The 51,344-nt window shown below is 41.0% G+C and carries 42 protein-coding genes and 1 tRNA gene (1 of these 43 only partly in view); 2 read left to right on the top strand and 41 right to left on the bottom strand.

Annotation, left to right across the window (positions count from 1 at the left end; all coding sequences use genetic code 11):
* Window positions 1-687, bottom strand: a 687-nt coding sequence (locus IIB39_02400; GenBank protein MCH8927549.1) for an FG-GAP repeat protein, incomplete at its 3' end; no start/stop codon positions are given.
* Between the two features lie 559 nt (window positions 688-1,246).
* On the opposite strand from IIB39_02400, the gene IIB39_02395 reads away from it, so the two are divergent.
* Entirely contained in the window at window positions 1,247-1,744 is a 498-nt protein-coding gene (locus IIB39_02395; protein MCH8927548.1) for an SgcJ/EcaC family oxidoreductase, read from the top strand.
* Between the two features lie 250 nt (window positions 1,745-1,994).
* On the opposite strand, the gene IIB39_02390 is transcribed toward IIB39_02395, so the two are convergent.
* The 24 genes from IIB39_02390 to IIB39_02275 form a co-directional block, all read right to left on the bottom strand.
* Complete coding sequence (locus IIB39_02390; GenBank protein MCH8927547.1) at window positions 1,995-2,507, bottom strand: YIP1 family protein; 513 nt, start codon at window positions 2,505-2,507, stop codon at window positions 1,995-1,997.
* A gap of 200 nt (window positions 2,508-2,707) precedes the next feature.
* Window positions 2,708-3,529, bottom strand: a complete 822-nt coding sequence (locus IIB39_02385) for a hypothetical protein (protein ID MCH8927546.1) — start codon at window positions 3,527-3,529, stop codon at window positions 2,708-2,710.
* Window positions 3,530-3,782: 253 nt separating this feature from the next.
* Window positions 3,783-3,874: transfer RNA gene (locus tag IIB39_02380), tRNA-Sec, on the bottom strand.
* 5 nt (window positions 3,875-3,879) lie between these two features.
* Entirely contained in the window at window positions 3,880-4,692 is an 813-nt protein-coding gene (locus tag IIB39_02375) for an SPOR domain-containing protein (protein ID MCH8927545.1), read from the bottom strand.
* The gene (locus tag IIB39_02370) at window positions 4,670-5,818 is read right to left on the bottom strand and encodes a tetratricopeptide repeat protein (protein ID MCH8927544.1); all 1,149 of its coding nucleotides are present in this window, start codon (window positions 5,816-5,818) and stop codon (window positions 4,670-4,672) included. Before IIB39_02370 ends, IIB39_02375 begins: the two co-directional genes overlap by 23 nt.
* Window positions 5,818-6,186 (bottom strand): LapA family protein, encoded by a 369-nt coding sequence (locus tag IIB39_02365; protein ID MCH8927543.1) that lies wholly within the window; start codon window positions 6,184-6,186, stop codon window positions 5,818-5,820. Before IIB39_02365 ends, IIB39_02370 begins: the two co-directional genes overlap by 1 nt.
* A 19-nt stretch (window positions 6,187-6,205) precedes the next feature.
* Window positions 6,206-7,477, bottom strand: coding sequence for a tRNA (N6-isopentenyl adenosine(37)-C2)-methylthiotransferase MiaB (gene miaB, locus IIB39_02360; protein MCH8927542.1), 1,272 nt, complete (start codon window positions 7,475-7,477; stop codon window positions 6,206-6,208).
* Window positions 7,478-7,654: 177 nt separating this feature from the next.
* The gene (locus IIB39_02355; protein ID MCH8927541.1) at window positions 7,655-8,596 is read right to left on the bottom strand and encodes a M23 family metallopeptidase; all 942 of its coding nucleotides are present in this window, start codon (window positions 8,594-8,596) and stop codon (window positions 7,655-7,657) included.
* 174 nt (window positions 8,597-8,770) lie between these two features.
* Complete coding sequence (locus IIB39_02350; GenBank protein MCH8927540.1) at window positions 8,771-9,604, bottom strand: sigma-70 family RNA polymerase sigma factor; 834 nt, start codon at window positions 9,602-9,604, stop codon at window positions 8,771-8,773.
* Between the two features lie 180 nt (window positions 9,605-9,784).
* Window positions 9,785-10,117: a hypothetical protein gene (locus tag IIB39_02345; GenBank protein ID MCH8927539.1), complete on the bottom strand. Its 333-nt coding sequence runs from the start codon at window positions 10,115-10,117 to the stop codon at window positions 9,785-9,787.
* Between the two features lie 62 nt (window positions 10,118-10,179).
* On the bottom strand, window positions 10,180-10,347 hold the full coding sequence (locus IIB39_02340; protein ID MCH8927538.1) for a hypothetical protein: 168 nt from the start codon (window positions 10,345-10,347) through the stop codon (window positions 10,180-10,182).
* A gap of 21 nt (window positions 10,348-10,368) precedes the next feature.
* The gene (locus IIB39_02335; GenBank protein ID MCH8927537.1) at window positions 10,369-10,587 is read right to left on the bottom strand and encodes a hypothetical protein; all 219 of its coding nucleotides are present in this window, start codon (window positions 10,585-10,587) and stop codon (window positions 10,369-10,371) included.
* A 28-nt stretch (window positions 10,588-10,615) separates the two neighbouring features.
* Entirely contained in the window at window positions 10,616-11,764 is a 1,149-nt protein-coding gene (locus IIB39_02330) for a threonine synthase (protein MCH8927536.1), read from the bottom strand.
* Window positions 11,761-13,209, bottom strand: coding sequence for an Asp-tRNA(Asn)/Glu-tRNA(Gln) amidotransferase subunit GatB (gatB, locus tag IIB39_02325; protein MCH8927535.1), 1,449 nt, complete (start codon window positions 13,207-13,209; stop codon window positions 11,761-11,763). The genes IIB39_02330 and gatB overlap by 4 nt, the downstream gene beginning before the upstream one ends.
* Before the next feature lies 1 nt (window position 13,210).
* Window positions 13,211-14,788, bottom strand: a complete 1,578-nt coding sequence (locus IIB39_02320) for a phosphoglycerate dehydrogenase (protein MCH8927534.1) — start codon at window positions 14,786-14,788, stop codon at window positions 13,211-13,213.
* Between the two features lie 4 nt (window positions 14,789-14,792).
* Window positions 14,793-15,857 carry an alanine--glyoxylate aminotransferase family protein gene (locus tag IIB39_02315; protein ID MCH8927533.1) on the bottom strand — a complete coding sequence of 355 codons (1,065 nt, stop codon included), beginning with the start codon at window positions 15,855-15,857 and terminating at the stop codon, window positions 14,793-14,795.
* Entirely contained in the window at window positions 15,857-16,591 is a 735-nt protein-coding gene (locus IIB39_02310; protein ID MCH8927532.1) for an HAD-IB family phosphatase, read from the bottom strand. Before IIB39_02310 ends, IIB39_02315 begins: the two co-directional genes overlap by 1 nt.
* Before the next feature lie 148 nt (window positions 16,592-16,739).
* Window positions 16,740-17,693: a hypothetical protein gene (locus IIB39_02305; GenBank protein ID MCH8927531.1), complete on the bottom strand. Its 954-nt coding sequence runs from the start codon at window positions 17,691-17,693 to the stop codon at window positions 16,740-16,742.
* A gap of 24 nt (window positions 17,694-17,717) precedes the next feature.
* A complete protein-coding gene (nadC, locus tag IIB39_02300; protein ID MCH8927530.1) occupies window positions 17,718-18,578 on the bottom strand; it encodes a carboxylating nicotinate-nucleotide diphosphorylase in 861 nt (286 codons plus the stop codon).
* 8 nt (window positions 18,579-18,586) lie between these two features.
* Complete coding sequence (locus IIB39_02295) at window positions 18,587-19,075, bottom strand: hypothetical protein (GenBank protein ID MCH8927529.1); 489 nt, start codon at window positions 19,073-19,075, stop codon at window positions 18,587-18,589.
* Between the two features lie 11 nt (window positions 19,076-19,086).
* Window positions 19,087-19,590 carry a hypothetical protein gene (locus IIB39_02290; protein MCH8927528.1) on the bottom strand — a complete coding sequence of 168 codons (504 nt, stop codon included), beginning with the start codon at window positions 19,588-19,590 and terminating at the stop codon, window positions 19,087-19,089.
* A 10-nt stretch (window positions 19,591-19,600) separates the two neighbouring features.
* Window positions 19,601-20,203, bottom strand: coding sequence for a zf-HC2 domain-containing protein (locus IIB39_02285; protein MCH8927527.1), 603 nt, complete (start codon window positions 20,201-20,203; stop codon window positions 19,601-19,603).
* Window positions 20,204-20,205: 2 nt separating this feature from the next.
* Window positions 20,206-20,742: an RNA polymerase sigma factor gene (locus IIB39_02280; GenBank protein ID MCH8927526.1), complete on the bottom strand. Its 537-nt coding sequence runs from the start codon at window positions 20,740-20,742 to the stop codon at window positions 20,206-20,208.
* A 47-nt stretch (window positions 20,743-20,789) separates the two neighbouring features.
* The gene (locus IIB39_02275) at window positions 20,790-24,269 is read right to left on the bottom strand and encodes a UvrD-helicase domain-containing protein (GenBank protein ID MCH8927525.1); all 3,480 of its coding nucleotides are present in this window, start codon (window positions 24,267-24,269) and stop codon (window positions 20,790-20,792) included.
* 129 nt (window positions 24,270-24,398) lie between these two features.
* Here IIB39_02275 and IIB39_02270 point away from each other — a divergent pair, with 129 nt between their 5' ends.
* Window positions 24,399-25,217 carry a DUF92 domain-containing protein gene (locus IIB39_02270; protein ID MCH8927524.1) on the top strand — a complete coding sequence of 273 codons (819 nt, stop codon included), beginning with the start codon at window positions 24,399-24,401 and terminating at the stop codon, window positions 25,215-25,217.
* A 19-nt stretch (window positions 25,218-25,236) separates the two neighbouring features.
* On the opposite strand, the gene IIB39_02265 is transcribed toward IIB39_02270, so the two are convergent.
* The 16 genes from IIB39_02265 to IIB39_02190 form a co-directional block, all read right to left on the bottom strand.
* The gene (locus tag IIB39_02265; protein ID MCH8927523.1) at window positions 25,237-28,389 is read right to left on the bottom strand and encodes a PD-(D/E)XK nuclease family protein; all 3,153 of its coding nucleotides are present in this window, start codon (window positions 28,387-28,389) and stop codon (window positions 25,237-25,239) included.
* Window positions 28,390-28,480: 91 nt separating this feature from the next.
* Window positions 28,481-29,854 carry a DUF4340 domain-containing protein gene (locus IIB39_02260; protein MCH8927522.1) on the bottom strand — a complete coding sequence of 458 codons (1,374 nt, stop codon included), beginning with the start codon at window positions 29,852-29,854 and terminating at the stop codon, window positions 28,481-28,483.
* A gap of 3 nt (window positions 29,855-29,857) precedes the next feature.
* Entirely contained in the window at window positions 29,858-31,411 is a 1,554-nt protein-coding gene (locus IIB39_02255) for a GldG family protein (protein ID MCH8927521.1), read from the bottom strand.
* A gap of 3 nt (window positions 31,412-31,414) precedes the next feature.
* Window positions 31,415-32,197 carry an ABC transporter permease subunit gene (locus tag IIB39_02250; GenBank protein ID MCH8927520.1) on the bottom strand — a complete coding sequence of 261 codons (783 nt, stop codon included), beginning with the start codon at window positions 32,195-32,197 and terminating at the stop codon, window positions 31,415-31,417.
* Complete coding sequence (locus IIB39_02245; GenBank protein ID MCH8927519.1) at window positions 32,194-33,135, bottom strand: ATP-binding cassette domain-containing protein; 942 nt, start codon at window positions 33,133-33,135, stop codon at window positions 32,194-32,196. Before IIB39_02245 ends, IIB39_02250 begins: the two co-directional genes overlap by 4 nt.
* Entirely contained in the window at window positions 33,132-34,121 is a 990-nt protein-coding gene (locus tag IIB39_02240) for a DUF4381 family protein (protein ID MCH8927518.1), read from the bottom strand. Before IIB39_02240 ends, IIB39_02245 begins: the two co-directional genes overlap by 4 nt.
* Window positions 34,118-34,996: a DUF58 domain-containing protein gene (locus tag IIB39_02235; protein MCH8927517.1), complete on the bottom strand. Its 879-nt coding sequence runs from the start codon at window positions 34,994-34,996 to the stop codon at window positions 34,118-34,120. The genes IIB39_02240 and IIB39_02235 overlap by 4 nt, the downstream gene beginning before the upstream one ends.
* 42 nt (window positions 34,997-35,038) lie before the next feature.
* Complete coding sequence (locus IIB39_02230; protein MCH8927516.1) at window positions 35,039-36,031, bottom strand: AAA family ATPase; 993 nt, start codon at window positions 36,029-36,031, stop codon at window positions 35,039-35,041.
* Window positions 36,032-36,059: 28 nt separating this feature from the next.
* A complete protein-coding gene (locus IIB39_02225) occupies window positions 36,060-36,563 on the bottom strand; it encodes a tetratricopeptide repeat protein (protein ID MCH8927515.1) in 504 nt (167 codons plus the stop codon).
* 213 nt (window positions 36,564-36,776) lie between these two features.
* Complete coding sequence (gene clpB / locus IIB39_02220) at window positions 36,777-39,383, bottom strand: ATP-dependent chaperone ClpB (GenBank protein ID MCH8927514.1); 2,607 nt, start codon at window positions 39,381-39,383, stop codon at window positions 36,777-36,779.
* A gap of 27 nt (window positions 39,384-39,410) precedes the next feature.
* Entirely contained in the window at window positions 39,411-41,318 is a 1,908-nt protein-coding gene (locus IIB39_02215; protein ID MCH8927513.1) for a BamA/TamA family outer membrane protein, read from the bottom strand.
* A 1-nt stretch (window position 41,319) separates the two neighbouring features.
* Window positions 41,320-45,171 (bottom strand): translocation/assembly module TamB domain-containing protein, encoded by a 3,852-nt coding sequence (locus tag IIB39_02210; protein MCH8927512.1) that lies wholly within the window; start codon window positions 45,169-45,171, stop codon window positions 41,320-41,322.
* 166 nt (window positions 45,172-45,337) lie between these two features.
* Window positions 45,338-47,263: a molecular chaperone DnaK gene (gene dnaK, locus IIB39_02205; protein ID MCH8927511.1), complete on the bottom strand. Its 1,926-nt coding sequence runs from the start codon at window positions 47,261-47,263 to the stop codon at window positions 45,338-45,340.
* 185 nt (window positions 47,264-47,448) lie between these two features.
* Window positions 47,449-48,897, bottom strand: a complete 1,449-nt coding sequence (locus tag IIB39_02200) for a trypsin-like peptidase domain-containing protein (GenBank protein MCH8927510.1) — start codon at window positions 48,895-48,897, stop codon at window positions 47,449-47,451.
* Window positions 48,898-48,929: 32 nt separating this feature from the next.
* Window positions 48,930-49,613 carry a zinc metallopeptidase gene (locus IIB39_02195; GenBank protein ID MCH8927509.1) on the bottom strand — a complete coding sequence of 228 codons (684 nt, stop codon included), beginning with the start codon at window positions 49,611-49,613 and terminating at the stop codon, window positions 48,930-48,932.
* 106 nt (window positions 49,614-49,719) lie between these two features.
* Window positions 49,720-51,344, bottom strand: partial view of an ATP-dependent Clp protease ATP-binding subunit gene (locus IIB39_02190; protein ID MCH8927508.1) — the 3' portion only. 871 nt of this gene lie beyond the right edge of the window; only the last 1,625 of its 2,496 coding nucleotides appear in the window; its start codon lies off the right edge, out of view; the stop codon is at window positions 49,720-49,722.

Here is a 51,344-nt window from a genome sequence, read left to right as displayed (position 1 = left end):
ATCAGCCAACCAAGCTCCCACGACGACGTAGCCGCCGGAGATGGAGACTGAAGCCCCAAAATGATCTTCTGCCGCTCCATCGGAAGGAAGCAGTTTCGCTTCCTGCGCCCAGCTCGTGCCGGTGCGTTTGAAGACATAAGCCGAACCTGATTCAGGTCCATTATCATCATTGCTCGAAGCTCCCACGACGGCGTAGTCGCCGGATATGGAGACTAAAAATCCAAAATGATCATCTGCCGCTCCATCGGAAGGAAGCAGTTTCGCTTCCTGCGCCCAGCTCGTGCCGGCGCGTTTGAACACGTAAGCCGAACCTGACTTACTTCCCTTATCATCATCACTCCAAGCTCCCACGACGGCTACGCTGTCGCCGGAGATGGAGACTGAACCTCCAAACTGATCATCTGGTGCACCATCGGAAGCCGTTATTTTAGCTTCTTCTACCCAACTTGTGCCTGATCGCTTAAACACGTAAGCCGAACCTGAAGAAAGACCATTATCATCATCAAAAGGAGCTCCCAAGACGGCATAATCGCCGGAGATGGAGACTGAACCTCCAAAATTGTCACGTTCTGCCCCATCGGCAGCCGTTATTTTGAATTCACTGATTTGCGCGTAAGCCGGCTGGGAAATAGACAGCGAAGCCGCCGCACAAATCGTTAAGGTTAGTAGTAGTGTCTTTTTAAGCATTTTATACTCCCATTGTTAGATTTTGTGCCCGCCTGACCTATGTCGGGCAGGCGAGTCAGGATTTATCCTGACCGCGTTAAGTGCTGGTTAGGGTCTTGCCCTGACAGCACGACACGTTCTTCCGGCGTCAGGACCTCGAAGAGATTCCTTTGGAACAAGTCCTGACTGCCACATATGGGTTAGTAGTAGTGTCTTATAAAACATAGTGTCCTCCTATAAATGAGGTTTCAGCGGGGAACTTCTTGCAGAGCCAGAGGACTTCTCTGAATTGCAGCCGAATTAATAAGTGACAGACTGTTTTCTTCATACAGTCCTCCGAGGTTAGCCTATTTCATCACACCGGCTATTCATGTTTATGAATGTAGACTACAACTTAGGTATTATTTAAAATATAACAATAATTCATCAGATAGCAAGTAATTCTATTAGAGAAAGGACGACATTCATCGACTGCCAGCCCTAATATCCAGGCCACTGGGAGTTAGCATTTCGCTTGCATTCCCATGGACAATGAGTTATTCTTGGATACGTATTTAATCAAACTAACGGGAGTGAAACTATGATACATAACCACCCATTTCTTTCTTTACTCGTTCTGACGCTTGCCATGCCAATTCTGGTAAGTTGTACCACGGCACCACCCCCAGATACTACCGCTGAGGACCGTCAAGCTATCAAAGCTATCAATAAGCAGGGCACCAATGCTTTCAACCAGGGTGATGCAGCATCTATGGCCGCACTTTACACAGAAGAGGCAAAACGTCTTCCACCAAACAGCCAAATGATTGTCGGGAGGGAGAGTATACAAGCTTATTTTCAAGTTATCTTCGACGCTGGTGTAGGTGATTTACAACTCACAATGATAGATCTTCATGTGAATGGAGATATGGCACACGAGGTCGGCAAGTATTCGCTCACCATACAACCCGAAGAGGGTGAGGCTATCAATGATAGTGGCAAATTCGTGTGGATATGGAAACGTGGAAACGGTACCTGGAAGCTTGACGTGGACATCTGGAACAGTAGCTTGCCGCTTCCGATGCCCGAAGAAGAATAACTGCAGAGAAGATTACAGGCTGTTTTCAGCCTAATCAGCTCAAAGGCAAAAACTCTAAACGCCTAATTTCTAATGGCTTAGGTGCTCGCTTGGAATTGCCCCCGGACAATGTTCTGGCTCGCTAAGATTGGAGAGTGCCCTAGAATAAAGAAACAGGTGAGAACGCTAACTGAGTATCACTCTCTTTTCTACGTGCTATCCGATGTTTAGGGGGCCACAGGAAAATCCATTAGACTGGCTCTCCTGTACCTCAAAGAATTGAAAACATTAACAAAAGGATTAACGATTGAATGAACCAGCCGATCAGGCAGACCCCAACAGCGCGGAGTGTGCTCTGGTAGTCAAGAGCTTGCCTTACCGCGATAACCATTGCCACCAACATCCAAATTGCGGCGAATAGAAAAACAACCCCTGTCAACCCCGGGATAATAGCAAATACTCGGATCAACCCAGGGGAACTAGAAAAGCCGATTGTTCGCAACAACTCACCGTGGTCTGCTTTGGTCTGTGGCTCGGGAAGGACTCTTGTGCCAATAAAGTAAGTTAGATAGGCCCAGACATACCATCCGATGAGGGCTACAACAGTCCCCGTCAAGATCCCGCCAAACCCTCCTCTTTCAATGCTTCCCAATCCCGCTGCGATACTGGAAAGAACAACAACCCCCATGGCTTGGCGCATTGCACCCTTATCCGCCTCGACTTCTTCATACAGGTTGACATCCAGCATTGCAGCACGAATAATACGGTTCTTGAAATTTGTCATTGCACCTTCTTGAACTAATTAACTAATCTAACCAGCTGTAACTCTATGATCCGTTTTCTAAGTTAGTAACTTGATATTTGGAAGATACTCTAAGTCACTGCCATCAGTCAATAGGAATATCATGGTCGATACTTAGTTGGGAAACATCGCCCTAGGAGACTGTATCTGCAACTGCCAGCCCTTTTAATACTTCTCGCGCTTCAGTTTTTCCACCCCACAAGTTGATCAATTAAGGGTCGTTTTCTGATCGTCTGCTTATCGGACATTTTAATAAGGTTGAACCTCTTCAAAAACCGGCTGAAGGTCCTAAGTGAATATGCATTCTGATACGCCCTCTTTCCAGTTTGATATTCTGTTTCCTTGAAATCATTTAATGCTTTGGGAAAAGCATTAAGAAATTTATCTGAATAAAAATCGGTGGACCTAGATTTGCTTCCATACATTTGAACGAGGAAAATCGAAAATCCAAACCCAGCTTGTATTATCCATGATTCCGGGTAACCGTCCTGGTAAGCCCAATTGTACTTTTGCGTATACAGGACGAACAGGTCACAGAACAAGCTAACCGAAATGGGATCCGTAAGCGTTTTCTCTCCTTTTTGTGTAAGTGACAACCGGCTATATCGCTTTTTTGTCAGTCCAAGGTTTCTCGTGAGGAGCTTGATGATGAATATGTACGGCGAATCTGCTTCCCTGTTAATCGGATGCCCTTTCAATGCTATCAAGTCCTCATCCTTTATACCGGAGTCATACAGATCCACACAGAACTTTTTCGGTAGGTTCCCTTTTTGTGTGAGTTTCAGTGGTTGACGTTCTTCGAGCATTCGTGTGAACATCATGATATCAGAGAATATCTTTATTTGATCAAGTTGACTGGCGTTTAAATCTTTATTTAATCTCTGTGGAGATTGTGCTTCATCAAAAGGGGTATATATCAAGCCGTGCATTTCATGAGGTGAAAATCTTTCAAATCCACCAGGTGGAGGAAAGTTTTGTTTTAAAAATGAGTTTATTTCAGACATGGGTAAAAAAGATACTTATGTACGACTATTTAGTCTACACTAATATATGACTACTTAAAAAAGAGCCGACCATAGGCCGTCGGGTGTCAGATCAATTTTAAACTGAAAAATCGTTGCCATATAATTGCCAAAACACAGACTAATGAGAACAAATAGAGACCAAATGGTAAACAATAGGTGAAAACGGGAATCGCTATAATTGACTACCTAAAATCTCGTGAAATGCCCTATAGGTAATGCTTATAGGGCCTAGCGGGAATGTCTGAGAATCGAACTCAGCGGACGAATTTCTTCGTCCCAGCGGGTTTGAAGTCCGCGGCGCCCACCAGGGTCACAACCACTCCCAAATATTATTTGATTTTACTCTTGTCGACTATGCCGTAGTTCACACCGAATTTCGCTTTTAATGTACGCGCGGCATCTAACGCTTCATCGTAACTGAAATATTTACCGACCCATACAAGATGCAGAGTATTCCCGGCGACTTTCTTATTTCCGAGTTTCACATCGTATCCTCTTCCGCGGAATACTTCTCTCTGTTTTTTGGCATTATCTTTTGAACCAAAAGCCCCGATTTGGATAGTGAACAGAGTTTTCTTTCTGTCTTTTTTCGATTTTTTCTCAGTTGTGCTACTAACTACCGGCGGAAATTCCACATCAACAGCTAAATCTCCCCATCTCTTTTCAAATATCTTTAGATACATCCGCGCCGTATCGCTTTTCCCTGTCACGAGCATTGACTGCATAAGAAGATTTATTGCTCTCCTGACATGTTCCGAATCGGGGTATTGACGCGGAATCAGCAACAGTGTCCGCTCCGCGCTGACATAAAGCCCGCGCGCGTATTGATATTCGCCTATCTGCATTAGCGCATCATCGGCATAATCGCTTTTAGGATGTTTCTCGAGCAGCATTTCAAAATATTCCAAAGACTTATCACCGTTTTTCTCTAATAAGCCCTGATAATAAAGAGTAGAAGCATCATCAGGATTTGCCTTCAGTATGGAAGGAAGTAATTTTCGAGCCTCATCAAAGTCACCGTCTCGCACAAGCTCGGCGATATTCGATTGGCTGAAAACATTGGGAACCGCTATGAATGTGAAAACCAACAAAAGGAGGATGTTCGTCCTCCACTTTATATTAATCAAGAAAAGTTTTCTCATTCAGGCAATCCGGACAAATCCAGAGTGGTTTATCGCTGTGGAATCCGCATATGCGGCAGTCGAATTTTCTCGGTCGTCTCGTTAAACTTATTAAAGATTTCAAATTCTCTTTTACTTCCTTGCTGACTTCGTTTCCTAACAGCATCTGAATAAGGTATGCTCTTGTCCTGAGGGACGTTTTATCTGATTCAACCGCTTTCCGCAGGATGTTTATTCCTTCTTTAGTGTCGCCTCTTCGCTCGTATAGGTCCGATAGAGCCGCCATCGCGCTCACGTTCCCGCTGTCCAGGTCTAATATTTCTTCGTAAATCTTTTGACTTTCTTCGAAATTTCCGAGATCATACAGCACTTCTTCAAGTTTATCAAAAACTAAATAGGCGTGTTTCGGGTCTGTTTGAACGAACTTACGCCACGCTTCCACCGCTTCTTTTTCGCGTTTCTCTTTCAGATAAGATACTCCTATAAAATAGTGAGCAGCCGCGCATTCGCTACTTGTTTTCAGAGCCTTCTTAAATCTGATTCTCGCTTCGCGTTCCTCTCCTTTTTCCCTCTGTTCTAACCCCTGCTGCACCTGATAGAGCGCCAATGTTTCCGTGTCTTTCTGCTTCTTTTGTTTTTGAAGCCTTTTCGCCGCATCTACAGCGCCATCCCAATCCCCCTTTCTTTTATAAATCTCGAGAAGTTCTTTTCTCGCCCACTGACTATTCTTATCCAGTTCCAATATATTTTCAACCTGAATAATTGCGTTATCCCAATCTTTCATCATTCGATAATCAAGCAACAGACTTTTCCACATACTCAATTTCTGATAATTCGAAAGCTCTTTTCTTATAGTCAACGATTGATGAACACGCAGCGCTTGGGGATACTTACCGTATTCCCGGTATATATCTCCCAATTTAAGGTATGCGTCGAGATTATCCGTATCCACTTTGACGACTTCGCGAAGATTATTCATAGCTTTTATCTTATCGCCGTCAATCAGAGCGCTCAGAGCCTCTGTATAGGGCGAAAAATAGCTTTTCTTCAGACTTTTTCGTCTCCCTACCCATATCCAAAGGAATAGCAGTATGACACCTACTATTACGGGAATCAGAATCTGAAAAATGTAGCTTGATTCAGGCACTATTCGGCTTTGTCATCGTCGGGAGAATCCTCGGAATCCTCATCTTCCTCTTCGTATGTAATTCCATCCTCTAAATCTCCTTCTATCCCGACGTTTCTAAGGTCATTCAGTTCTGAACGAAGTTTTTTAAGCTCTTTGCTGATTTTTCTGACTTCGCTCTTCGCATGGAGATATTGGAATACCGGAATCAGAAAACCCATCATAATACCGAATGCGAATGTCCCGAATAAGACGTTAACAAGGTAAATATTATAATAAGAATATTGGAATATCTCCAATTCTTCTATGACCTGGTCAGCATTCTGCGTCATAAACCACATAATCAACAGAACTATAATAACTATAAAAAAAAGTGCTATTAAACGCATTCCACCTCCATCTAATCTCTCAGGCTACAGGTTCTCCAAATAGAGTAATCCCCGCGGCGTCTGTTATTAAAGCATCAAGGAAATCACCGGGCTTTTTACCGTTTTTCGGTAATACAACCAACCGGTTTGAGTCTGTTCTACCGATATAATGAACCTTTGATTTCTTACTTTCTTTTTCAATTAACACTTCAAGAGTCTTCCCGACTAATTCTTTATTTCGCCGAAGTGTATTAGTTTTTTGTACCTCGATAAGCCGGGTAAGCCGCCGACCTTTCAGTTCTTCAGGAACATCGTCCCCTATTTTTTTATAGGCGGCAGTAAACGGTCTTTCAGAATATTTGAATGTGAAAGCGCTGTCGAAACCGATTCGTTCCACCACATCAAGCGTATCAAGAAAGTCCCGGTCAGTCTCTCCGCAAAACCCGACAATTATATCCGTCGTTATAGAAATTCCGGGTATCCGCGCTCTGAACTTTTCAGCAAGTTCAATAAATTCCTCTCTTGTATAATTTCGATTCATCCTCTCAAGCACGGAATTTGATCCTGATTGAAGCGGGAGATGGATGTGGTTACAAATATTTTCATGTTCAGCCATTACTTCAATCAATTCATCGGTAGCGTCTTGCGGATGTGGAGAAGTAAATCGTATCCTTTTAACGCCTTCAACTGCTGAAACCCGCCTTAAAAGTTCAGGGAAATTTACGATTCCATCGTTATAAGAATTGACGTTTTGACCTAAAAGTGTCACTTCTTCAAAACCTTCTGCTGAAGCTGCTCTGACTTCGTTCACCACAGATTCTGCTGATTTGCTCCGCTCCCTCCCCCGCGTAAACGGTACGATACAAAATGTGCACATCTTGTCACACCCGCGCATAATCGCTATCATAGTGTTTATTCCCTCGCTGCGAAGGGGATAGATATAATCGTACGTTTCATACTTAGAGAGCTCTGTATGCACTTCTTTTATTTCCCAAGGCTTTTCTGATTCCAACAAAGCAGGCAGTTTACCATATGAATCAGGACCGAGTACAAAATTCACAAACGGTTTCTCTTCGAGAATGCTGTCTTTAAGGTTCTGCGCCATGCAACCTATTATGGCGATGACCAACGAATGATTTCTATTCTTCAATCCTTTGAAGTAATCAAGTCTGTTCATTACCCGGGTTTCGGCGCCTTCCCTAACCGAGCAGGTATTTATAAAGATAATATCCGCTGAATCCGGTGACTGAGCAGGCGTGTAATCGCTGTCATCGAGTATGCGGGCTACCAATTCCGAATCGTACACATTCATCTGGCATCCATAAGTCTCTATATAATATTGTTGCTTCAAAGCGTCATTTCAATGTGTTTTAATTATATAAGTTATATACGTATATTCCGATTCGCAAGCAAAATGCCATCTTCCGTCAAACCGCAAAAAAAAACCGCTCAAAAGCGGTTTATCAGAGAAGAAATGTTATTGAAAATATTAAAGACGGCTCAAATCTCTTTCTGAAAGATAAAAATATTTTTGTGCGGGATCTTTTCTCACGCCATTTTTTATCACCTCATAGTGAAGATGCGGCGCCTGGGATCTTCCTGTGGATCCGACTTCGCCTATTTTCTGACCTCTATAAACTTTTTGATGCTTGCGTACGAGAATTTTTGAAAGATGAGCATATCTTGTTTGATAGCCATAACCATGGTCTACCTTTATGGTCATTCCATACGAGGGGCTGTCAGTTCTCGAATCTGATACGACTCCGTCTGCTGTGGCGAAAACCGGCTCGCCCATATTTGTCACGATATCAATTCCGGCATGATCGCGCGCCTTGCCTGTGAACGGGTCAGTTCTTTCACCGAATCCGCTGGTAATGTAACCCCTGAGAAGCGGACGTATAGTAGGAACATGTTGCAACATATCTTTTCGGGCTTTAAATGAATTGTAAACCTCGTCGAGACTTTCCAATTCGAGATTCAGCGCACGCTCAATAGCGTCCAGATCAAAGTTTAATTCCGCAATAGTAGCGTCCGATGCGGGTAGGAGATAACTCAAGCTTGAAATTTCATGATTTAAGACACCACCAACACCCACTTCCCGAATATCTTCATCTATCAGCGGTAAATCGGCATAGGTTCTAATCGCCTGATCTTTCCTTTCAACCGTCACCAACTGGTCTATAAGCAATGATATTCTCATGTTGATATCATTTATTTTTGTCACTAATTGTTTATTCTGATTGCGAAGAGTGGAAAGTCTTTTCCCATAAAAAACTTCCGTGAGATAATCCGCTGTAAAATAGACCATCATAATAATTGAAAAAATGACCAATGCCCCCGCAAGAAGCAGCCTGATTTTAGACGTATTTATCTCGCGAATTTCTGCATTTTCGTCACTAATTACTACTACCTGATAATGATTATCTCTCATCAAGCTCCTATTTCACACCTGTGTTACTAATTTAACGGGTTGTCCTATTTAATGAAGTGATGTCCATCACTTCAAACTAACATCAAGTCCGCACAAAATAGAGTCAAGAGAAATATATAGTCAAGAATATTCTATAAAAAATAAAATAAAATTTTTAGCCTATAGTCTGATATTTTAGCCAAGATAGGTTCGTAAATTTTTACTTCTGGAGGCGTGTCTCAATTTTCGAATTGATTTTTCCTTTATTTGACGTACTCTTTCACGGGTAAGATTAAATTTTTCACCTATCTCTTCAAGCGTCATAGACCGTTCACTAACCAGACCAAAATACAATCTAATCACTTCCGCTTCTCTTGCGGACAAAGAACCCAATACGCTTTCGACTTCCATTTTCAGCGATTCTACCATTAAAGGTGAATCAGGCGCTACATAATCTCCCGTGTCAGGAAGTACATCCAACAGCGAGTTATCGTCTCCTCCTGCAAATGGAGCGTCAACGGATAAGTGTCGTGAAGACATTTGAATTGTGTCCGAAACATCTTCGCTTGACATCTCTAAAACGTCAGCTACTTCATCAAGGCTTGGTTCGCGCTCATATTTTTGTTCCAGTTCCGAAAGAGTTTTATTCACTTTATTCATAACGCCTACCCTGTTCAATGGTAGTCTCACCACTCTCGATTGTTCAGCCAAAGCCTGTAAAATCGATTGTCTGATCCACCATACAGCGTAAGAAATGAATTTAAACCCCCTCGTCTCATCAAACCGTTTCGCGGCTTTTATTAGCCCGAGATTCCCTTCGTTTATCAGGTCCCCAAGAGAAAGTCCCTGATTTTGATAACGTTTTGCAATGCTGACGACAAATCGCAAATTTGCGCGTGTCATTTGATCAAGGGCATCTTCACTGCCCTTACGTACTTGCTTAGCAAGATTTATTTCTTCGGTGGGGGTTAAGAGTGCCTCAGTGCTGATTTCGTCAAAATACCTGTCTAAAGTATAGCTCTCTTCCAAATTTGCCTCTCAACACATTATTCAATTTAAACCGGCTTTATTTTAATACGCAACCGAGCAATGTAAGTTCCAAGTTTATTCGGCTTTAGACCTTTGAATTAACAAAAACCCTTCTTTCTAAAGAAGGGTTTAAATGTTTAGGAATGATTTATAAGTAGAATATGATTTGCTGAAACAGTTTTAATCTTTTTTTATCGACTCAAGGTCTATATCATCTTCCGATCCAAGATCTTTCACCGATTGTATCTTTTCTTCCCTCGTTTCCTCAAAAGACGCTAATCTTTGTATGATTCTCTTTACTTCGTCATTGCTCTTTATTCTACCTTGATCAAATTTATATATCAGCTCATAAACTTTTCCGCCGAGCTCTACAAAATTTTTCTCGATTTCCCTGTTTAGACTTAATATATCAATTTTCAGTCTGCCGACTTTAGTCAATTCTTCGGCTTTTTCCGCCGCTAAACTGCCCCATTCTTTTAAGTTTTTCTTAACCTCATCGAAAAGATTCCCCATGAGATATATCCTCCGTAATATTGTCTAATAGAATTTAAAAATTAAGAGGCGAAAAGCAATACTCAGTTTGCCTTCCGAAGAATAAATGTACCAATTCCGAAAATTGCGGCTCCTATCAACAGGGCTATCAGCTCATTTATTTCCGACTTTTCCACTATCCCGTGATATAATCCGAATAATACTTGTAAAAGTCCGATAAGCTGGAGCGTTTTACCAATTTTAAATTTCATTGAAAATTTAACTCCTGCTAATCAATTTTCTTTGTCGCCTTCTTCAGGTTTATTCCTCATCCAATCAAGCACTGACCCAAACCGTTCGGGCGCAAGCAGGGCAAGCCCAAGAAGAATTACAAGCAGTCCGGGAAGAATGGGAATAAGTAATCCAAATGCTCCTAATATCACCAATATAATTCCGAGCGAAATCCGGTTCTTGTGAAATTTCAGAATGTCTTCCCATAATGGTCTTTTCATCAGCCACCGCCTTTATAATTCATCAGGTTCAACTCTCATATTTCTCGCCATTTCCTGTAATAAACACCAAAACTTTTTCATCACCGCTAAAATAACCGTTATTCTTGAGTTTCTTCACTGCAATGAGAGCAGCGCCTCCCTCAGGAGCGGGATTCAGTTCCGTATGTTCCTTAATATAACCCACACCCTCATTAATTTGCTCTTCACTCACACTCACCGCAATTCCATCACTTTCTCTAATCGCCTTGAGAATAAGAAAATCACCCACCGCAGAGGGTACGCGTAATCCATACGCTTTTGTTTCTGCATTCACCCACCGATCAGCATATTCCTTTCCTTCTTCAAACGCTTTCACGATTGGCGCGCAGCCTTCGCTTTGTACAGAAACCATCTTCGGTCTAAAGCTATCTATCCATCCCAGCTGTTCCAATTCTTCGAACGCTTTCCACATCCCTATTAATCCTGTTCCCCCGCCTGTGGGATATACAATGACGTCAGGAAGGCTCCAATCCATCTGCTCCGCCAATTCATAACCCATCGTCTTTTTACCTTCAATCCGATAAGGCTCTTTCAAAGTGGATAAATCAAACCAGCTTTCGTCCAATTCCTCTTTCATCGCCTTGCCTGCATCAGCTATCGTTCCCTTTATCATCGTTAGTTGTGCACCGAAATTTTGAGTGGCTTCCGCAAAACTCGAGGGAGTATCCTCAGGAATAAAAACTCTGCATTCCATCCCCGCTTCTTTTGCGTAAGCCGCGGCGGATACTCCGGCGTTTCCCGCAGAAGGGAGTGAAACTTTTGATATACCCAATTCTTTTGCCCGTGTGATAGCCACCGTCATTCCACGATCTTTGAAACTGCCTGTAGGGTTCACTCCCTCATCCTTCAGGTAAAGTTCGCCCATCCCTAAAGCGGTTCCAAGTTCGTCTGCGCGAAATAGAGGTGTAAAACCCTCGCCTAAGGAGACAATATTTGCGCTCTCTTCCAACGGCAGAAAATTCCTGTAACGCCACAAACTATCATCTTCAGAAATAATATCTTCAATATTCCCATTAGGCGCATCCGTCTGCAACGGTACCAGCAGCGGTCCGCCGCAGCTGCATAAATTCAGCGGTTTGTCTATCGGATATTCTCTGCTGCATTTTGAGCAGACAAGATTTTTAAATCGAGGGTTCAACTTTCGATTTCAAGTAGCCTGTCAAGCGCCTCGTTTACCATCTGCGGATTGGCTTTCCCTTTTGACGATTTCATTACCTGCCCCACAAACCAACCTTTCAATTTGGTTTCGCCGTTTTTGTAACGTTCAGATTCGTCCGGGTTGGAATCGATGATACCCTGCACGATTTTATCAATTTCAGAATCATCGCTGACCTGCTCGACTCCGAGTCTTTCTATAAGCGAATCTACTTCCGAACTGTCTGATACCATTTCATCAAAAACTATGCGAGCCGCGCTTATTGAAACAGCCCCTGTCGAGACTTTATCCATCAATTGAACCAATCTCTTGGGAGTAATTGAAAATTCTTCTATTTCGATTTCCTGTTCGTTTAACACTCGATTAACGTGTCCCATCACCCATGAAGCCGCATTTTTCGGATCATTACTTAACTCCGCTAACTCTTCGTAGTAATCCGCCGTTCTTCGGGACGCTGTGAGCGCGCCCGCATGAGTAGCGCTCAAACCGAAATCATTCATAAACCTTTTGTTCCGTTCTTCCGGCAATTCGGGTAATTCATTCCTGATATTTCCTATATAATTTTCTTCAATTGTGAACGGAACAAGATCAGGTTCGGGAAAGTAACGATAATCATCCGATTGCTCCTTAGATCGCATTGGAACAATTTCGCCGGTTTTTTCATTCCATAAATTTGTGGATTGGATTACTTCACCACCTGATTCAACAAGAGCGATTTGTCTTTTTATCTCGGCGTTTAGAGCTTTTTCCACACCCCTAAAAGAGTTCATATTCTTAAGCTCTGTCTTCGTCCCGAACTCCTTTGAGCCTTTTTTCATAATGGATACGTTTGCGTCGCACCTTAAGCTGCCTTCTTCCATATTACAATCGCTTACGTCAAGATAACGTAATATCTGTTTCAACTTTACCAGATATTTATACGCATCTTCCGGGCTTCTGATGTCGGGTTCGGATACTATCTCTATAAGCGGAACACCGCACCTGTTCAAATCCACCTTTGTATCGGATTTGCTCTTATCGTGCAGTGATTTTCCCGCATCTTCTTCTAAATGTATTCGCGTAATACCGATTGTTTTCGCGCCGTCATCAGTTTCAACGCTTATCTTTCCACCTTCGCAAATCGGCTCTTCAAATTGGGATATCTGGTAACCTTTCGGCAGGTCAGGATAGAAATAATTTTTTCTGGCAAAACGAGAATTTGAGGCAATATTACAATTCATTGCCAAGCCGACTTTAATCGCATAGTTTAAGCACTCTTGATTAAATACCGGTAAGACTCCCGGCATTCCAAGACACACGGGACATACCTGACTGTTGGGAGGAGCTCCAAATTTTGTTTTACAACCGCAAAATATTTTTGTCTCTGTGGAAAGCTGGGCGTGTACTTCAAGCCCAATAACCGTTTCCCAATTGCCGTTATCGGTCATTTTAAAATTTTACCTGCTCAACTTCAATAATGTCTTCTTCATCTGCTAATAATTGTAATATTTCCTCCGTGAGAGGTGAATCCAAATTCACAAGAGACAGCGCAACTCCGCTTTTTTCACTTCGCCCGAGATTGAACTCGGCGATATTTTGATTTTCTCTGCCGAGTATGGTACCAATCTTACCTATTACTCCCGGTTTATCTTCGCTCTTGATAAAGAGCATGATTCCTTCCGGCTTAACTTCCATATGATATTCGTTCACTTGAACTATTCTTTTATGTTCCCCCGCGAATACAGTACCACTTACAACAAAATTTCCACCCGGACCGCTTACCTTACTCTTGATCAAATTTCTGTAATTCATACCGTCATGCACGTAGCTTTCAGTTACTTTGATTCCTCTTTGTTTCGCGATATAATGGGCGTTAACGTTGTTGATAGGGTCTGTTGATGATGAAGATATGAAACCCATCAACACACTCATCGCTATCGGCGTAACTTCCTTAATATCTCCATTACACGTGATTTTCATTTTGCTGATTTCGCCGCCTGTCAGCTGCGATTGCAGGACGCCTATCTTCCACGCAAGATCGATGAATGGCTCAAGCATAGGACTTATTTCGCCGGCGAACGGAACGTTTAACGCGTTCTCAGCCTTATTATGCAGCAAGAATTCTCCCACCTGGCGACACGCTCCCATTGAGACCCCAACTTTCGCTTCTTCAGTCGAAGCGCCGAGATGCGGCGTTAAGATGACATTATCAGCCTTCAGCAATGGGCTCCCTTCGGGCGGTTCGTTCTCAAATACATCTAAACCTGCTCCCTTGATTTTTCCGGATTTCAGAGCATGGGAAAGCGCATCCTCATCTATTAAGCCACCTCGCGCGCAGTTAATTATCATAATACCCTCTTTCATCAACGCTATGGTCTCGGCATTGATTATATTTCTGGTATCATCATTTAACGGCAAATGCAGCGAGAGATAATCTACCTCTTTTAAAAGATCATTCAGTTTAGAGGCTACTGCTCCGCTGGCTGAAATTATTTCATCCGAGACATAAGGGTCATAAATCTGAATTTCCATTTCAAACGCCTTAGCGCGCAGAGCTACTTCTTTACCTACTTTGCCAAATCCTACAAGACCTAATTTTTTATTTTTCAATTCCCGACCAACAAGAGAGGAACGTTCCCATCTGCCTTCCTTGAGACTTCGGTCAGCGTATGCCACATTCCTTGAAAGCGCTAACATCAAAGCCATTGTAAGTTCTGCGGCTGCGTTTGAATTAACGCCCGGAACGTTCATCACAACGATACCTTTTTTAGTGGCGGCATCGATATCAATGTTATCCACTCCAACACCGGCTCTGCAAATTACCTTAAGTTTTTCCGCTGCTTCGATAACATCCGCTGTTATCCGGGTACCGCTCCTTATGATGTGCGCATCGGCATCTTTTATCGCTTCTATTAATTCTGCCGGAGAAAGGTCTGTTTTCATTTCAACTTCAATATCCTTCAAGTCGTTCAGCAATTTGATTCCTTCTTCGGAAACCGGATCTGTTATCAGCACTTTGAAAGCCATTATTCTATCCTAATACCTCATCCAATGTATTTAACAGCCTTTCCACATCTTCGGGCATTACGTCTCCCATATGAGCAATACGGAATGTTTCTCCTTTCAGCTTACCGTAGCCGTTTGCCATTGTGTATCCTTTTTCCCGCATGGATTCTATCAGCCACGCGATATCTTTCTTCTCATTGTTCCTGATACAGGTAACTGTCGGAGAAAGATAATTCTCTTCACCAAAAAGATCAAAATTTGCCTTTGCCCATTCCGTCACCAAATCAGCCATCTTCCGATGCCTATTGTATCGATTCTCCAATCCTTCTTCAAAAATATCGTCTATCTGTTTAGATAGGGCATACATATGAGGAATCGAAGGAGTAGATAATGTTTGAGAACGTTGATGATATTTTTCAAATACTTCAAAATCAAAATAGTGACCTTTATTTTCAGCGTTTTTCGAACGTTCCAAAGCCCTGTCAGAAACTGCCGCCACAGCAAATCCCGGAGGAAGCGCCCATGCTTTTTGCACGCTTGCCAGACAGACATCCAATCCCCAATCATCCACTCGTATTTCCGTGCCGGCCATTGAGGAAACAGCATCGACCAGCAAAGCCACATCATCAAATTTTTTCACGACTTCAGCGATTTCTTCAAGAGGATTCAGAACACCGGTGGACGTTTCATTATGCGTAAGACATACGGTATCGTATTTGCCGGTTGAGAGAGCTTCTGCCACCAATTCCGGTTTGATGGCTTCTCCCCATTCAACTTCTACGGCATCAGCTTCCTTCCCGCAGCTGATACATATATCGTACCAAAGTTTACCGAACGCCCCGCAAATTAAATTTAGGGAACGTTTACGGATTACATTCCGAACCGCAGCTTCCATAAGTCCCGTTGCCGTGGAGGAAGATAGATAAATCCTTCCGTCTGTATTGAGAATTTTGGCAATTCCCGATGTTATCGTTTTATATAAATCAGATGCCTCCTTTGAGCGGTGCCCGATAGTTGGACCTGTCATTGCTTCTTTGATTTCATCGCGGACATACACAGGGCCGGGGAGAAAAAATTTCGCTTCGGTCATCAGGACTTCCTCACAACGCTATCAGAATACAAATTGATTCCCCGCTCCACCAATTCTTTGTGGACACCTTTTTTGTACGACTCTAATTCGTCGTCGTCCAACAGTATTTTCAGCAGTGGAGCGAAACTGTTACATTCCACATATATATCGGACGACTCCATTACCTTTTCCCTTCTTACCGCTCCCCCGTAACCGATAAACAATTCTAACGCCTCTGCCGCCTCCATATCATTGCTGCCGTCGCCAATAAGAGCCGATTTTCCGAATTCTTCTGATATTTTCTCCGAAATGTGAAGCTTGCCGTGTTTCGCTACTAAAGGAGAAGATTTATCAAATCCTGTGTATTCACCTTGCTGATTGAAATACACTTCAACAGAGTAAACATTCTTATAGTCAATGTTGAGATACCTTGCGAGATAATTTACGGCAGGCTGAAGTCCGCCTGTGACAATAAAGATATTTCTGCCTGCATCCTGAAGCAGCTCGATTACTTCCTTCACATCTCTCGATAGATTTGCTATATACAAATCTCCCAAATCCTGCACCTGTTCAAGCGTGGGTTGCACAAGGTCGAGCCGTTCCTCAAAGATATCAACCGTAAGGGAAGAATGATCCATTGACCTTCTCGTGATGGCAGAAACTTCATCCCAAACATTGTTCATATCCGCAAGAAGATCGATTCCTTCCACATGCGTGATAGTGCTGTCGCAATCAAATATTACGTTCTTTATCATGGGAGAATAATTACCATTTTAACAAACGTAAATCTATCTTCATCCCTTTGAAAATGCAATGATAATAAATATTTTGTAATTGGTAATGGTGGAATTAAAACGCCGGAACCCCATTCGGAGCTCCGGCGTTTTGGAACTACTTAAGCTATCAGTTTTTGGGTCTTATGTTATATGGCATACCCCATACTTTCATATTCACGGGTCCATCAAGATCGAATACTGTTCCCCAATCAAGGGCATCCACAAAACCGTGTCTCATTCTACCCCGGGAGGATCTCGATAAAAATGAATTGCTGTACGTATTATCGTCAGCGACTTCATCAACTCCTATTCCATCATCGCGGAGGCGCCTTCTTCCCTTATCGAATCTACTGCGTGCGCTGTGATGCAGCAAAACCAATTCATTATTATACACGCTGCTGTTAGTGAGTGAAAGAAATACATTTACTGTGTCACCCGGCTCAAATTCAGGCAGGTCAGTCCATGAGTAGAACGTATTGAGCGGATCCGTGATGATCAGAGAGTCTCCGCTTAGTGAAATCATCGCGAATTTTTGGAATTCAAATGTGCTGTTGACAGTTCCCCCGACAACAGGAGTAATTCCGGTAATTCTCCAATTTAATCTCCGGATTTCACCATCACCGACTCTCCGTAATTTAATTTTCCTCGTCATATCCATTTCAAAAGGCTTGGCAATCGTATCAATTGATGAGGAATCAGTCAACCGGTAAACTATAATGAAATCGCCCGTTATTGTTCCTACAGACGTCACAATAGCGATTGAATCACCAATGACCTCCACGCTTCTTTCAAAGCTTTTACTGTCGATTCGTCTTCCAATTCGTATAGGTTGAATGGTATCTCCGGCTGTTTTCTGTAAACTTCCATCGGTTGAAGAGCTGATATTCACCGCTTCTCCGTCATTCAGACCATCGTACTGCTCTAAACTGTCTGTAGCTGCGATTATGGCAAGTATTGCCTCTTCGGCTGTGTCGAAATCAAAGTTCGAGTTCAATAACTCATCATCCGAACAGGCCGAAAGGGAAAACAGTATCCCTGTAATCAAAGCCAATTTTAGCGCTTGTTTCATTAATCTTTCCATCTCGTTTTCCTTGTTTTGTTTATCCTATTTCGTATTCATCAACATCGTAAAGTCGGAGGATTTCGCTGAATGTGTCAGCATTCCCACGGAAATGTACCCTGCTCCCGCATCTGCGTACGCACGGACATTTTCGAGGGTTATACCTCCTGATACTTCAATAGTCCACGATTTTGGTAGATCATCCCTGATTTCTTTCACTTCATCGGGACTCATATTATCAAGAAGTATCCTATCAACACCCCTGACCATTGCTTCTTTCACATCTTCCTTACTTCTCGCCTCTACAATTATTTTAATAAAATCTCTCTCTTTGCCTACTGACCTAATTACATTATTAACCGCTTTTCTGAGTCCTCCTGCCCACACCGCATGATTTTCTTTCACAAGAATTTGATCGTAAAGTCCCATTCTGTGGTTACTGCCGCCGCCCGCTCTGACAGCGTATTTTTCGATATTCCTTAATGTGGGTGTAGTCTTGCGAGTATCCAAAATAACAGAATCAGTTCCTTCAACTTTCGAAACGAAGTTAGCTGTTAGTGATGCTATTCCGCTGAGCCGTCCGAGGAAATTCAGAGCCACCCGTTCTGCTTTGAGCATAGAGCTTCCGTTACCTTTGATTTTCATTATTGTAGCATTTTGATTAAAATGCTCGCCGTCCTCGAGAAGCGTTTCTATTTGGAGAGTATCATCCACTTCAGTAAAAGACATTTTCGCAATCTCAACTCCGGCAAGCGTTCCTTCCTCCCTCGCTATTATGGAAGTTTGGGCGAATTGTTCCTCTCTGAGCACCAGCTCGGTGGTGAGATCGCCATCTCCAATGTCTTCCTTTAACGCCCTTTCCACGAGTTTTCCTATGTCTTCTTTTAGTTTGAAGTCAAGTTTCATTTAGTCTGTTATTTCCGTTTATGCTTCATCTTCATATGACCTCTGTCATGCATATTGCCCATAAAACTTTTTCCGTGCATACTCTTTTTAAATGATTGCCATTGTTCATCGGTGAGCGATTTTTTAATTTTGAAATGGCTGCTAATGTGAAGTTTTCTCATTCTGCTCTTTTGATCGGCTATCTTATCGATTTGATTGTTAATCTCTTTTTCCGACGCGTCATCCATCATCATTTTTCGCAGCTCGAGTTCGTTGATTTCAATCTTTGATTTAATTTCAATCTGATTTTTCTCTAACTCAAAATGAACATTTTTTATCTTTTTCAATTGTTCCTCACTAAGACCTAATTCTTCCAAGTGCGGATATGGAGGCATTGACATCATCGTTTTCATTTTATCAATGTGGTCTCCATGTTGGTTTTGTGATAAACCCGGCGTAGTTAGCAGCACCGTGACTGTTATCAGAGCGAGTGCAATGGTGGATATTTTAGTTTTCATCTTTATTCTCCTTATCTTCGTCTCATTTTGCCTTTGTTCATTCGATTTCGCTGGACATCCCGCATCATATCCACCATTCGCTCTCTAAATCTGTGTCTGAATATTATTAATCTCGCTTGTTGGTCGGTGGATAAAATCCCATCCATATCCCGAATGAATCTTGCGTGTTTCTGAATGATATCAGTTTGGATTTCCGTTAGATCATTAATCGTTTTATCAAGCTCTTTCGCATCTATTTCACCCTTTTTAACGTCCTCATGAAGATTGCGAAATATCTTTTGTCTCTGCTGTTCAAGCTCTTCTATCTTTTTATCTTCATTACGCAGCTTTGGGAAAAACTTCTCAGCCTGTTGCTCGGTAAGATCAAGTTCTTCCGTCATCTTCCATATGCGAAGCATTTCAATTTGCTGACGCCTCGGCGGTTTTCTCATCCTATCGAATTGACTCCCGGGAGGCTGTGCGAACAACGAAATCGGCACAATTAGTAATATGCTGAACAGTATCAGTTTCTTCATCTGAGTTCCTTTAAAGTATCTGTTGGTTGTTAAATTTTTCATAAAATTCTTCCCATTCTTCATCGCCGAGGAAATCAATAGAGTTATAATCTTCCGAATCGTAATCAAATAAATTTCTATACTCCCCTATCTCATCGTCAATTATTTCGGAAAGAAAATCCCAATCTTCCGAGTTGAATGTCTCGCTGATTGCCGCAATGGTAATAATTTCCGTATGAAGAGCTCCGGAATAATAAATATTTTCAATCTGATTATTTTCTTCGTGAGCTCTGTTCTGAATATTTAATAAAAGCAAAGTTGAAACGGCGGCGACAATAACTACGCTGACTGCTCCAGCCCATCGGGGAGAAAAGAAAAAATTAAATCCTGAGAATATACTATTTCTTTCTTCTAATTTTGTCCTGATTTGCGGAACAAGTGATGCGAAATATGTATCGGAGGGCATATCAAAAGGAACCGTTCCATAAATATTCAGCACTTCTTTAAGTGATTCTATATTCAGAGCGCACTCTTCACACCCTTCAAGATGAATACGCAATTCGTTCAACTCTTTTCCTTCGAGCTCACCTAAAACGAACTCGGTTATCTTTGAATCAAAATGAGAATGCGTCATAATTATTTCTTCTCTGAGGCTAATTTTTTCAGTTTATTGAGCGCTTGATGAAAATTCGCTCGTGATGCGCTCTCGCTTGTGCCCATTATCAAGGCTATCTCATTAAAAGATTTATCCTCGTACATCCTTAGCACGAATACCGCTCTCTGTTTATTCGGCAATTCCGCCAACGCACTTTCCACGAAAATTCTTCTCTCTTTTTCTATTATATTTTCTTCCGGTAATGGATTATCCGCTGCGATAGAATCGACATATTCCTCTATGGAAGTTGTAGAAAAGAGTTTTTTACGCCTTGATTTGCTATAAACAAGATTTAACGCAATTCTTGTCAGCCAGGTGCCAATTTCAGCGTCCCCTCTAAAACTCTTGAAATTTCTGTATGCCCTCAAAAATGTCTCCTGTACTATATCGTCTGCTGTTTCATGAGTTCCAACCATACCTCTTACCGTGCCGTAAATCCGTGGTCCGTATTCCAAGACTAATTCATTGAAACCCTTATCTGGATTTAAGTCTTCCCCTTTTGATATATCATCATCCATCCGGTTTTGTCTGTCTACTTAATTAGACGCACGAATTATCATTTCGTTTAAGCGCCTTTGCAATAATTTCCGTAATAACCACAATTATCACACGATTTCGGATTTTTCAGTATATCTCCCGTACCCAATTTCGTAAACATATCTCTTAGCTGATTCTCAACCTGCGCTATCGAATCATCATTCACTCTAAGCTCCTGCTCCACGCCAAGTCGCGTAAAAAAGATAGACGTCCTCAGCGGGTAATCGTTGGTAATATCTTTTATCGCTTTCGCATAAAGCAGCAGCTGAGGCTTGTAATGTTCTAATTTCTTATTTAATTGATCTTTATCCACAACGTCTGTTTTATAATCTAATAGATTCCATCGTTCATTGAATTCATACATTAAGTCAATTGTGCCCTCGATAATTACGCCATCAAATTCGATGAAAAAGTTCTCCTCTCTTTTGATACTTTCCTCAGGCAGAGATTGAAGTTGTCGGAAGATCTCGGTTTTTCTGAATCGTTCAACTATTCTTTTCAATTCGTCCGCATATTCTTCTTCCAATTTTCCTTTAATCTCATCCTTCCGTAACATTTTATCAATAAGCGAATCGAATTCTTCTTCCTGAAATTTCAATTGAGACAAAAATTTGTGAGCTAAATCCCCGAATTTTTTACCCGATGCGGGTTCACTTTTGCCGGATTTGCTTTCCGTTTTATCAGGCTCCTCAATACCAAATATCTCCGACAACTCATATTTTTTGGGACATTCAATATATTTCATAAATACTGTAGGTGTAATCCGAACAGGATAATGTTTAGCTTTGATAGGCTCGATATATTTCGTGGATTTTAAGATTTCCGGAGAAAGTTTAACCGGTTTTTTCTTTAAATCAGCAGCTTTCACTTCTTTCAGTTCCTTAACGATAGGAATTGTCAGACCGTTAAATTGGACGGCGTCAGTTTCGTCATCAGAATCGAGTCCGATGCCTTCCATTATCTCTTTCAACCACGAGCCTTTTCTGGGCGAGGTGAGAGTCTCTTTTTTCTTTTCTCTCGCTCCGGCAAAGAAGAGATAGTCTTCCGCACGGGTCATAGATACGTATAGCAACCTTCTTGTTTCAGAAATATCTTTTATCTTATCCAATTTCTTTAATGACCATCCGATTATATCAATTTCAACTCTGTTTCCGTGTATCAGACGATATCCGAAACCTATACTTCCATCATAATAAAACAATCTGCTTTTATTCGTGACTGTTGAGTTCAGATCGGGAAGATAAACGACCGGAAATTGCAATCCTTTCGCGCTGTGAACTGTCATAATAGCCACCACGTCATCACCTTCAGCATTAGAAAACGCCTCTCCCTCGCTTATCTCCAGGTTCTGTATTCTGTTTAATTTCTCCATCAGGTCGCCGAAAGTTTTGACTCCGCCTTCCTCTAACCTGAATACAATTTCCTGAAGCTTATATACATTCAACGCCTTTTGCTCGCCATCTTTAGAGCTCAACAAAAATGGGATATAATTTATTTCATCAATAATTTTTTGGATAAATTTTGATAGATTGAGACGATCCTTTGCTTCTCTTAAATCGCTGATAATTTTCTTTGCTCTTACAAACTTTTCTTTCTCTACTTCTGAGAATAGTTCGCCGTTTCCATCGTTGAAAGCAGTTGTAAAACTGCCGGTAACACCCATAATAAACAACGTGTTATCCGATAAACCAACAATAGGCGACCTTAACAAGGAGGCTAAAGAATAATCATCTCTCCTGAACTCTATAACCCGCATTAAATTCAGCAAATCGACTATTTCATACTTATCATAAAAACCTTTTCGAGTGTTAAAATAATATGGGATGCCGAAGTCGTTAAACTTATCCAAAATCGTCTGAACCTGAGTAACTTTTCTCAGAAGGATGCCTATATCACGATATTCAATAAATTTTTCTTCATCGCCTTCTGTTTCTGTTTTCTTCCTGCCGACAATTGAGAGAATATGAGATGCCAGAATATCCGCTTCTTTTTCTCTGATTGTCGCTTCATCATCATCTTCCAATACGGGCATTAGCAGCTGAATTTTCTGCTCTTCGCCGTTCGATTTTCGGTGAGATTCCATTTTGCCGAGTTTGTTTTCATATCCGCCCTCATTATCTGATAGCAGGGAACGAAAAAATGAGTTCTGAAATTCAATCAGCTCCGGCTGACTACGATAATTTGTCGAAAGGTAATCAGGTTTATCCAGCCCCACTTCTTTCATCATCTTCCTGAAATTTGATACTTCCGCACCACGAAACTTGTAAATTGACTGATTTTCATCCCCAACTAAAAAGAGAACGGGTCTGTTTTTTCCTTTTGAGACGAGAATTCTGATAATTTCCATCTGAATATCGTCGGTGTCCTGAAATTCATCAACAAGAATCTGTTTATACTGTGAGTTGTACTGTTCGGCAATGTTTTTTTGTTCGGAGAGCAGCTGCATCGCCTTAAATAGCAAACCGTTATAATCCAACGCTCCCATTGATTCCATTACTCCATCAAATTCCTTGTGCAGTCTTCCAACCAGCTTCAGCGTTCCGGACAGAAGTTTCTCTATCGATTCGGAGTGCATCAGCTGAAATTCAGCTTTCCCTACTCCGAGGAAATCATCTATCTTTTCTCTGATAGTTTTTAACGATTCCTTTACTATATCTTTCTCTCCTTTCTTCCACAGGGCGGATTTTCCATACCTTAGAGAGATAGAATCTCTAATCGAAGATAATAATTCAAATTTTCTGCCGAGTCCCGCTTCTTCGCTGAGCGATTCGAATTGATTGAGAACAATTTGTCTAATAATCGCAAGTCTGTCCGAATCGTCGGTCGGTTTACAGTTAGAAAGATTCTCCGAAGCATTTATCCATTCTGGCTGTTGGCTCAAACTGTTGTATTCGTTTTCGAATATTCTATCTGTCGTATCGTTATAGAGGCCATCAGTTACAAGCTCGGCGCTTGTTTCAAGGGCTTTGTTTAGCCGATATCTATCATTTAGAGCCATATGCGCTAATTCGTATAAACCGTTTAATTTGATTGAATGAATAAGAAACAATTCATCCTCGTCATCAGTGCGCAGAAAGTTCGAAATCAGACGGCTTATTATCTCGTTATTCATAATCTTTGATTCGCTCGAATCGAGTACCCGGAAGTTCGGCTCCAAACCGGCTTCGATAGCGTTCTCTTTCAGTATCGATTGGCAAAAACTGTGAATTGTTGATATCGGCGCTGAATCAATTTTCCGTAAAGCCTTCTCCGCTATTATTTTTTTCTCTCCTTTACCTGATTGAAAAACTTCCTGAAGCCGTTCTCGTACACGCGATTTCAGCTCCGAAGCTGCTTTTTTGGTGAATGTTATAGCGAGAATTTCATCAATCTCTGCGAGTCCGTCTAAAACGATTCTGATATACCGCTCAACCAATACTCTTGTCTTACCTGAACCCGCGCCTGCCGAAATAGCCATCGTTTTTTCAGGATGATCTACCGCCGTTTTCTGCTGTTTATCTAATTTCATGGGAATTTTTAATATAAACGTTGAAAGGCACGGTTGCAATTAACTATGAAGTTCCTATCTCGCTGATTTAGGTAGAAACTTAACAGCCCAAAAAACTATCTTCTTATAATCAGAATTGGTTATTACCGAATGAATGACTTATATCAAATTAATAATTCCTCTTTATATCAGTGGCTTGTATTTCTTGTTCTTCTTGCGCTCCTCTCTCAGAAAGCTAAATTTCTCAGCCGCAGTGGGCTTATCGCCGCTTTCAGTGTAGGATCGATAATAATTGCAACAGGTGAAAAATGGCTATTCCCATTGATTCTCTTTTTCGTTCTTTCAAGCATACTTACCCGCATAAGCGCATTCTACAAAAAGACAGAGAAGTCAGAACGCTCTCCGCGCACGGCAAGACAAGTTTTAGCCAATGGCGCCGTGGCTGCGTTATCCGCCGCCGGATATATGTTATTTCCAATTCCGGCGTTGATGATACTATTTCTCGGCAGTCTTGCGGCTGCAACTTCGGATACCTGGAGCACCGAGATAGGAGCGTTTTCAGGAGCTCAGCCACGGATGTTGACGAATTTTAAGAAAGTACGAAAAGGAACATCCGGCGGAATTACTTTTATAGGCAGTGTGGGGGGAATCGTTGGTTCGGCTGCGCTTGCAGTCAGCGGGTTAATTATTTTTGACGGTGAATCCTTGACGCATTATCTTGATTCAGGAATCAGACCCGTTTTTATCGGCGGCATCACGGGAAATTTATTCGACAGTTTTTTGGGAGCAACCCTTCAATCGAAAAACCGCTGTGTCGTTTGCGATAGTGTAACCGAAGAAAATTTGCACTGTGGACAACCTACTCTTCATTCAACGGGTATGCGGTTGTTAAATAATGACAGCGTTAATTTTCTTTGCTCTCTCGCCGGCGGTTTGTCTGCCGTTATATTTTGGCTGCTGTCCGGGTAAGAGGAATATTAAGTTCCGATCAATCTTTGGATGTTTCCGCGAATCGGCACAGATTGGACCATTCACACGGTGTTTTACAATCTTTCGGTTCCACAAGGAATTTCCCTGAACGGATATTCCTCACATACTCTCCCACAAAATTCTTTGTCACCTGGAAAATATCATCCCAATCTTTATCGTCAGCTTTATTAAATGCGAATGTTTTACGAAGTTCTTTTAAACCGTAATAATATCCGGAATGAGGCTCTGAATTTTTATCGCTTAGAATTGTTTGTTTAACCGCCTCAATATAAAGAGGAAGCTGGAGATTTATTCCGCCAAGAATGCTTTCTATATTCGGGACACTGCTTCCGGATTTATAATCCAATACGGAATATTCGCTGAAGTCCTCATTAGCATCAATCCTGTCTATTCTTCCTTTTAACCGAACGCTGAAGTCCTCATATTCCAAAATGAAAGGAGTTTCAACTGAATAAGGAGACTCGTTTTTTCGGGCTTTCAATCCGAAAGCCGTTTCAACCGCTATTGGGGAAATGCCGTCATCTCTCTTTTTTTGATCCTCTTCTACGAATCGATTTAGAACTTCCTTCGCTTCACCGGCGCTAAGCTCCCATAATATGGGCGCGATACCGTGCATTTTATATTTATCGTATTTCATTACTGATTGAAGGGAGATTGACATCAACTTTTTGTTCCCTTCCAAGCTATTATCAGACTTTCCGTCAATAACCGCAGAATAATATCGCTTCAGGACATCATGGTAGAACGAACCCTTATCAAGCGGTGTTACCTCTTCTCTGAATTCTTCCTCAATTTGAAGATTCCATACTTTCTCTATCAGGTATAGAAAGGGGCACTTCCCGTATCGCTCAATTTCAGTCGCCGACCAATCCTTTTTATCATCGTTTAGTTCAGAAAGTAATTTCAATGCCGTCTTATCATCCATAATTCCGGAATAGGACGGAACTTTTTCCATTTGCCGTTGTCTCGCAGCTACCATCGAAATCAGACGACTCAGACTTTCTTCCTTGACACCGGCTGAAATTAAAACATCGCTGTCAATGAAACCGGCAGAAGCAACTGCTCTCATTAACTCCTCGGCTGAAGCCGGAGGATATGCCGAATCAAACATCTTTTTAACCGATCCCGATTGAACAGGGACGGCAACTTGGCCTCTGATCTTCCTATAAACGACTTCCGTTGCATCCAGAAAACTCGATCGCAAAACATCTCTACCTTCCGCATCGATAGAAGAATAGCATAAAAATATTTGCTCGTCTGCTCTTGCGAGTGAAATATAATAAAGAAGTTTTTCTTCGTCGTGTATGTTTTCCGCATCCTTGCTCAACGAACTTGAAAACTTTTTGTCCAGGAGATTTCTTATTCGATTGCTCAGAAGTCCCGTGGAATGTCCCCTCACAGGGAATACGCCCTCAGATAAATCACATATGAAAACTGTGTGGAAACTCATCCATCTGGCGTCCATAACTTTCATCACTTCCACTCCACCGGGAAGATTTTCTCTGTCTCTTATTTTTTCATCATCCAATGCCATAAATAACATATTCCGAAAATCTGAATATTTCGTTTTTCTTTCCGGTAAATATTCCTTCAATGCATCAAGCATTTTCATACTCTTCTCGAATGCATAGCGATTGGTCAGTTCCGAATTATCTGTCATCTGTTTCAGTACACTTTCTATTCCCATAAAATCGATTACTTTTCCGGCGTACTCGATGTACAGATCGCCTTCGTTTAGTCCGCTTGGAGGGGTGAAAACGTCAAACAGCTCGCGTATGACGGATATGGCAGTTTCAATTCTCCCTCTGTCAACTTCCGATAGATGGTAATCAGCTTTCGATTTCAATAGATAGGCATCAAGTCGTTTGATACAGCTTCGCTTGTCATCGGTAGCTCCGGCTTCTCTCATTACTTTTAAAATGAAGTGGGTATCAATTTCTTCCGCGCTGAAAATTATCCTTGTATAATTTGAGGTCAACAAGCTTCTTAAATCGCTTCCGATGTTTCGTTCCGGATTAATTGATAATAACTTTTTCAGATAACAGACAGGTTGGTACTCAGATAACGGTAACACCTCATTAACCGTTACCGGAATTCCGAATCTGTTGAATGTCTGCTCAAGCAATTTAGGAAACAGTCTCCCCTGCCTGAAAATTATTCCTACGTCAGACGGAGTTATACTTTCATCGGCGATTAAACGTTTAACTTTTCTGGCGATAGCTTCCGTTAATTTACGAGAGCCGGGTTCTTTTATAATGCTGATAGGGATATTTTCTGCCTTATCGGAAATATTCTCTCCTTCATCAAAAATATTTTCCCGTATCATCGCTATGGGCGATTCGCCCCACTTGCTATATTTCGGTTGCAAACTATTAAATCCCTCAAAAAGACTAATCGCACTTTCTGCGTATTTAAAGACTGTTTTTCTATTGTCATCATAAAGATGGGTTGCGAGTACATCGTCAAATTTCTTAAATAAAAGTTCGAATAGTCTCCTTTGCAGCGGGATATAATCGTAAAACCCGTCCACGATTATTGCTTTATAATCACTGAATATGGTATTATCAGCCGATAGCTGTTCGACCGCTTTGCTTAACCGTAAATCTGTGTCACCGATTTTTCTTTTGTCACACTTACCGAGATATTGTTCATAGAGTGCCCGAATTTCAGATAATTTCTGTTCCTGTTTCCAGCCTATTTTCAAATCCATAAGATCGCTTGGCATTATCATAGATTGGATGAATTCGCCGAATAGCTTGAGTAATTCGGCGGGGAATCCCAGCAGCTTCGAGGCTTCATTAAAATATTTCAGTTCCCCTGCTGATGCTTTCTCCTCAATTATGTCAGAAACCATCTGATGGAGTTGATACTTTTTTGCGTTTTCATATGGGGATTGATTGAATTCTTGTCCTATTTTTTTTGTCAATTCATTTAAAGAAAGAATTGATGAGTTAAACAGACCGCCGCTGTTTTCTGCGATAAGCCTCTTATATTGTGTCACAGAATCATGCATCGGGACGATGAGGAGAAATTTTCTGTTACTTTCAGCGTACTCTTTTATCCGGCTGATAATTTGTTCGGATTTTCCGGTTCTTGCCGGACCGGAGATTAGAACTTTGCTTTGACTATGAGTTTGATTAGGCGCGCTCATTGCTCTGAATATATCCTATAACAACGCTTTGTTCAAATCATAAAAATGCCGCTCATTGCGAGCGGCATTAAAAAGTAGACTTACAGAAGGATTAAGTCTCTTCTAATTCCGAATTATCTTTCTTCTGGAAAAATTCTTTTTGAATTTTTAACTTCTCCAGTGAAGCGGAATTAACTCTGAATATGGCTGTGCTCTTACCTGATAGAATATATGATTCATCGTTTACACTGTTTCCAGCTTGAATGGAATTCACTAATTCCCCATTTTCCGATATACTCAGATAGAAAATCAGTGGGCTGATTCCGTAATTATTCAGGTTTTCCGGTTCATAATTTTCAATTGCGGTTGCTTTGAGCGAGAGCAAATTATCCAAAAATTCATTAACTTTGGATTCATCCACAATGAGATTTTCGGTGGAAATCAAATTCCACAAACTGTCATTTTTGGTCAGATGAATTTTTGTACCGCTATATGTAAGCATAATTTCATCCACTTTATCTTTTTCAAATGTCAGCAACTCTTTCTGAATAAACACGAACGGATCTCTTTCAAGATATTCAGCCAAACTTGAATCAATGAGCATTATAGCCGAACGGGAGGCATCGCGGGCATATCTATATGGTTTTCCATCACGGGTGACAGCATTGCCGATCAGCAGAATTTCCTGTCGCGGCGGGTCCGATGCCCACAGCCTGATTGAAGTTTCTCCATCCTCTAATCCTGTTATAGAATGAGAAGGTAGATCAATATCTATGAATTCTTTTGCTTGCCCATTTGTTAGCCTTGAGAAAAAGGCGTTCATCTTAACAGTTTCAATTGGCAAAGTGGCGGGAACAGCCATGATATAGCTAAGCTTTGCCGCGTCCCAATTTATATCATAATTAAAAGATTTTCTTCTGACGAATATTTTGTGAATTTCGTTACTTTTCAGAGATAAAATATTTTTTTCTCTCAGGTCGTATAATTTCTTATTGCTCTGGGTAAAGAGTTCTTTCGGTACGGTATATATGCCCGAATCATTATGCCGCTTGGCGAATACGAATTCACCGGTGGGACTTTCGTCACCAATGGAGTATCCCGTTTCGAGACTGTCTTTCGATAGAAATTTCAATGAGACCTTTGACGGATCCAGCCCGAAAGTCGTCAGATTCGAACTATCGCTTACTTTTCTTCCTTTATCTGTTTTACTGACAGTCCTAATCAGAGTGTTTATCAGATTTTGATTTGCTTTTACTCTAATAGGGTCACTGATATACCATATATTTTCTGATTTTATTAGAGATACTTTTTCTTCCTGAACTATTATCTCTATTTCGGTAATGCTGTCTGCTTCAATAGTGATGAATTTCTTATCTAAAAATTCTTCAACCTTTCGTTCTTCTCCCGGTTTATAATCCAGAAAATAAACGGCTGCTACTCCCGCAACTAACAGCACGACTAACAGGATTGTGGATTTGAATTTCATAGGTTATCGCCTGCGTTTAGAGTATATAATCACTCCCAATAAAAGAATGGAAACCGGAAGTGATATGACCAATAGCCAGAATACCACGCTGGTTTGCTTTAGACTCATTTCAATTCGTCTGTCCTGAGGGTCTTTCGGTCGAATAGAAATAAGTTCTTCATCCTCCAATAGCCATGATACCATATTGAGAAACAAATCTTTATTCCCGGAAGCGCGAGCGAGATATGGATTAGAGGCGAACTCCGAATCGCCTACCACGATGAATCGTCCTACATCGAATTCTTCCTTCACGCTTCCCACAATGCCGAGAACAAGCGGACCGGCGTTATCAGTATTTTTGTCAAATCCAACTTCATTTTTTTGAAACGCCTGAAAATCTGTTTCACCCCATGAGCTTAAACTTGTGCTAAATAATTCGACCAAATTATATTCTGCCGGCTTGTTTTCACTGTCTATTTTTAGTGAGCGAGCAGTTGGGAATGCGGTAGTCAGTCGGAAATTCTTAGTAATCCTATGCCGCCCGTAGGTTGCAGCAGTCGGCTCTATAGAAACTCTGGTATTTCTTTTCAGTCCGCCTCCCGATATTATAAAAGATGCGCTTTGCTCAACTACAATGTCATTTTGCACTAACACTCCCAGATCAGCCAGCATATTCTCCAAACCTTCATCATTCACTTGAGGTTCAAGCAGTATGAACAAACTGCCTCCACTCTCAAGAAAGAATTTCAGAGCTTCCACCTCTGTCGGAAGAAGTGTTTTTTTAGGTCCCGCGACGATTACTAACGACGCATCATCAGGAACCGGTAATTGATTGTAGAGGACGAGACTCTCTGTTTGATAATTTATTTTACTAAATTCTCCCGCAACTAATGAATATGAGTCGCGTTCGTCAACTGACAACTCAAAACTTTTCTCACCATGACCTGATAGAATATATATCTTATGTGTTTTTGTGCTGGTGACTTTTATAATAGCGTTTGTAAGACCTTCTTCGCTGGGAGATTGTATCCTTTCCTCTCTACTTCCGGACTGCACAACCAATTCTCCGTATTTCCTTACACCTAAACTTTTCGCCAGCTCAGGATTCTCATCAGGATCAATCACCTCATAATCGAACGAACTTGAATGGTAGGAATACTCTTTTAAAAAATCCTCGATACTGCCCGCCTCCAATTTCTTCTGAAAGGCATATACTTTCACATCTGTATCGAGAGCTTCTAGTAAGTTTACGGTCTGTTCAGCAAGACTGAATTGACCTGAAGAGGTAGTATCGATTCTCCAGCTGTGCCTGAACAATGTAAAATTTATCAGGACAAGAATTCCGAGCACTACAAAACTTACAATAATAGCGTTCAAACCGTATTTAGTGGAGCGTTTTCCCAAAAAGGCAAATGCCATCTGCCTTTTTACCACTAAATTGAAAAGCAGGATTCCCGCACCTACGGAGGTAATTATAACGCTCGAAACAGTCCAAACATTATTTACGATGAATAATAATATCCCTAAAATAACTAATGGAAAAGAAGCGATTAATAGATACTTATTATAGTTTTTCATTCGCTAACCTCTCCATTTTGCTGATTCAACAGCCTGATAAGTAAGAAAGAGGGCAAAAAATCCAAACGAAATATAAAATACAAAGTGGGATGAATCTATGATACCTTTGGCAAAATCCCCAAAATGACCCATTACGGAAAGATACTCTAATACTCCTCCTAATGTTGGACCGACAAAATTAGATGCCCAACCGATGAACCAGAGAATCATCATAGCGCCAAAACAACCCACAGCCGCTATTATCTGATTTTCGGTGAGTGATGATATGAACGTTCCTATGGCGACCGTCAATGCTCCCATCAGAATTAGCCCGATATAGCCTGATACCACAGGCAATAAATCAGGATTCCCGTAGATAAACAATACCGACACATAAGAAACTGTTCCCAAAATCATAATAATGTAGACGCTTAGTCCGGCAAAAAATTTACCCAAAATGATTTCCCAATTGGTCAGAGGAGAAGTGAATAGGAGTTCAATAGTCCCGCTTTTCTTTTCCTCAGAAAACAATTTCATTGTTATCATCGGAAGCATAAATAGAGTTATAACGCTCATATTCAGAAATAACGACCTGATAATCATTTGGTTTATATCCATTGGAGGAACTTTCATATTGAATTGCTGTGCCTGTACCATTACCCTGAAGCTGGTTTGAATGAAATTTTGGAGGAGCAGATAGAAAAATATACCGCTGATGGCAAGAAATAATGCGATTACCACATATGCTATCGGCGATACAAAATAAGACTTAAGCTCCCTCATATAGATATGATATGTATTTTTCATGCCTCTTCCCCCTCATCTGTTGTCAGCTGAAGGAATATTTCCTCAAGGCTTTTCCCTACTATTTTCAATTCAAGAAGTCCCCATCCGTTATTAACAATACATGCTGCTACTGATTTTCTCGCATCAGTTTTTTTGTCAATTTCTATTTTATAAACCAAACTCTTCCCTTCGCCGCTGCTTTCTACACTTTTAATTCCGGACAGATCTTTGAGTGCGCTTGCCACATTCTTTGAAGGTCCCTCAATGGTAACTTCAATATTCTCGTGTCCTTCCAATCCCGCTGTTAGATTCTCCGGAGTATCTTCGGCAACTATCCTTCCTTTATTGATAATAATTACTCTTCCGCAAGTAGCGCTAACCTCGGGAAGTATATGTGTGGAAAGAATAATCGTATGGTCTTCTCCCAACTCTTTTATGAGGTTTCTTACCTCAATTATCTGTTTAGGGTCTAAACCGACTGTGGGCTCGTCCAATACAAGCACTTCCGGGTCATGTATAAGAGCCTGCGCGATACCGATTCTTTGCTTGTAACCTTTTGAGAGGTTGGCGATAAGCCGTTTTCTTACGTCTAACGAGTTGGTTCTTTCTAAGGATTTTTCCAATTTCATTTTCAGGTCCTTTCCACTCAGACCCTTTATCTTACCGACGAAGGTCAAATATGATTCAACCGTCATTTCATGGTAAAGAGGCGGATGTTCCGGGAGGTATCCGACACGCTTCTTTACGCTCATCGCGTTATCAAACACATCAAATCCCGCGACAGATACGGTACCTCCGGTAGCTGACATAAAACATGTCAGTATTCGCATAGTTGTGGTTTTTCCAGCGGCATTCGGGCCGAGAAATCCAACCACTTCGCCTTTATCTATGAAAAACGAAACATCTTTCACCGCCTGGAAACTTCCGTAATTCTTCGTTAAGTTTTTTACATCTATCAAACTTTTTCCTCCTTGACCGGAACTGTCATTGATACATTTCCGGAATTATTTTCAATAGGAACTACTTTTGTTTTCTCAACCAGAGCGACTGTGTTATCCAGCAATTTCCTGCCAACGGATAACTCAGGCTTGAACCGCGCGAATTTTACCAAATCACTTTCCGTCAGTACCGATTTTACAGTGTCGCCGATCGTATCATATAATAGTTCGTTCTCAATTGCGTCAAGCATTTCGGTTGTAGTCATTTCAAGCGCTTTTAAAAAATATCTATTCTCTATATATTCTCTTAGTATTTTTGATAATTCGGTAAAATATGGGCTTAGATTTTCTTTTTCAACAAGATTTTCTTTTTTTAATCTAATTAATGCTTTTAACGCAATTTCGTGTGCGGGCTTGATTACGATAGGTTTTCTAAAAGGTATCATTGGCTTATCATTCCTCTTTCTCCACAGATAATAGGCTGCTGCTAAAATAGCGATAGCAACCATGATTCCAAACAGCAGTTTCCAATGACCGAACGGCTGCGGAATTTCCACAGGTTCTTTTATATCTCTAATATCCTGAGCATCCGCCGTTAAAACACTCTTGACGTAAATCCAGAGACTGTCTGTGTAAGCCGTTTTTCTGTTGGAAGAATCTGATTCATGCCAATATACGACCTTCTGAGATGGAATAACTACAGCGCCTGTATCAAACACAAACGCTTCAAATCTGAGATTCTCAGTCCAAACGCCATCATCGTTCTTCTCTCTGCTGATTATTGGTTCGCCTACTTCAATCGGAAGCAGTGAAATACGCAAATCGGGAAGTTGAAGTTGATATTCTTTGTTATGGATAATTTCGAAGTTCAATTTCAAAACGTCTCCGACCCTAAGCGATTCCGGCTCCGCAAACATTTCAACGCGAACTCCCTGTGCATTTGCAATTGGTGTCGTAGAAGCGATTAAAATTAATAGACAGAATACCCGATGAACTTTCATATTCATCGAAATCTTTTTGCCCTTTGTCTGAAAAACTTATACAACGGTTCTACGTAGGATTCAGATGTATTTATTGTAACAAAATCCATACTTATTTTTCTAAACATCGTTTCCAAATATTCCCGTTGAGCCTGTCTCTCCGCAGCGTATGAAATTCTGGTATTTCTGTCTGAACTATCAATCACAACGTTTTCCCCGGATTCCGCATCGAATAAAGAAATAAGCCCCGCATCAGGCAATTCCTCTTCCAACGGATCAGTGACTTTTATTGCTATGACATCATGTTTTGAGGAAGCCACTCTTAGAGATTTCTCATAACCCTCATCCATAAAATCAGAAAGGACGAATACCACAGAATTCCGTTTTATCACTCTCAAAAGATAATCAAGCGCTGATTTCAAATCTGTGCCGCTGTTCTGAGGTTCGTGATAAACTATCTCTCTTAACACTCTCAGAACGTGCTGTCTTCCCTTTCGCGGTGGAATAAATTTCTCTATCCTGTCAGTGAATATCAGAACTCCGACTTTGTCATTATTTTTCATTGCCGAAAAGGCGAGCAATGCGCATATCTCTATAGCAACCTCGTCTTTCATACGATAATGTGTACCGAAGGTGCCTGAGCGACTCATATCAACAAGAAGCATCACTGTAAGTTCCCGTTCTTCGCTAAATATCTTCACGAAAGGAGCGCCCGTTCGGGCTGTAACATTCCAATCGATATTCCTGATGTCGTCGCCGGGTATATACTCTCTTACCTCGCTGAACTCCATTCCACGACCTTTGAAAACAGTGTGATATTCGCCGCTGAAAATCTCGTTTACCAGACTTTTGGTGCCGATTTCTAATCGGCGAACGTTTTCGAGTACTTCTTTAGGCAGCATATTATTATAGTTTAGATTTGGGCGCTAACAACTGAATTAAAATCAAGGTACTTCAACAGTATCGAATATCTTTTCGAGAAGGTTTTCCGAGGTCATTTCTTCCGCCTCGGCTTCGTATGTCAAAATCACTCTGTGCCGCAATACATCCATTCCGATCGCTCTGATATCTTCCGGCGTTACATAACCTCTCCGCATTATGAACGCGTGCGCCTTGGCAGCCAATCGAAGAAATATCGAGGCTCTCGGAGACGCTCCATAGGATATCAGACCTTTCAACTCACTCAATCCCACAGATTCAGGATCCCGGGTCGCAAAAACCAGATCTACTATATATCGCTCCACTTTTTCGTCCATATAAACTTCATCCACGACTTTTCTTGCCGATAGAATTTCCTTGGTCGTAACCACGGATTTTACTTCGGGTATTTCACCTGTATTGCCCATCCTCTGCATAATTTCTAATTCTTCGGCTCTGTCAGGATAATCTACGACTACTTTCAGCATAAAACGATCTACCTGAGCTTCCGGTAGCGGATATGTGCCTTCTTGTTCTATAGGATTTTGTGTCGCAAATACAAGAAACGGCTGTTCAAGCGGAAAAGTCTCCGTTCCAATGGTAACCTGTTTCTCCTGCATCGCCTCTAACAATGCGCTTTGTACTTTTGCGGGGGACCTGTTAATTTCGTCAGCGAGGATAAAGTTAGCGAATATCGGTCCTTTACGGGTTGTAAATACGCCTTCTTTCTGATTGAATATCAGGGTACCGAGCAAATCTGCCGGCAATAGATCGGGAGTAAACTGGATTCTCTGGAATTTCGCTTTTATGATTTTAGCTAATGTGCTTACCATTAGTGTCTTGGCTAAACCCGGAACACCCTCAATTAAAATATGACCATCAGCTAATAGACCTATCAATAGACGACGGATGAGAGTCTTTTGACCAATTATAACCTTATCGAATTCCGTTATAATTTTTTCAATAAACCGGCTCTCAGTTTCTATCTTGGAGTGCAATTTTTCTAAATCAACTGCCATCCATTTGCTCCACTATATTATTCACAAATTATATTCCCTCAGGCTTCAAAATATTTTTCAGTGCGCTGATCTCATCTAAATCTTTCCCGAGATACTCCAGCTCAAACTTTACAGCCTGAGCAAGTTCATCGTCAGAATATTTTTCCTGAAATTCAAGATACGCAGCCTGAGCTTTATCATAATCTTTTAAATAGTTTGCGTAAATATATCCGATCATAAATTGAGCTTTCGGCGCTAATTTACTCTCTGCGTACTCTAACGTCACACGCCTGTATTCGGTTACAGCATTGTCATAATCCTTTTTGATGTTTGTATAAGCGTCCGCAAGTAAGAATCTTCCTTCGGAAGTATGTGCACCCTTAGGATAATTTCGTAACATTTTTTCAAGTGATTCAATCGATTCATCGTGATTCTCCTGTGTTCGAAACACTTTTGCCTTTGACCAAAGCTCGTTCTCCGTTTCTGTTGATGAGCAGGATGCCGACAAAACCGCCGTTAAGGCTAATAAGCCTACAGTGTGAGCCAACTTCATTTATTATTCCTCCATTATAATTTCAATAAGGTAGTTCTCTGTCTGCCAACAACAAATTCCTTCAAATTATTAAGACGGAATTAACCTGTTTTTGGCGTAAGAAATTTATAACTATTTAATTCAAATACAAGTAAATCGGGATGGTACTATTTATAAAATAATATCTAATTTAAATTAGCTGAAAACCGTTATAGTAAAATAACAGGATTGTTATTAAATCTTTACGACCTCCACCCCCGTGCCGTTGACGCGCACCTCAAGCTTATCTCCTTCTTTCGCCTCACCGTTTAAAAGCAGATTCGCTACCCTGTCAGTCACCTCTGTTTGCAATATTCGCTTTAATGGTCGCGCGCCGAATGCAGGATTATATCCTTTGTTTGCCAATAAATTAAGCGCATCATCTGAAATTTTGAGTTCAATTCCTTTTTCATTCACCCTCTCAAATAATTTATTTATCTGAATCCTTGCAATTTTATTTAAATCCTCGGCGCTCAGTGGATGAAAAACTATTATATCGTCTATCCTGTTCAGAAATTCCGGTCTGAAATTACTTTGTAACAACGACAGTACTTCATTTTTTATATCTTCATAGATCTCAGATTGATTTGATGATGTCATTTTCTCTGATTTTTCTACGATTATGGGCGAACCGAGATTTGATGTCATAATAAATATTGTGTTCTTAAAATTAACTACCCTCCCTTGTCCGTCGGTCATTCTACCGTCGTCAAGCGCTTGCAGGAGAACGTTAAAAATATCAGAGTGAGCTTTCTCAATTTCGTCTAACAGTATTACAGAGTAAGGTTTTCTCCGCACAGCCTCCGTAAGCTGTCCGCCTTCCTCATATCCTACATAGCCCGGAGGCGCACCTATAAAACGCGACACCGAATGTTTCTCCATATATTCGGACATATCAATACGAATCAGAGCGTTATCATCATCAAATAAAAATTCGGCTAAACCTTTTGCCAATTCCGTCTTTCCTACACCGGTTGAACCAATAAAGATAAAAGAACCGAGAGGGCGCGATTCTTCCTGCAATCCGGTTCGTGCGCGCTTGATTGCGTCAGAAACTGCCTTAATAGCCTCAGACTGACCTATAACTCGTTTACCGAGCCTCTCTTCCATCTGAAGCAATTTATCCCTCTCGCCTTCAATCATCCGGCTTACGGGAATGTTTGTCCACTTGGAGACAATCTCAGCTATGTCTTCTTCGTTTATTTCCTCTCTTAAAAGTCGTTTTTCTGTTTGAAGATTTTTAAGGTCATCCTCCAATTTTCCGGCTGTCTTTTTGAGTTCGATTAATGTTCCATGTTTCAGTTCCGCAGCCCTTTCGTAGTCGCCCTCTCTTTCGGCATTACTGAAAGCATCACGGGCAACTTCAGTAGCCTTTTTCACTTCTCTTAATTTTGCTATCGCCTCTTTTTCAGCAGCCCATTGTTCACGAAGAATTTCCGCTTCTTTCGTTAGTTTCTTAAGCTGTTTTTCCAATTCTTTACTTCTGTCCGCCGAATCTTCTTCTTTCAGAAGAGCGAGTTTTTCTATTTCAAACTGCCTGATTTTCCGTTCAAGTTCGTCGAGCTCCGACGGCATACTGTCTATCTCGATTCTCAATTTACTCGCCGCTTCGTCAATAAGGTCTATCGCCTTGTCGGGAAGAAACCTGTCTGATATATATCTGTGCGATAGTTTTACGGCGGCAACTAAAGCCACATCCTTTATCTTTATTCCGTGATGTAATTCGTACCTGTCACGTAATCCCCTTAGAATACTTATAGCATCTTCCACGCTCGGCTCATTCACTATGTTCGGCTGGAATCTTCTTTCGAGAGCGGCATCCGGCTCAATGTACTTCCTGTATTCATCGAGAGTAGTGGCGCCGATAACCTTCAGCTCCCCTCTGGCAAGCGAGGGTTTAAGTATATTACTCGCATCAACCGCTCCTTCCGCCGCGCCTGCCCCAACGACGGTATGCAACTCATCAATGAACAGAATTACTTTACCGTCAGAATCCTCTACTTCTTTAATCACAGCCTTTAGCCTGTCTTCAAATTCACCTCTGAACTTGGCGCCGGCAATGAGAGAACCCATATCAAGAGCAACTATTCGTGTATCTTTAAGTCCCTCGGGCACATCACCGCTGACTATTCTGAATGCTATGCCTTCCACAATCGCCGTTTTCCCCACTCCCGGCTCGCCGATAAGAACAGGATTATTTTTTCTACGGCGCGAAAGTACCTGCATAACTCTTCTAATTTCTTCTTCACGACCGATAACCGGATCGAGTTTTCCTAACTGTGCCAATTCATTCAGATCTCTGCCGTATCTTTTCAGAGCCTGATATTTTTCCTCAGGATTCTGGTCTGTAATCCGCTGGCTGCCTCTGATATCTTTCAGGACATTTAAAATTGCTTCTTTTGTTACTCCGAGATTATTCAACGATTTCCACACCATACATGTTTCTGTAGTAGACATCGCTATAAGCAGATGTTCATTACTGATGTATTCGTCCTTCAGAGAGACCGATTCTTCAAGCGATTTGTTTAAAACCGCATCCAATTCCTGCGATAGCCCCGGAGCTCCGATTCCTCCTCCCGATGTTTTTGGTAGTTTTGAAAGAACTTTCTCTATTGATTTATCGAGATCAGCTGTCGCTATACCGAGTTTACTTATGATGGCGGAAGCCGTGTTTGCTTCATCTGCCAACATTGACTTCAGAAGATGCCCACTCGCTATTTCCGGGCTTTTACTTTCAGAAGCTAATTCCTCGGCTCTTTTTATCGATTCTTGCGCTTTTAATGTGAATTTATCGAATGATATCAAAAAACTGATCCCGGCATTGAGTGGTTAGAAAGCAAACAAAAATCCAAAGTGTAATCTGTCGGGTGAATAATCCGGTGAAAATTCATCTTTAAAGGAGGGATTTATTTTGTAGCCGTAATCAAGCCTTGCCGGGCCCATCGGCGTCATAAACGTAATCCCTCCTCCTACTGAATATCTCATTCTTGCCGGAGTTGCTTTCGCTATTTCATTCCAGAGATTTCCGCCATCTACAAACACCTCGCCTCCAAATCTCCAAAATAAGGGGAAACGGAGTTCAATATTAGCTAAAAGTTTATAAATTGCTTTGACTTCCCCGCCGCTAAATTCTTGTAGCTGAAGCTCTTTATAACCTCTAACCGAGTTACCACCTCCAAGGAAGAACCGGTCAAAGAAAGGGATGGACGGCGTATTACCATATGCGTTAATAAATCCGCCCTTCAACCTTGTAGCCAATGTCCATGATTTATTCAAAAGAAATGGCTGATAGCGACTCCACGATATTTCAGCTCGGAATATGTCGCTGGTGCCGCCCATGAATCCTCCTGCAATTTTTCCCTCCAAAGTCAAAATTGATCCATTGGTCGGCAGAAATACATTTTTTCTCTTGTCGTTAATAATCAACAGATTAATTGATCTTTGAGTGTCTTCATCCCTAATTCCCAAAGAATCGGAAATAAGACTATCGAGGTCGTCAATGACATTTGTTATTGTGATACCTTGCGATATTCGGGCAGAAAATTCTTCACTGAATTTTTTCCACAATGATAAATCAACACCGAACCTTGTCAAAGTTATTGTTTCCGGAATTTTAATTCTTTCTCGCTCTATAAATGCTCTTAAAGTAGTTGGCGCTCTTTGACCGAGTACCCATGGCTCGGTATAGCTCGCCTCAAATCGCGTTTGTCCTGTGGAAAAATCAGTTGCACCAACGGAAGCATTTCCTTTGAATCGTAGAAGTCGTCCGCTGGACCAGAGATTTCTGTTATACCATTCGCCAACAGTGTTCAGATCCGTAACCGGTTCGGAATTACCGGCTATCTTTCTTTGTTTGAATCCGATTTGAGCGCCTAATTGTCGCATCCTTCTTTCTCTGACCGTTACTACCAAGTTAAGGCGTCTGTTAACGGTATCGGTCCGAACCGGAATAATCGTGACATTTGAGAATAGCCCTGTCTCGAAAATTCTTTTTCGGCTTTCTTCAATCCTCTCAATATTGTATTTTTCATTCGGATTAAATGCCAACTCTCTCAAAACAATATTCGTATTTACTTTTTTGGTACCAAGGACGATAACACTGTCAATAAATACGGTCTCGTTTTCTATTATATCGATGACAATTGTTATATTATTATCACCCTTGAGTTCATTCCTGAATTGAGCATATGGTTTACCCCTGGCTTGATATGCAGACCTTATAGTGGCGAGGTCTTTCCTTAAAAGGTAAGGATTCAGCGGCTTACCCAATTTCGATTCAAACATCCTGAGAATCTCAGTATCGGCAATAAGATCATTTCCTCTAACATTTATTTCCGAAATCTTGACCTGCTTTCCTTCAATAATATTTAGATGGATAATAATATCCTTACGATTCAATACTTCAATTGAGTCCGTAATTTCAGCATAAATATATCCGTTACTTTCGTAAAACTTGCGAATAGAAGTCCTGTCAAGTCTCAATATCCTGGCATTGAATTCTGAACCCTTTCTTAGAAATCCCGGAAATCCGGGTGACTTCAAGTTCATCTCCCCTTTTATCTTACCGTCGGAATAATTTTCATTTCCATGGATTTTTATTTCTTTAACGCGAAGCAAACCTTGAGCATTTGCTAAATCAGCAGATATAAAAAATAGAGCAAATAATAGAAGCAAAATCCCGCTAAGCGAGCGGTTATTTGTTGCAAGATTAATAAATTTTTGTTTCAATAGTACCATACTAATATTGAAGCCTAAATTTATAATTGACATGCAATAGCCCGTCGGTGTCTATATCTCCGGCAAGAGAGCTGGCTTTATTTATCTTATATTCCAGACCGAATTGCGGTGAAGATTGAAAACTCGATAACCCTCCCTGGTAAGTAACAAAAAAACTTCTTGATATTCGTCGTCCGACCAATATTTCTGTATCCTGAAGATTACCACCTTCGGTTTGCAAATCAAAAATATCGAATCCTGATAATTGTCCACCAAGTGTTTCAAAGCTTTTTTCCAGATAACTTCGAGCCATTAAGCTAGCGCCACTTTGTAATCCGGTTGGAGTAATTGTTCCCGGCTGCCTGAAATTAATCAGTGCAATAATATCTCCTTCGCTATAATTATTTTCCGATTCAAAGGTATAGGTTGGTTTCTCGAGAGTGCCGCCCATCTCAACACTGATATCCTCACCTCCAATGGTAGTGGTGGCAAGTATATCAAATGTCGGATTAAACTCGTAGGGGTCGAATCCGATATTTGCTCTTTCTATCTCGAAAGTGTCATTGATATAATAAAATTTTCCGCTGAGAGAGGAAAGATTACCTGAAAAATTATACTCCTCTCCGGGTCTTTTAATAATCCAAATATCACCGCTGAATTCTATGTCAGCCTGACTATTTTTCAGATAAAACTGATCAGGCATATCGACATGGATGTTGTAAACGAGGTAAGGAATTGATTCCTCAACGATAATTTCATCAAGTTCTTCCACGAATTCAGTCCTTATGGTGACGATATCGGGAATTAATTCACCGGCGATTTCAATAGTATCTTTTCCGGTAATTGTAATATCCATATCTGTAATCGCTTCAACCTCACCAAGAATACTGAGAACATATAATTGCTCACCTCTTGCTCTGAGATTTAACCTCGGTCTGAAAAATGAACTGAAATCCATATCCCCTTCAATTGAAAATTGTTTCGGATTAGCTATCTCCTCACTTTTTCCGAATATTCCGCCTAATCCTGAAAATAATCCTGACGTCTTATTTAATAGCTTGTCCATCAACCCTTTCTTCTTCTCGCCCTTCATTTCTCCGGAAAGAGAAATAATTCTTCCCATATTCTTTTCAATCAGAAATTCTCCAGCTATGTTGGTCGGTGAATTTTGAGTAAGATTGGTGATCACAGAGCCGTTTTTAATTATAAAATGAGCATCGCGAATCGGAGTCTCAAAAGTACCTGAAAGCGCAAACTCCATTTCGAAATTGCCTGTTATATTATCAATTTCAACGAAATACGGACTTAAAAAATGTAGATCACGACTTTGTCCTGTGGCGTTAATCGTCAACGGCCCTTCGAGCTTTCTTCCTTTTATTTTCCACAAAGCCAGATTTAGGGGAAGTTGTCCATAACCGGAGTATTCTCCGTTTTCAGAATTAGCCCTTAAATCGTTCAAAACTAATTTTAAATTTTTATAACTACCGTCCCCATGCAATTCAGTGAATGTAATTAGATCGTACCATCCGTTTTCCAAGTCCAGATTAAATTCCAATTCAGGTTGAAGGAACGTATTAGACAGCTTTATATTGCCTGTGATGATCCCGCCGATATCTTCTTTAAACGGATTTACATTTTTAAAATTCGAAAGATTTACCTTATTCAACGCTATGTCAAAATTTAATTCTTCTTCACCTGAGAATGGCGACTGATTATTTTTAATCTTGTCATAATCCAAATCGAGAAAGCCTGAAATATTCAGCCAGGAATCATTTTTGTTGCTTAGATTTAATTTGTTGATTCTTAGAATATTATTTTTATAGATAAAATCTGCCGTTACATCATCAAAAGAATTCACACCATAAATTGCTTTGTTGATTGTCAATAGCCCCTTAATGGACGGATAGTTTATCGTATTCGATAGAACAATCGCTCCGCTTGCCTTACCGCCAAATCCTTTCTCGTAATCGACAATATCTGAAATAATTTTTAAATCTATCGTTTTGAGTAATATTGAACTCGCCATAGTGCCGGAGTACTTATCCCATTCAGCGGAAAAATCTATACTGCCGCCCATCAAATTTAATACTACAGGTCCAACATGGAATATGCTTCCTTCTCTTGAGCCGAGAATCGCTTCATCGCTACTGATCTTGTATCCCCTGAATTCACCCGATAGGGAATCAATTTCAAATTGTCCATCTTGATTAATCCATCCGGTAAATTTCATATAATCGTCCGCATTTACTGCATTGAAATTGCTTACAGAGAGAGTTCCATCATTTAAATCCGTGGAAATATCCAATGAACTAATCTTGATTTTCCCTAATTTCCCCTCTTGCAGATGAAAAAATCCGTTTCCACTCAAATCAGTGCTTATATTGTTGAGAACGAATATCCCCTTTGTTGATTTGAAGGTAACATTATTCCGGGAAAGATCGGCAATATCAAAATCTCCTGCCAAATTCAAGTCATCCAATTTACCTGTCAGCGTTAGATTGGCCGACAAATCTCCACTAATACCACTCAGCTTGAACAGATTCGAAAATTCTTCCAAGCTTATGATTGGCGCTTTTATATCGGCATTTATCATTCCGTTAAATCTCAGGTTCCCATTTGCCTCAAATTCCGAATCTGCGAGTCGAACCGTTAATTTCTTCAGATTGATATTCTCTTCTGCGATTGAAAACACACTCGATGATTCTTCAATACGAATATTTTCTATCTTAGAATTATATATATTGAGGTCGCCTTCCATCTCAAGCGTTTCCCTTGTATATCCCGAACCGCGAAACTTAATTTCGCCGTTAATATCACTTTCGATATCGGCGAATTTCAGATCGCCAATATCAAATTCTTTAAAACTTAAAGACCCGCTGAATTCACCTTTCCTTGTGACTTTTCCGTACCCACTGAGACTGGCTTTAGAGATCATTCCGTCAAAACTTACTAACTCCAGCTCCTCACCACTGTATCCGCCTGAAAAGTTGAATTCATCAAAAGTTCTTCCCTCTGTTTCTCCGTAAGCGGAAAAGTTAAAACCAAAATCTGAAAGCGATCCACCGACGTTTCCAACTATAGAAACTTTTCCATCCAGCTCCGCGTCTTGTCCGAGGAAGTCAAATATTTTATCGAATGAATTTATGTCTGCCGCTATGTCGAATCCCATTTGTAGCTTAGGACTTGTAACCATCCAACCGCTCGCTATCACATCGCAGTTCAGTGCGGTAAACTGAATTGAGTCGTACCTCCATCCTTCCTCTGTAAATGCGATTGTTCCCGATAAGCCTTCTAACTCTAAATTCCGCGAAGGATAAGTGACGCCGCCGCTTTTAATTTTCACTTTTATCTCATTATCCTTCATCAGGAACGAGCCGTTGAGATTTAAATCTTCGACAAGATAAGAAAATTGTCCTTCTTCAATTTCCAACACTCCGTTTTCGATTATAAAGGATGAAATACTTATTTTCGGACTGGTTTTCAGAGTTGAATCCGCTTCAATCTTTTGTGCTCCATTCTTTTTCTGCTTAATAGAAATGGATGGATTTATGAGCTTCATCTCTTTCAGCGTGAACTCACCCTTTAGAAGATCTCTGATGCTATATTTTAACCGCAGGGTTTCTGCGAAGATTTCAAAAGTTTTTGAACTGTCGGAATAACTTAGATTCTGAATTTCAAATCCATTTAAAAGGTTACCCGACACTCTTTCAATGTGGAATTGTGATCCACGCTTAAACGCGAATTCCTCATTTAATGTTGATTCAATTTGATTGCGATATAAATTTGGCTGAAATATAAAAAACAGCAATCCTATCAAACCTACAATAAGAACGAGGCTCAGCGATGTAAAAAATAATTTAAGATGCTTTTTCATCTTTTATTTGACACAATCTGTCATATTAATCAAATTACCTATATTCCATTGTTTTCGCAAGTATTAAACCTTTATTCATATGCCTTCATTCTCCAAAAAATAATGGCGAAGGATAGCTCTCCCTCGCCATTTAACTCATTTAATACCAAAAAGTTGCGGAATTATATCAGTTTTTGGGGTCTACCTCCTCAAAATCAGCTTCCTCAACCTCTTCTTCGCTCTGAACTTTATCCGCTTTCTGAGCATCTCCTTCAGATGAAGTAGCGTCTTCTGCCTTATACTGATCGTATAATTTTGCAGATATATCACTCCAAAGCGAGTTTAAGTCATCTGACGCGGACCTGATTTCTTCTAATTCTGTTCCCTCTAAAGCTTTTTTCAATCTGCCTTGTCCGGCTTCTAATTTAGCCTTTGAGTCGTCATCCAGCTTTGATTCCATTTCTTTTATATTTTTTCCTGTCTGATATATTAATTGATCCGCTGAATTTCTTAGATCAATCTCTTCTCGCTTTTCTTTGTCGTCTGTTTCGTGTTCTTTAGCATCATTGACCATATTTTCAATTTCAGCGTCCGAAAGACCGCTTGATGCTTCTATTCGAATACTTTGCTCTTTTCCTGATGCTTTATCTTTTGCAGCGACATGAAGAATTCCATTTGCGTCAATGTCAAACTCGACATCAATCTGGGGAATTCCTCGTGCGGCAGGTGGTATTCCCTCCAAATGAAATCTGCCTATTGTACGATTATTTACCGCCATGTCTCTCTCTCCCTGCAGAACATGAATTTCGACGCTTGTCTGGTTCTCCGCAGCGGTAGAAAAAACCTCTGATTTTTTTGTCGGGATAGTCGTGTTTCTCTCTATCAATCTGGTATAAACTCCACCAAGAGTTTCAATACCAAGGGATAGAGGAGTTACATCCATCAGGAGAACGTCAGTAACGTCACCGGAAAGTATACCACCCTGTATGGCGGCACCTGTCGCTACTACCTCATCCACGTTTACGCTTTTATTAGCCTCTTTTCCAAAGAGCTCCTTCACAATCTCCTGAACCTTCGGAATTCTCGTGGAGCCACCGACTAAAACAATTTCGTCTATATCGGACGCTTTCAGCTTGGCATCCTTTAAAGCGCTGATGCACGGGGCTTTCAAACGTTCCATATCTTCATCTATCAGCTCCTCAAACTTAGCCCGGGACAGATCTATATTGAGATGTTTCGGCCCTGCTGAATCAGCAGTGATAAATGGTAAGTTCAATGTGGTTTTCGGTGAAGTGGATAATTCTATTTTAGATTTTTCTGCAGTTTCCTTAAGCCTTTGAAGCGCCATAGGATCTGCGGATAAATCTATACCTTCTTGTTTTTTGAATTCATCAACCAACCAAAGTATTACCTTCTGGTCAAAATCGTCCCCACCCAAATGGGTGTCACCATTCGTTGCTAAGACTTCGAATGTCCCGATTTCAGGGTCCAGCTGAAGTATTGATACATCGAAAGTTCCGCCGCCAAGGTCAAAAACAGCGATTTTCTGATCCTTTTTATCATCTTTGGACTTATCAAGCCCGTAAGCCAGCGATGCTGCGGTAGGTTCATTTATAATCCGCTTTACGTCTAATCCTGCGATCTTACCAGCATCTTTAGTAGCTTGACGCTGGGCATCGTTAAAGTAAGCGGGAACGGTTATCACAGCTTCAGTAACTTTCTCTCCCAAATAATCTTCAGCGGTTTGTTTCATTTTTTGTAATATCATTGCGCTTATTTCCGGCGGCGAATATTCCTTATCCTCTATCTTAACACGGGCGATTCCTCCTTTTCCTTTCACAACCTTATACGGCACCTGCTTTATTTCCTGGCTTACTTCGCTATAAGATCTACCCATGAATCGCTTAATGGAAAATATTGTATTTGTGGGATTTGTGACAGCTTGCCTTTTCGCAGCTTGACCCACCATCCTCTCACCATCTTTGCCGAATGCAACAATTGATGGAGTCGTGCGTCCACCCTCAGAGTTTGTGATTACTTTCGTATCGTTTCCTTCCATAACAGCCACACAAGAATTTGTTGTTCCTAAATCAATTCCAATAATCTTACCCATTGTTATGCTATCTCCTTACAGTCTTATAAATACTTATAGTTATCTCTTTTGCTAATTATAATTGCAATTAGCGTACCATAATTTTATTAAAAGAGATAACTAATTGATATTCAAGAACATAAGGGCAAGAGAGACTAATGGGGACTCTGCTGTTTAACTGCCATTATGTCAGGAATTTATGACTTTTATTCGCCCCAGAAACGCAGCGCAATAAAATTACTTCCGTTGCGGCGTTTCACTCGCAATAGTATTATTTCGCCTTCTTCTACCTTTGCGATGCCCCGTTTCCAATCTTTTAAGCTGTTAAGCGGCACGCCGTTGAGTGATTCAATAATATCTCCCTTTTGGATATACTTCTCAGCAGCGCTGCTTCTGCGACGCACTTTTAATACGGACACGCCGCCGCCTGAACTTGCGGTAAACGGATTCCAGCTTTCCCGCACTTGTACCCTGTCTTCAAGGAGTAGCCCCAGGGGAGGTTGATTTTTAATTGGCTTAGATTTTTCAGCCAATCGCTTACTTTTAACTTCCCTCGCCTTTAAAGTAACCGGAATCTTTTTAGTTATTCCTCTCCTGACGACAGTTAATATTATTTTATCTTTAGGACCGTATCCAGTGATAACAGCTTGAAGTTCATTTGCCCTGTCCACATTTTTCTCATCTACATATGTTATCACATCCCCGATTTTCAGGTTAGAGCTTTCAGCCGCCCCGCCGGGTACAAAATTGTTTACTATGACTCCCCGCACACTATTCAATCCTAAATATTCGGCTAAATCTTCATCGACATTTCCTATATTGATTCCTATGTATCCTCTTCGCACTTCACCGTATGCAATTAGATCTTTCAAAATACGTTGAGCTAAATTTGAGGGAATTGCAAATCCATATCCTGCATAAACTCCTGTCCTGCTTGCGATTGCGGTATTTACACCAACTACTTCGCCCTCAGAATTAATCAATGGACCGCCACTGTTTCCGGGATTTATAACAGCATCGGTTTGTATAAAGCTTTCCACAGCGTAACCTCTTGATGTAGCGCTCAAATCTCTTCCTACAATATTTATATCCCGTCCTTTTGCGCTTACTATGCCTGCGGTTACGGTCGATTCTAACCCGAGCGGACTACCGAGCGCCAACACCCAATCCCCAATTTCAGTTTTATCAGAGTTTGCAAACTTTACCGGATGAAGATTACGCGCATCTATTTTCAACAATGCAAGGTCCGTTAAAGAATCAAGTCCAACAACTTTCGCTTCATATACTTTGTGGTTTAATAGAGTGACCTTCAACAGCAGCGCGCCCTCAACAACATGGTGGTTTGTCAAAATATATCCATCTTCGGATACGACAAAACCGGATCCGCCACCCACGCTTGGAATCTCTTCATTCCCATTTTCTCCACTATCATCAAATTCCCTAAACAGATGAAACTGCCCTAAATTGCGCATTTTGACTAATTTAGTCGTCTCAATACTCACTACCGAAGAAAGTGCGCTTTTGGCAATTTTAGAAAAAGAGTAATTAGATCTTGGTTGTGCGCTTATCTCGCTGCTGTTGAATATAATGCTTACCAAAAGTACAGGCAGCAGATAATACAGTACGTTTCGTTTTCCATTCCTTCTTCTTATCATTTTATCTCCTTAAAAAAATCTTTATTTACTTTTTATCGTCTTTGTCTAAGTATCAGTAGCCTTACTAACTGTGCAACAGCAATGGCTGCCGCAGCTACATAAGTCATTGCGGCTGCATTAAGCACCGCTCGTGCGCCGTCTGTATCATCTCGAGTGATGTAACCGCCGTCAGAGAGCTGAGCAAGCGCTCGCCGACTTGCGTTAAATTCCACCGGCAGCGTTACAAACTGAAAAATCAGAGTTGCTGAGAAAAATATTATTCCCGCATCAGTCAATTGCGGAATGGTAAAGAGCATTCCGCCGAAAAACAACCAAATCCATAACTTAGAACCCAAGTTGGCTACAGGGAAAAACGCATGCCGCCATCTTAACGGGGCGTAACCTTTGTTATGCTGAATTGCGTGTCCTACTTCATGAGCGGCTATTCCTATCGAAGCGACAGAAGTGCCGTGATATATTTGATCGGACAGCCTCACGACACGCGCTTTCGGGTCGTAATGGTCGCTTAAATTGCCTTCTGTTTCTTCCACTTCAACATTGGTTATACTATTGCGCTCGAGCAATTTCTTGGCTATTTGGTATCCCGTCAGTCCGGACTTTGAAGCTACCTTACTGTACTTTTTGATTGTGCTTTTTACTTTCCATTGAGCCCAAAGAGCAAATATTATCGCAGGCACAAGAATAAGCATCGTGGAGTCCCAGAAAAAATACGGCATCTATTTCCTCCTATTCTGTTTGATAATTTCACCTTTCAATTTACAATTGGAACGTAAAAACCCGACAACTGATACGCCATCGGGTCTATTTACGCAAAATATGATCTTAAGTTACAGGATCTTTTTTGACCTTGTTATCTTTTTTAGATGATAGCGCTATCTTATCTTTTGTTATTTTTTTCCGTTCAACCTCTGTAAAAGTCAATTTTCCTTTTGAGACGCCAATTTTAACCACACTGCCATCCGCTATATCCCCTGATAATATACGCTCTGCCATCGCATCTTCGACTTCTTTTTCGATTGCTCGTCTCATTGGTCTCGCGCCCATCTCGCGATTAAAACCAACTTCAAGCAAGTGGGATTTTACTGCTCTGGAAACTCGAAGTTCTATGTGCATGTCAGAAAGCCGCTTCTTTATTTCATCAATCATAATATCAACGATTTTCAATACGTCGGGGCGATCAAGTTCTTTGAATACCTCTATTTCATCGATTCTGTTTAGAAATTCAGGATTGAAAATTTGTTTCGCTTCGTCCATAACCTTCTTTTTTATCTCTTCGTTTCGAGACTTAACGGTATCGCCGCCGAAACCGAGACTCTTAGCTCGAAGCATTCTGCCGCCGATATTGGAAGTAAGAATTATTATAGTGTTTCTAAAATCTACTTTTCTTCCGAAACTATCCGTTAGAACTCCATCTTCAAGAATCTGAAGCAAAATGTTAAAGATGTCGTAATGGGCTTTCTCAACCTCATCAAAAAGCACTACCGAATAGGGTCTGCGTCTCACCTTTTCGGTAAGATCTCCGCCTTCTTCGTATCCCACATATCCCGGTGGGGCTCCCATAAGACGGGATACGCTAAATTTTTCCATATATTCAGACATATCAATTCTGATGAACGACTCATCGTCCTCAAATAGATAGTTTGCAAGCACCTTTGCGAGTTCAGTTTTACCAACGCCCGTAGGACCAAGAAAAATGAATGACCCGATTGGTCTATTTGGATTTTTAAGTCCTGCCCTCGCCCGGCGTATAGACTTTGAAAGATGTGAGATTACATAGTCCTGCCCTACGATCTTTTTCTTAAGCTCGCTTTCAATATTAGTCAGCCTGGCTGATTCAGATTCCGCAACTCTATGAACCGGAATACCCGTCATTATTGAGACTACATCCGCCATATCATCTTCTGTTACAAGAACGATGTTACCTTCCTGTTCTTCATTCCATTTATTTCTTTGAATTTCCAACTCATCAATAAGCTTTCTTTCTTTATCCCTGATTTCGGCCGCTTTTTCAAAATTTTGACTTTTTACCACTTCATCTTTAATTTTCTTTAGTGTATCTATCTCGGTTTCGAGATTGATTACTTCTTCAGGTACGTTGAAATTTGACAGATGAACACGTGAGCCGGTTTCATCCATAACGTCTATTGCTTTATCAGGTAAATACTTGTCCGTTATATACCTATCACTGAGCTTTACGGCAGTTTCAAGCGCATCATCGGTGTATTTAACGTGATGATGTTCTTCATATCTTGATTTGAGTCCTTGTAAAATTAAGATTGATTCCTCAACCGTAGGCGGGTTCACCATTATCTTTTGGAACCGTCTGTCGAGCGCGCCGTCTTTTTCGATATATTTTCTGTATTCATCAAGAGTAGTTGCTCCGATACACTGAATCTCCCCTCGCGCCAATGCAGGTTTGAACATATTTGATGCGTCAAGCGAACCTG

Source organism: Candidatus Neomarinimicrobiota bacterium (assembly GCA_022573815.1).
Lineage (GTDB): Bacteria > Fidelibacterota > SORT01 > SORT01 > SORT01 > JACZTG01.
This window is presented reverse-complemented; position numbering and strand designations above follow the sequence as displayed.

What these genes read in the sequence shown, in the direction of transcription:
- IIB39_02390 (MCH8927547.1), bottom strand. Translation starts at nt 2,507, where the DNA reads ATGACAAATTTCAAGAACCGTATTATTCGTGCTGCAATGCTGGATGTC.
- IIB39_02195 (MCH8927509.1), bottom strand. Translation starts at nt 49,613, where the DNA reads ATGCCGTATTTTTTCTGGGACTCCACGATGCTTATTCTTGTGCCTGCG.
- IIB39_02230 (MCH8927516.1), bottom strand. Translation starts at nt 36,031, where the DNA reads ATGGCAGTTGATTTAGAAAAATTGCACTCCAAGATAGAAACTGAGAGC.
- IIB39_02310 (MCH8927532.1), bottom strand. Translation starts at nt 16,591, where the DNA reads ATGATAAAGAACGTAATATTTGATTGCGACAGCACTATCACGCATGTG.
- IIB39_02365 (MCH8927543.1), bottom strand. Translation starts at nt 6,186, where the DNA reads ATGCGTTTAATAGCACTTTTTTTTATAGTTATTATAGTTCTGTTGATT.
- IIB39_02345 (MCH8927539.1), bottom strand. Translation starts at nt 10,117, where the DNA reads ATGGGGAATCTTTTCGATGAGGTTAAGAAAAACTTAAAAGAATGGGGC.
- IIB39_02320 (MCH8927534.1), bottom strand. Translation starts at nt 14,788, where the DNA reads ATGGCTTTCAAAGTGCTGATAACAGATCCGGTTTCCGAAGAAGGAATC.
- IIB39_02210 (MCH8927512.1), bottom strand. Translation starts at nt 45,171, where the DNA reads ATGAAAAAGCATCTTAAATTATTTTTTACATCGCTGAGCCTCGTTCTT.
- IIB39_02200 (MCH8927510.1), bottom strand. Translation starts at nt 48,897, where the DNA reads ATGATAAGAAGAAGGAATGGAAAACGAAACGTACTGTATTATCTGCTG.
- IIB39_02335 (MCH8927537.1), bottom strand. Translation starts at nt 10,587, where the DNA reads ATGAAAAGACCATTATGGGAAGACATTCTGAAATTTCACAAGAACCGG.
- IIB39_02305 (MCH8927531.1), bottom strand. Translation starts at nt 17,693, where the DNA reads ATGGAAAGATTAATGAAACAAGCGCTAAAATTGGCTTTGATTACAGGG.
- IIB39_02250 (MCH8927520.1), bottom strand. Translation starts at nt 32,197, where the DNA reads ATGAAAAATACATATCATATCTATATGAGGGAGCTTAAGTCTTATTTT.
- IIB39_02215 (MCH8927513.1), bottom strand. Translation starts at nt 41,318, where the DNA reads ATGGTACTATTGAAACAAAAATTTATTAATCTTGCAACAAATAACCGC.
- IIB39_02355 (MCH8927541.1), bottom strand. Translation starts at nt 8,596, where the DNA reads ATGAGAGATAATCATTATCAGGTAGTAGTAATTAGTGACGAAAATGCA.
- IIB39_02270 (MCH8927524.1), top strand. Translation starts at nt 24,399, where the DNA reads ATGAATGACTTATATCAAATTAATAATTCCTCTTTATATCAGTGGCTT.
- IIB39_02225 (MCH8927515.1), bottom strand. Translation starts at nt 36,563, where the DNA reads ATGAAGTTGGCTCACACTGTAGGCTTATTAGCCTTAACGGCGGTTTTG.
- IIB39_02255 (MCH8927521.1), bottom strand. Translation starts at nt 31,411, where the DNA reads ATGAAAAACTATAATAAGTATCTATTAATCGCTTCTTTTCCATTAGTT.
- IIB39_02240 (MCH8927518.1), bottom strand. Translation starts at nt 34,121, where the DNA reads ATGAATATGAAAGTTCATCGGGTATTCTGTCTATTAATTTTAATCGCT.
- IIB39_02280 (MCH8927526.1), bottom strand. Translation starts at nt 20,742, where the DNA reads ATGGATGATGATATATCAAAAGGGGAAGACTTAAATCCAGATAAGGGT.
- IIB39_02295 (MCH8927529.1), bottom strand. Translation starts at nt 19,075, where the DNA reads ATGAAAACTAAAATATCCACCATTGCACTCGCTCTGATAACAGTCACG.
- IIB39_02315 (MCH8927533.1), bottom strand. Translation starts at nt 15,857, where the DNA reads ATGACCGAAGCGAAATTTTTTCTCCCCGGCCCTGTGTATGTCCGCGAT.
- miaB (MCH8927542.1), bottom strand. Translation starts at nt 7,477, where the DNA reads ATGAATGTGTACGATTCGGAATTGGTAGCCCGCATACTCGATGACAGC.
- IIB39_02265 (MCH8927523.1), bottom strand. Translation starts at nt 28,389, where the DNA reads ATGAGCGCGCCTAATCAAACTCATAGTCAAAGCAAAGTTCTAATCTCC.
- IIB39_02290 (MCH8927528.1), bottom strand. Translation starts at nt 19,590, where the DNA reads ATGAAGAAACTGATACTGTTCAGCATATTACTAATTGTGCCGATTTCG.
- IIB39_02235 (MCH8927517.1), bottom strand. Translation starts at nt 34,996, where the DNA reads ATGCTGCCTAAAGAAGTACTCGAAAACGTTCGCCGATTAGAAATCGGC.
- IIB39_02340 (MCH8927538.1), bottom strand. Translation starts at nt 10,347, where the DNA reads ATGAAATTTAAAATTGGTAAAACGCTCCAGCTTATCGGACTTTTACAA.
- IIB39_02375 (MCH8927545.1), bottom strand. Translation starts at nt 4,692, where the DNA reads ATGAGAAAACTTTTCTTGATTAATATAAAGTGGAGGACGAACATCCTC.
- gatB (MCH8927535.1), bottom strand. Translation starts at nt 13,209, where the DNA reads ATGACCGATAACGGCAATTGGGAAACGGTTATTGGGCTTGAAGTACAC.
- IIB39_02275 (MCH8927525.1), bottom strand. Translation starts at nt 24,269, where the DNA reads ATGAAATTAGATAAACAGCAGAAAACGGCGGTAGATCATCCTGAAAAA.
- nadC (MCH8927530.1), bottom strand. Translation starts at nt 18,578, where the DNA reads ATGAAACTTGACTTCAAACTAAAAGAAGACATAGGAAAACTCGTGGAA.
- IIB39_02260 (MCH8927522.1), bottom strand. Translation starts at nt 29,854, where the DNA reads ATGAAATTCAAATCCACAATCCTGTTAGTCGTGCTGTTAGTTGCGGGA.
- dnaK (MCH8927511.1), bottom strand. Translation starts at nt 47,263, where the DNA reads ATGGGTAAGATTATTGGAATTGATTTAGGAACAACAAATTCTTGTGTG.
- IIB39_02395 (MCH8927548.1), top strand. Translation starts at nt 1,247, where the DNA reads ATGATACATAACCACCCATTTCTTTCTTTACTCGTTCTGACGCTTGCC.
- IIB39_02385 (MCH8927546.1), bottom strand. Translation starts at nt 3,529, where the DNA reads ATGTCTGAAATAAACTCATTTTTAAAACAAAACTTTCCTCCACCTGGT.
- IIB39_02285 (MCH8927527.1), bottom strand. Translation starts at nt 20,203, where the DNA reads ATGACGCATTCTCATTTTGATTCAAAGATAACCGAGTTCGTTTTAGGT.